The sequence below is a fragment of the Mesorhizobium sp. WSM4833 genome (genome assembly GCF_055811095.1).
Genome location: NZ_JBVVQG010000019.1, coordinates 53121 through 110008, shown reverse-complemented (window position 1 = coordinate 110008; position 56888 = coordinate 53121). Strand labels below are relative to the sequence as shown.

Annotated in this window: 52 protein-coding genes; 19 read left to right on the top strand and 33 right to left on the bottom strand. The window is 62.7% G+C overall.

Annotation, left to right across the window (positions count from 1 at the left end; all coding sequences use genetic code 11):
- The 5 genes from AC0L2D_RS28295 to AC0L2D_RS28275 all read right to left on the bottom strand — a co-directional run.
- Positions 1–815: biotin/lipoyl-containing protein (locus AC0L2D_RS28295; protein WP_473543460.1), on the bottom strand; the 815-nt coding region annotated here is incomplete at its 3' end.
- Between the two features lie 3 nt (positions 816–818).
- Positions 819–1817: an alpha-ketoacid dehydrogenase subunit beta gene (locus tag AC0L2D_RS28290; protein ID WP_027163140.1), complete on the bottom strand. Its 999-nt coding sequence runs from the start codon at positions 1815–1817 to the stop codon at positions 819–821.
- On the bottom strand, positions 1817–2845 hold the full coding sequence (locus tag AC0L2D_RS28285) for a thiamine pyrophosphate-dependent dehydrogenase E1 component subunit alpha (protein ID WP_063169131.1): 1029 nt from the start codon (positions 2843–2845) through the stop codon (positions 1817–1819). Before AC0L2D_RS28285 ends, AC0L2D_RS28290 begins: the two co-directional genes overlap by 1 nt.
- Before the next feature lie 2 nt (positions 2846–2847).
- A complete protein-coding gene (locus tag AC0L2D_RS28280) occupies positions 2848–4176 on the bottom strand; it encodes an NAD(P)H-dependent oxidoreductase (protein ID WP_473543458.1) in 1329 nt (442 codons plus the stop codon).
- A 460-nt stretch (positions 4177–4636) separates the two neighbouring features.
- Positions 4637–5425: a 3-hydroxybutyrate dehydrogenase gene (locus AC0L2D_RS28275; RefSeq protein ID WP_013529312.1), complete on the bottom strand. Its 789-nt coding sequence runs from the start codon at positions 5423–5425 to the stop codon at positions 4637–4639.
- Between the two features lie 223 nt (positions 5426–5648).
- Between AC0L2D_RS28275 and AC0L2D_RS28270 the strand changes: the two genes are divergently transcribed.
- Together AC0L2D_RS28270 and AC0L2D_RS28265 are read left to right on the top strand one after the other, a co-directional pair.
- Positions 5649–6395 (top strand): acetoacetate decarboxylase, encoded by a 747-nt coding sequence (locus AC0L2D_RS28270; protein WP_063169133.1) that lies wholly within the window; start codon positions 5649–5651, stop codon positions 6393–6395.
- 47 nt (positions 6396–6442) lie between these two features.
- A complete protein-coding gene (locus AC0L2D_RS28265) occupies positions 6443–7603 on the top strand; it encodes a patatin-like phospholipase family protein (RefSeq protein WP_024503027.1) in 1161 nt (386 codons plus the stop codon).
- Between the two features lie 429 nt (positions 7604–8032).
- Here AC0L2D_RS28265 and AC0L2D_RS28260 read toward each other — a convergent pair whose 3' ends face one another.
- Both AC0L2D_RS28260 and AC0L2D_RS28255 read right to left on the bottom strand, forming a co-directional pair.
- A complete protein-coding gene (locus AC0L2D_RS28260) occupies positions 8033–9634 on the bottom strand; it encodes an inorganic phosphate transporter (RefSeq protein ID WP_473543455.1) in 1602 nt (533 codons plus the stop codon).
- 124 nt (positions 9635–9758) lie between these two features.
- Positions 9759–10292 (bottom strand): TetR/AcrR family transcriptional regulator, encoded by a 534-nt coding sequence (locus AC0L2D_RS28255; protein ID WP_024503025.1) that lies wholly within the window; start codon positions 10290–10292, stop codon positions 9759–9761.
- A gap of 145 nt (positions 10293–10437) precedes the next feature.
- Between AC0L2D_RS28255 and AC0L2D_RS28250 the strand changes: the two genes are divergently transcribed.
- Both AC0L2D_RS28250 and AC0L2D_RS28245 read left to right on the top strand, forming a co-directional pair.
- Positions 10438–11769 carry an efflux RND transporter periplasmic adaptor subunit gene (locus AC0L2D_RS28250; protein ID WP_473543453.1) on the top strand — a complete coding sequence of 444 codons (1332 nt, stop codon included), beginning with the start codon at positions 10438–10440 and terminating at the stop codon, positions 11767–11769.
- A complete protein-coding gene (locus tag AC0L2D_RS28245; RefSeq protein ID WP_013529306.1) occupies positions 11766–14849 on the top strand; it encodes an efflux RND transporter permease subunit in 3084 nt (1027 codons plus the stop codon). Before AC0L2D_RS28250 ends, AC0L2D_RS28245 begins: the two co-directional genes overlap by 4 nt.
- 198 nt (positions 14850–15047) lie before the next feature.
- Here the strand turns inward: AC0L2D_RS28245 and AC0L2D_RS28240 are convergent, their stop codons facing one another.
- Positions 15048–15503, bottom strand: coding sequence for a L,D-transpeptidase (locus tag AC0L2D_RS28240; protein ID WP_473543451.1), 456 nt, complete (start codon positions 15501–15503; stop codon positions 15048–15050).
- A gap of 353 nt (positions 15504–15856) precedes the next feature.
- Here AC0L2D_RS28240 and AC0L2D_RS28235 point away from each other — a divergent pair, with 353 nt between their 5' ends.
- Complete coding sequence (locus AC0L2D_RS28235; RefSeq protein WP_024503024.1) at positions 15857–16189, top strand: hypothetical protein; 333 nt, start codon at positions 15857–15859, stop codon at positions 16187–16189.
- A 37-nt stretch (positions 16190–16226) separates the two neighbouring features.
- The gene (locus AC0L2D_RS28230; RefSeq protein ID WP_013529303.1) at positions 16227–16394 is read left to right on the top strand and encodes a hypothetical protein; all 168 of its coding nucleotides are present in this window, start codon (positions 16227–16229) and stop codon (positions 16392–16394) included.
- Between the two features lie 72 nt (positions 16395–16466).
- On the opposite strand, the gene AC0L2D_RS28225 is transcribed toward AC0L2D_RS28230, so the two are convergent.
- A complete protein-coding gene (locus AC0L2D_RS28225) occupies positions 16467–17168 on the bottom strand; it encodes a response regulator transcription factor (protein ID WP_013529302.1) in 702 nt (233 codons plus the stop codon).
- A gap of 46 nt (positions 17169–17214) precedes the next feature.
- On the opposite strand from AC0L2D_RS28225, the gene AC0L2D_RS28220 reads away from it, so the two are divergent.
- Positions 17215–17988, top strand: a complete 774-nt coding sequence (locus tag AC0L2D_RS28220) for a response regulator (RefSeq protein WP_174299078.1) — start codon at positions 17215–17217, stop codon at positions 17986–17988.
- A gap of 67 nt (positions 17989–18055) precedes the next feature.
- The gene (locus AC0L2D_RS28215) at positions 18056–20143 is read left to right on the top strand and encodes a sensor histidine kinase (RefSeq protein ID WP_063173187.1); all 2088 of its coding nucleotides are present in this window, start codon (positions 18056–18058) and stop codon (positions 20141–20143) included.
- 114 nt (positions 20144–20257) lie between these two features.
- On the opposite strand, the gene AC0L2D_RS28210 is transcribed toward AC0L2D_RS28215, so the two are convergent.
- From AC0L2D_RS28210 to AC0L2D_RS28185, 6 genes are all read right to left on the bottom strand, one after another.
- Positions 20258–20668: a hypothetical protein gene (locus AC0L2D_RS28210; RefSeq protein WP_063173188.1), complete on the bottom strand. Its 411-nt coding sequence runs from the start codon at positions 20666–20668 to the stop codon at positions 20258–20260.
- A 210-nt stretch (positions 20669–20878) separates the two neighbouring features.
- On the bottom strand, positions 20879–22189 hold the full coding sequence (locus tag AC0L2D_RS28205; RefSeq protein ID WP_473543448.1) for a flavin monoamine oxidase family protein: 1311 nt from the start codon (positions 22187–22189) through the stop codon (positions 20879–20881).
- 76 nt (positions 22190–22265) lie between these two features.
- Positions 22266–23324, bottom strand: a complete 1059-nt coding sequence (locus AC0L2D_RS28200; RefSeq protein WP_473543446.1) for a dipeptidase — start codon at positions 23322–23324, stop codon at positions 22266–22268.
- Between the two features lie 140 nt (positions 23325–23464).
- A complete protein-coding gene (locus AC0L2D_RS28195) occupies positions 23465–23764 on the bottom strand; it encodes a GNAT family N-acetyltransferase (protein ID WP_473543444.1) in 300 nt (99 codons plus the stop codon).
- Between the two features lie 2 nt (positions 23765–23766).
- Positions 23767–24387, bottom strand: a complete 621-nt coding sequence (locus AC0L2D_RS28190; protein WP_027163149.1) for an alpha/beta hydrolase — start codon at positions 24385–24387, stop codon at positions 23767–23769.
- Positions 24388–24391: 4 nt separating this feature from the next.
- The gene (locus AC0L2D_RS28185; RefSeq protein ID WP_063173190.1) at positions 24392–25324 is read right to left on the bottom strand and encodes a VOC family protein; all 933 of its coding nucleotides are present in this window, start codon (positions 25322–25324) and stop codon (positions 24392–24394) included.
- Positions 25325–25550: 226 nt separating this feature from the next.
- Between AC0L2D_RS28185 and AC0L2D_RS28180 the strand changes: the two genes are divergently transcribed.
- Positions 25551–27122 (top strand): alkaline phosphatase family protein, encoded by a 1572-nt coding sequence (locus AC0L2D_RS28180; protein ID WP_473543442.1) that lies wholly within the window; start codon positions 25551–25553, stop codon positions 27120–27122.
- Between the two features lie 51 nt (positions 27123–27173).
- Here the strand turns inward: AC0L2D_RS28180 and AC0L2D_RS28175 are convergent, their stop codons facing one another.
- On the bottom strand, positions 27174–28493 hold the full coding sequence (locus tag AC0L2D_RS28175; RefSeq protein ID WP_063169140.1) for a PRC-barrel domain-containing protein: 1320 nt from the start codon (positions 28491–28493) through the stop codon (positions 27174–27176).
- A gap of 251 nt (positions 28494–28744) precedes the next feature.
- Here AC0L2D_RS28175 and AC0L2D_RS28170 point away from each other — a divergent pair, with 251 nt between their 5' ends.
- On the top strand, positions 28745–29665 hold the full coding sequence (locus AC0L2D_RS28170) for a diacylglycerol/lipid kinase family protein (protein ID WP_013529291.1): 921 nt from the start codon (positions 28745–28747) through the stop codon (positions 29663–29665).
- A gap of 29 nt (positions 29666–29694) precedes the next feature.
- Here AC0L2D_RS28170 and AC0L2D_RS28165 read toward each other — a convergent pair whose 3' ends face one another.
- Positions 29695–29898 carry a hypothetical protein gene (locus AC0L2D_RS28165; RefSeq protein WP_013529290.1) on the bottom strand — a complete coding sequence of 68 codons (204 nt, stop codon included), beginning with the start codon at positions 29896–29898 and terminating at the stop codon, positions 29695–29697.
- 206 nt (positions 29899–30104) lie between these two features.
- On the opposite strand from AC0L2D_RS28165, the gene AC0L2D_RS28160 reads away from it, so the two are divergent.
- Positions 30105–31580: a sensor histidine kinase gene (locus AC0L2D_RS28160; protein WP_337123917.1), complete on the top strand. Its 1476-nt coding sequence runs from the start codon at positions 30105–30107 to the stop codon at positions 31578–31580.
- Positions 31581–31593: 13 nt separating this feature from the next.
- On the opposite strand, the gene AC0L2D_RS28155 is transcribed toward AC0L2D_RS28160, so the two are convergent.
- The 3 genes from AC0L2D_RS28155 to AC0L2D_RS28145 all read right to left on the bottom strand — a co-directional run bounded on the left by AC0L2D_RS28155 (position 31594) and on the right by AC0L2D_RS28145 (position 33268).
- Positions 31594–32040 carry a hypothetical protein gene (locus AC0L2D_RS28155; RefSeq protein ID WP_473543440.1) on the bottom strand — a complete coding sequence of 149 codons (447 nt, stop codon included), beginning with the start codon at positions 32038–32040 and terminating at the stop codon, positions 31594–31596.
- An 11-nt stretch (positions 32041–32051) separates the two neighbouring features.
- Entirely contained in the window at positions 32052–32378 is a 327-nt protein-coding gene (locus AC0L2D_RS28150) for an ElaB/YgaM/YqjD family protein (RefSeq protein ID WP_013529287.1), read from the bottom strand.
- A 128-nt stretch (positions 32379–32506) separates the two neighbouring features.
- The gene (locus AC0L2D_RS28145; RefSeq protein WP_337123519.1) at positions 32507–33268 is read right to left on the bottom strand and encodes a Crp/Fnr family transcriptional regulator; all 762 of its coding nucleotides are present in this window, start codon (positions 33266–33268) and stop codon (positions 32507–32509) included.
- Between the two features lie 228 nt (positions 33269–33496).
- Here AC0L2D_RS28145 and AC0L2D_RS28140 point away from each other — a divergent pair, with 228 nt between their 5' ends.
- Positions 33497–33808 (top strand): response regulator, encoded by a 312-nt coding sequence (locus AC0L2D_RS28140; protein ID WP_050580453.1) that lies wholly within the window; start codon positions 33497–33499, stop codon positions 33806–33808.
- Positions 33809–33821: 13 nt separating this feature from the next.
- On the opposite strand, the gene AC0L2D_RS28135 is transcribed toward AC0L2D_RS28140, so the two are convergent.
- On the bottom strand, positions 33822–34373 hold the full coding sequence (locus tag AC0L2D_RS28135) for an RNA polymerase sigma factor (protein WP_013529285.1): 552 nt from the start codon (positions 34371–34373) through the stop codon (positions 33822–33824).
- A gap of 3 nt (positions 34374–34376) precedes the next feature.
- Positions 34377–34580: a NepR family anti-sigma factor gene (locus tag AC0L2D_RS28130; protein ID WP_032809255.1), complete on the bottom strand. Its 204-nt coding sequence runs from the start codon at positions 34578–34580 to the stop codon at positions 34377–34379.
- A 213-nt stretch (positions 34581–34793) separates the two neighbouring features.
- Here AC0L2D_RS28130 and AC0L2D_RS28125 point away from each other — a divergent pair, with 213 nt between their 5' ends.
- From AC0L2D_RS28125 to AC0L2D_RS28100, 6 genes are all read left to right on the top strand, one after another.
- A complete protein-coding gene (locus AC0L2D_RS28125; protein ID WP_337123518.1) occupies positions 34794–35588 on the top strand; it encodes a response regulator in 795 nt (264 codons plus the stop codon).
- A gap of 226 nt (positions 35589–35814) precedes the next feature.
- Positions 35815–35982: a DUF1328 domain-containing protein gene (locus AC0L2D_RS28120; protein ID WP_013529282.1), complete on the top strand. Its 168-nt coding sequence runs from the start codon at positions 35815–35817 to the stop codon at positions 35980–35982.
- A gap of 178 nt (positions 35983–36160) precedes the next feature.
- On the top strand, positions 36161–37192 hold the full coding sequence (locus AC0L2D_RS28115; RefSeq protein ID WP_063169141.1) for a sensor histidine kinase: 1032 nt from the start codon (positions 36161–36163) through the stop codon (positions 37190–37192).
- 123 nt (positions 37193–37315) lie between these two features.
- The gene (locus AC0L2D_RS28110; protein WP_013529280.1) at positions 37316–37495 is read left to right on the top strand and encodes a hypothetical protein; all 180 of its coding nucleotides are present in this window, start codon (positions 37316–37318) and stop codon (positions 37493–37495) included.
- Positions 37496–37616: 121 nt separating this feature from the next.
- Positions 37617–37943 carry a hypothetical protein gene (locus AC0L2D_RS28105; RefSeq protein WP_013529279.1) on the top strand — a complete coding sequence of 109 codons (327 nt, stop codon included), beginning with the start codon at positions 37617–37619 and terminating at the stop codon, positions 37941–37943.
- An 83-nt stretch (positions 37944–38026) separates the two neighbouring features.
- Positions 38027–38272, top strand: coding sequence for a YMGG-like glycine zipper-containing protein (locus AC0L2D_RS28100; RefSeq protein ID WP_013529278.1), 246 nt, complete (start codon positions 38027–38029; stop codon positions 38270–38272).
- 95 nt (positions 38273–38367) lie between these two features.
- Here the strand turns inward: AC0L2D_RS28100 and AC0L2D_RS28095 are convergent, their stop codons facing one another.
- The 4 genes from AC0L2D_RS28095 to xylF form a co-directional block, all read right to left on the bottom strand.
- On the bottom strand, positions 38368–39996 hold the full coding sequence (locus tag AC0L2D_RS28095; protein WP_337123517.1) for a CHASE domain-containing protein: 1629 nt from the start codon (positions 39994–39996) through the stop codon (positions 38368–38370).
- Between the two features lie 127 nt (positions 39997–40123).
- Positions 40124–40924 carry an ATP-binding cassette domain-containing protein gene (locus tag AC0L2D_RS28090; protein ID WP_063169144.1) on the bottom strand — a complete coding sequence of 267 codons (801 nt, stop codon included), beginning with the start codon at positions 40922–40924 and terminating at the stop codon, positions 40124–40126.
- An 11-nt stretch (positions 40925–40935) separates the two neighbouring features.
- Positions 40936–42288 (bottom strand): sugar ABC transporter permease, encoded by a 1353-nt coding sequence (locus tag AC0L2D_RS28085; protein ID WP_013529275.1) that lies wholly within the window; start codon positions 42286–42288, stop codon positions 40936–40938.
- Between the two features lie 142 nt (positions 42289–42430).
- Positions 42431–43471 (bottom strand): D-xylose ABC transporter substrate-binding protein, encoded by a 1041-nt coding sequence (gene xylF, locus AC0L2D_RS28080; RefSeq protein ID WP_013529274.1) that lies wholly within the window; start codon positions 43469–43471, stop codon positions 42431–42433.
- A 269-nt stretch (positions 43472–43740) separates the two neighbouring features.
- On the opposite strand from xylF, the gene AC0L2D_RS28075 reads away from it, so the two are divergent.
- Positions 43741–44988 carry an ROK family protein gene (locus tag AC0L2D_RS28075; RefSeq protein ID WP_024503006.1) on the top strand — a complete coding sequence of 416 codons (1248 nt, stop codon included), beginning with the start codon at positions 43741–43743 and terminating at the stop codon, positions 44986–44988.
- Between the two features lie 16 nt (positions 44989–45004).
- Here AC0L2D_RS28075 and phoB read toward each other — a convergent pair whose 3' ends face one another.
- From phoB to AC0L2D_RS28040, 7 genes are all read right to left on the bottom strand, one after another.
- Positions 45005–45694, bottom strand: coding sequence for a phosphate regulon transcriptional regulator PhoB (gene phoB, locus AC0L2D_RS28070; RefSeq protein WP_010911896.1), 690 nt, complete (start codon positions 45692–45694; stop codon positions 45005–45007).
- Between the two features lie 16 nt (positions 45695–45710).
- The gene (gene phoU, locus AC0L2D_RS28065) at positions 45711–46418 is read right to left on the bottom strand and encodes a phosphate signaling complex protein PhoU (RefSeq protein WP_013529272.1); all 708 of its coding nucleotides are present in this window, start codon (positions 46416–46418) and stop codon (positions 45711–45713) included.
- Positions 46419–46444: 26 nt separating this feature from the next.
- Positions 46445–47263: a phosphate ABC transporter ATP-binding protein PstB gene (gene pstB / locus AC0L2D_RS28060; protein WP_013529271.1), complete on the bottom strand. Its 819-nt coding sequence runs from the start codon at positions 47261–47263 to the stop codon at positions 46445–46447.
- Positions 47264–47280: 17 nt separating this feature from the next.
- The gene (gene pstA / locus AC0L2D_RS28055; protein ID WP_013529270.1) at positions 47281–48597 is read right to left on the bottom strand and encodes a phosphate ABC transporter permease PstA; all 1317 of its coding nucleotides are present in this window, start codon (positions 48595–48597) and stop codon (positions 47281–47283) included.
- The gene (gene pstC, locus AC0L2D_RS28050) at positions 48594–50060 is read right to left on the bottom strand and encodes a phosphate ABC transporter permease subunit PstC (RefSeq protein ID WP_063169148.1); all 1467 of its coding nucleotides are present in this window, start codon (positions 50058–50060) and stop codon (positions 48594–48596) included. The genes pstA and pstC overlap by 4 nt, the downstream gene beginning before the upstream one ends.
- 96 nt (positions 50061–50156) lie before the next feature.
- Positions 50157–51185, bottom strand: a complete 1029-nt coding sequence (locus AC0L2D_RS28045) for a PstS family phosphate ABC transporter substrate-binding protein (RefSeq protein WP_027163159.1) — start codon at positions 51183–51185, stop codon at positions 50157–50159.
- A 512-nt stretch (positions 51186–51697) separates the two neighbouring features.
- A complete protein-coding gene (locus AC0L2D_RS28040; protein ID WP_473543433.1) occupies positions 51698–56263 on the bottom strand; it encodes a PAS domain-containing protein in 4566 nt (1521 codons plus the stop codon).
- Positions 56264–56888: the final 625 nt, after the last annotated feature.

Here is a 56888-nt window from a genome sequence, read left to right as displayed (position 1 = left end):
CGCAGCGCCAGCAGCGCATCGAGCTCGCAGTCGAGCGTCAGGTAGAAATGCGGAATGGTGGTCTTGGCCTCGACCAGGCGGCGCGCAATGGTCTTGCGCATGTTGTCATGCGGGACGAGGTCATAGGAGCCCTGTTCGAACAGTTTCAGCACCTGATCGTCCGACATCGCCTTCACCGCAGGGGCAGCGGCAGCCGGAGCCACTGGTGCGCCAGCGGGCGCTGCCCTGGAGGCAGGCTTTGCGCCGCCACCGGCAATGGCCGCGTCGACATCGGCCCTCACCACCCGGCCATACGGGCCGGTGCCAGATACGGTCGAGAGGTTCAGGCCGGCCTCACGGGCCAGGCGCCGGGCAAGCGGTGTTGCACGGCCGGCCGATGGCGATTGGCCGATCTCCGCCCTTGTGGGGGAGATGCCAAGTGGCGGCAAAGAGGGCAGGGCAGAGGGGTGCGTGACAGAATGAGACGTTGGCGCGACAGCGCCCCCCTCCGTCGACTTCGTCGACATCTCCCCCACGGGTGGGGAGATTGGCGCCTTGTCCTGCTTGGCCGCAGCAGCATCAGCCCCATAGGCCTCACCGTCGGCATAGATCCACGCCACGGCAGCGCCGACCGCAATATCGACACCCTCTTTGCCGGTGACATCGCGCAGGACGCCGCTGGCCGGCGCATCGATTTCCATCGCCGCCTTGTCGGTCTCGATCTCGAACAGCACATCGCCCTTCTTGACGTGCGCGCCCTCCTCGGCAAACCAGCGCGAGATCTGTCCGGTCGCCATGTCCATGTCGACCTTGGGAAGAATGACTTCGGTCGGCATGGGCTAGCGGACCCCTTTCACGAGGTCGCGCGCGGCGGTGATGATGTCCGGAATTTGCGGCACCGTCGCCTTCTCGAGTTCCGGATTGTAGGGGATCGGCGTTTCGGCGCCGCCCAGCCGCACGATCGGCGCGTCGAGATAGTCGAACGCTTCGCTCTCGGCGATCATGGCGCTGACCTCGGCGCCGATGCCCAGCGTCTTGACCGCTTCGTAGACGCATAGCAGCCGCGACGTCTTCTTGACGCTGTCGATGACGGTCTGCTTGTCCATCGGCCGGATGGTCCGGAGATCGACGACTTCGACGTCGATGCCTTCGCTCTCCAGCACGGCCGCCGCGTCGAGCGCCTTCTGCACCATGATCGAGGTGGCGACGATGGTGAGATCCCGGCCCTCGCGGCGGATATCGGCCTTGCCGATCGGCACGGTGTAATAGCCTTCGGGCACCGGGCCCTTCATCTTGTAGAGCAGCTTGTGCTCGAAGATCATGACCGGATCGGGATCGGCGACCGCCGCCAAAAGCATGCCCTTGGCATCATAGGGGGTCGCCGGCTGGATGACTTTCAGACCCGGCACATGGCCGAGCCAGGCTTCGAGGCTCTGGCTGTGCTGCGCCGCCGCACCGGTGCCGGAACCGGCGGGAAAGCGCATCACCACGGGAACCGAAACCTCGCCGCCCAGCATGAAGCGCATCTTGGCCGCCTGGTTGACGATCTGCTCCATGGCAAGCGTGGCGAAATCGGAAAACTGGAACTCGAAGATCGGCCGCATGCCGGTGAGGGCAGCGCCCACCGCGACGCCCGCGCCGCCCAGTTCCGAAATCGGCGTGTCGATGACGCGGTCAGCGCCGTAACGTTCGACCAGGTCGCCGGTGACCTGGAAGGCGCCGCCATAGACGCCGATATCCTCGCCCATCAGGAAAACGCGTTCGTCCATGTCCATGGCGATCGCCATGGCTTCCTGGATCGCCTGGGCGTAGCTCAGTTCACGCACCATCGCGTCCATCACGCCTGCTCCGTATACACGTAATTGCCGGTCTCGCTGATATCGGGCGATGGGCTCGCCTTGGCGAACTCGATGCCCTCGGCGATCTCTTGCGCCACGGCATCGCGAATGGCCTCGATGCCCTTGTCGTCGATGAAGCCGAATTCCCTGAGCTCGCTTTCGAACAGGGTGATCGGATCGCGGTTCGACATCCAGTCCTCGATCTCTTCCTTGGTGCGATAGCGGTTGCGGTCGCTCTTGGAATGGCCGCGATGGCGATAGGTCTTGGACTCGATCAGCGTCGGCCCCTCGCCGGCGCGGGCTCGGGCAACAGCCTGATGAGACGCCTCGGCGACCTCGGAGAAGATGTTGCCGTTGACGATGACGCCGGGCATCGAATAGGCGGCGGCGCGCTCGGCGATGTTCTTGACCGCGGTCGAGCGGGCTGTCGATGTCGACATGCCGTAGCCATTGTTCTCGCAGACGAAAATGACAGGCAGCTTCCAGACCGCCGCCATGTTGAGCGCCTCGTGGAAAGCGCCTTCATTGTTGGCGCCATCGCCGAAGAACGAGACCACGACCTTGCCGGTCTTCATCATCTTGGAGGACAATGCCGCCCCCACGGCGATCGGGATACCGCCACCGACGATGCCATTGGCGCCGAGATTGCCCTTGCCGACATCGGCGATGTGCATCGAGCCGCCACGGCCCTTGCAGTAGCCTGTGGTCTTGCCGAAGAACTCGGCGAACATGCGCTTGACCTCGGCGCCCTTGGCAATGCAGTGGCCGTGACCGCGATGCGTCGAGGTGATCTGGTCATCCTCGGCAAGCGGCATGCAGATGCCCATGGCGCTGGCTTCCTGGCCGATCGACAAATGCATGGTGCCATGGATGAGGCCGCGCGTGTAGCACTCCTCCGCGCCCTCTTCGAAGCGGCGGATCAGGTACATCTTGTGGAGCACCTGCTTGAGCTGCTCGGCGCTGTACTGGCGGTAGACGAAGGGCAGATTGGCGCGACTGTCAGTGACGGCTTTGCTGGCTGTGGCCATGATCACGCTCCCACGGTCCCATAGACGAGCTTGTCCTGGCGAGCGCGCAGTTCGGCGATCTTGGAGCCGGCCGCGGGCGCTGCATTCGCGTAGGTTATGAGTTCGCCCTTCTTGATCGGCGCGGTGACCGAGCCGCCCTGCAGCAGGCCGCAGGGAATGGCCTTGGCGGCGCGCGCCTCAGGCGTCGTCATGATCCAGGCGCGGTAGCAATATTCGCCGATCGCATCGAGCTTCTCGCCGGGCTTCATGTCCTTCTTGGCCACGGCGGCGACTTCGGCCACCGGCTTGGCCAGCGGCACCATGTCGGCCTTGCCGTAGAGCACGACGCGCGCGCAGGTCAGCGGCACTTCGAGCGAGGTCAGGTGATAGGGACGATGGAAGGTGAAATACGGGCCTTTGCCCATCTTCAAATCTTCCATGCGCTCGGAGATGCGCGGATGCGACATGTCGGCAACGACGAAGACGCCGGGCGCGACACCCTTGCCGATCGAATAGTCGACGACGCCGACCTTCGACAGAACGCCGCCATCCTTCTGCGGCACCAACACCTTGGACAGTTCGCCAAGCGTCGCCGCCGGGCCATGCATGCCGGCCTTGTCTGGAACCAGGCCCGTGGCATTGGCGATTGCCGCCATCTCGACCATGGTCTTGGAGCCGTCGACGAATTCGACCAGCATGCGCACATTCATGTACCGGCGCTTGGCTTCCTCCTCATAGTCCGGGGGAATAGCGTCGATGTTGAGCGGATTGTTCTTGCCCTTGCCGGCGGCAACGATCGGGTGACCCATGGCCGAGACGAACTCGATCAGCTCCATGCAGGAGGACGGCTCATCGCCGGCGCCCAGTGAATAGGTGACGCCGAGCCGGTCGGCCTCGCTTTTCAGATAGGCGCCGATGGTGACGTCGGCCTCGACATTCATCATCACCAGATGCTTGCCATGCTCCATGGCGCGCAGCCCGATCTCGGCGCCAACGGCGGGAACCCCGGTGGCATCGATGACGACGTCGATCAGATCATTGTTGATGACAAGGTCGGCGTCGTTGGTGACCGCGACCTTGCCGGCTTCCATCGCCGACGTCATAGCCGAAGCATTCGACACTTCGCGCGCATGCCCGGTTTCCTGGAAAGCGATATCGACGGCCTTGCTGGCAGCCGGCAGGTTCAGTTCGGAAATGGCGCCGATCTCGATGCCCGACATATGGGCGACACGAGTGACGATGTCGGTTCCCATCTCGCCCGAGCCGATCAGGCCGATGCGGATAGGCTTGCCCGACTTTGCGCGTTCCTCGAGATCGCGGGCAAGACCCGTCAACGAAACATTGGAAGCCATACCGCTCGTTCCTCCCATAATGCAGGCTTGTTCGATTGCTTGACGGGTATTGAACATCTGTATTTCTGTCAAGACTAATGTCCATATTCCCGTGCTTTTTGGACACTTTCACCGTAGTCCGGCGGGACGAGAAAGAAGCTGGGAAACCCGATGCCGCGCAGTCGCCGTCAGTGCGCGGATGGGCATCGGTTGGGATCGTTCAGCTCAGCCAACGGCGCAGCCTGTTGCGCTGCCGTGCAATAGGCCGGCACATGCGACTGGCGGCATCTTGGCCCTCGCGGGAAGTCCTGCTCAGTGTCCCGCGAAGCCTGCCGGAGGCGGGCAACCCGCCGCGTCGATCGCAAAATCATGGAAATGCACGACCACGCCATCCGCATCGATTAAGATCACGGCATAGCCGGGTGCTTTTCTGCCAGCGCCCAGCGGCACCAGCAGGCAAACGGAACGCTTGGATTACCCTCTACTGTGCCGTCCAGCCGCCATCCATCGGCAAGGTGGTGCCGGTGACCTGCCTGGCCGCGTCCGAACACAGGAACAGCGTCAGCGCGGCGAGCTCGTCGACGGTGACGAATTCCTTGGTCGGCTGGGCGGCGAGCAGCACATCGTGCTTGACCTGTTCCTCGGTCATGCCGCGCGCCTTCATCGTGTCGGGAATCTGCCTTTCGACCAGCGGCGTCCAGACATAGCCCGGCGCGATCGCATTGACGGTGACGCCGTCGAGCGCTGCTTCGAGCGCTACCGTCTTGGTGAGGCCCGCAATGCCGTGCTTGGCCGACACATAGGCCGACTTGAACGGCGAGGCGACCAGCGCATGCGCCGAGGCGGTGTTGATGATACGGCCCCATTTGCGCGTCTTCATGCCCGGCAGTGCCGCCTTGATGGCGTAGAACGCGGCGAGCAGATTGATGCGGATGATGGCTTCCCACTTGTCATCGGGAAACTCCTCGATCGGCGCGACATGCTGGATGCCGGCATTGTTGACCAGGATATCGAGACTGCCGAAGGCAGCCTCGGCCTCATGCACCATGGCGCTGACCGCCGCGCCATCCATCATGTTGGCACCGGAATAGCGGCACTTGACGCCGAAATCCCTCTCGATGCCGGTGCGCTCCTGCTCGATGGCAGCCGCATCGCCAAGGCCGTTGATGGTGACATTGGCGCCTTCGGCGGCAAAGGCGCGGGCGATGGCCAGGCCGATGCCGCTGGTCGAGCCGGTGACGAGGGCGTTCTTCGAAGACAGGAAACCCATGATGATCTCGCAAGAGGTGGGAGGGAACGAACGGGGCCGCCTTTGTGCGCCGCACCATGACAGTGCCATAGCCATATGTCGGTGCGATTACAGGGTTGAGGCGGCCGTCGACAGGCCTCTTGGGCGGCTGTCAGGCGGCTGACACGGCACTGTCATGGTGCCGTGCAACATAATCCGGAGCGCATTCGCGCAGTCATTCCTGAACCAAAATGGGGCTACAGCCTTGCAGATCGCCGATGTCGTGAAGCGCGCCTATGCGATGCCGCTGACCAACCCCTCCTTTCCGCCCGGGCCGTACCGTTTCTTCAACCGCGAATACGTCATCATCACCTACCGTACGACGCGCGAGGCGCTAGAGGCTGTCGTGCCGGAGCCGCTGGAGATCGACGAGCCGCTGGTCAAATACGAATTCATCCGCATGCCTGACTCGACCGGTTTCGGCGACTACACCGAGACCGGCCAGGTCATCCCGGTGCGCTACAAGGGCCAGCACGGCGCCTACGTCCATTCGATGTATCTCGACGACGACGCGCCGATCGCCGGCGGCCGCGAACTGTGGGGCTTTCCCAAGAAGCTTGCCAATCCCAAGATCGTGCATGAAGGCGAGGTCATCGTCGGCACGCTGCACTATGGCAGCGTTCTGTGCGCCACCGGCACGATGGGCTACAAGCACAAGAAAGCCGATCACGGCTCTGTCCTCGCTTCGCTGGCCGCGCCCAATTTCCTGATCAAGATCGTCCCGCATGTCGACGGCACGCCGCGCATCTGCGAACTGGTCCGCTACCACCTCACCGACATCACGCTGAAGGAAGCCTGGACAGCGCCCGCCGCACTCGATTTGCGGCCGCACGTCATGGCCGACGTGGCGCGGCTGCCGGTGCTCGACATCGTATCCGCCGTCCACTTCACCGCCGATCTGACGCTTGGGCTGGGCGAAGTGGTTCACGATTATCTCGCCGACCGCACCTGAGCTGCACAAGCCTTTCAGAGCCCAAACAGAAGTCGGAGACCAAAGCCGTGCTCGAACGCAATCGCAACAAGGAGGCCACCGCCACCATCGCGGAGATCTCGGCGCAGTATGACCGCGTCGCGCTGGTATTTCAGGGAGGCGGCGCGCTCGGCGCCTACCAGGCTGGGGTGTACCAGGCATTGGCAGAGGCCGGCTGCGAGCCGAGCTGGCTTTCCGGCGTATCGATCGGCGCCATCAATGCGGCGATCATCGCCGGCAATGAGTCGAGCCGCCGGCTGCAGCGCCTCGAGCAATTCTGGCAGACGATTTCGGGTCGCAAGATCTGGGCCTATACGCCGGAAGGCGACATCTACCGTGATATCCGCAATCGCACCAGTTCGTGGATGACCATGGTCATGGGGCAGCCGGGCTTCTTCAAGCCGCGCAATCCTAACCCCTGGATGGAGCAGCCCGGCGCCGAGGGCGCCACCAGCTTCTACGACACGGCCGAGCTGAAGGAGACGCTGCAAAGCCTGATCGACTTCGACATCCTCAACGACGGCAAGAAGCGGTTGAGCGTCGGCGCGGTCAACGTCCGGACCGGCAACTTCGTCTATTTCGACACCGACAAGGTCCGCATCGAACCGGAGCACATCATGGCCAGCGGCGCGCTGCCGCCGGCGTTCCCGTCGATCCGCATCGAAGGCGAATATTACTGGGACGGGGGCATCGTCTCCAACACGCCGCTGCAATATCTGCTCGACCAGGAAGAGGACCGTTCCTCGCTGGTTTTCCAGGTCGACCTGTTCAGCGCGCGAGGCGTCCTGCCGCGCAGCATGCCGGACGTGCTGTCGCGCCACAAGGACATCATGTATTCGAGCCGCACACGGCAAAACACTGACAATTTCAAACGCATCCACGGTCTCAAGATGCGCCTGCTCGATGCACTGAAACGGGTGCCGAAGGAGTTGCGGACGCCGGCCGAGGAAGCGCTGATCGAGGACTATTCGGACGCCGGCACCGTCAACATCGTGCACCTGATCTATCAGCACAAAGGCTATGAGGGTCACGCCAAGGACTATGAGTTCTCAGGCACCTCGATGCGCGAGCATTGGGAGACAGGGTTGGAGGACACGCAGCGCACCTTGCGCCATCGTGAGTGGCTGACGATGCCGACCAATGTCGACGGTGTCGCCATCCATGACCTGCATCGCGAAGACCCGACGTAGCCAGGCCGGGTATGCCCAACGGTTCAGCGTTGTTGGCCAGGATTCCTTTGAACGGCCATCGCCGACGCTCGAGATTGGCCGACGCCTCCAAACTTCGTCATCCCTGGGCGAAGCAGGAGCGAAGCTCCGTCGCGGAGACCCTGGGATCCATGCCGTGATCTTTGCCACGGAGTGCAGCGGAGCAGAATTCTGCACCGCGGCAACGCTCAGGAGTCGCGGCATGGATCCTATGGTCTGCGCCGCGTCGCTTCGCTCCTTGCTCCGCCACAGGATGACGAAGCGAAAGGCGTTTCGGCCAATTTCCTAGGCATGTTCCACGTCAACAGAAACGAATACGTCTTCGCCCCTTGAACGCAGTGCTCACTTAAAGAAAAAAGGCAGCGCCGGTCACCCGGCGCTGCCTTTTCTTTGGACGCTTATACGCTCGGCTCAGAACACCTGGCGGAAGATGATGAACAGCACGAAGGCCAGCGTGATCGAGCACGGCAGCGTCAGCACCCAGGCAAGCAGCAGATTGCGCACCGTCGCCCATTGCAGCCCCGAACCGTTCGCCGCCATCGTTCCGGCAACGCCCGACGACAGCACATGCGTCGTCGACACCGGCAATCCCAGCCGATCGGCCATGCCGATGGTCACCATCGCCACGAGTTCGGCCGCCGCACCCTGGCCGTAGGTCAGATGGCTCTTGCCGATCTTCTCGCCGACCGTGACGACGATGCGTTTCCAGCCGACCATGGTGCCGAGGCCGAGCGCCAGCGCGACGGCGACCTTCACCCAGATCGGGATGAACTTCGTCGCGTTGTCGACGGCCTTGTGATAGTCGGTGACCGCTTTCAGATCGGCCGCCTCCATCGGCAGCAGCTGCTTCTTGTCGATCAGCTTGAGCGCTTCGCCGATCAAATAGATGTCGTTGCGGGCGTTGCTGACCAGATCGGTCGGCACCGTCTCGACCGAGGCATAGGGCTGCAGGCCAGCCGTCGTGTTGTGGATGTAGGTCTGCAGCGCAACCGTCGTCTGGTCGCTCCATGTCCTGGTGCGCACGGCATCCTGGACGGCTGCCTTGGCATCGGTGACGGTGACGCCGGGCTTGGCATATTTGCCCAGTGCCGTTTCGACGCTGACCGAAGCGGACTTGTAGGCTTCGAGATAGTTGATGTCGGGGGTGCGGTTCAGCGCATAGGCCGTCGGCACGACGCCGATCAGGATCAGCATGATCAGGCCCATGCCCTTCTGTCCGTCATTGGAGCCATGCGCAAAGCTGACGCCGGTGCAGGTGAAGATGAGCAGGCCACGGATCCACCATGGCGGCGGCGTGTTGCCCTTCGGCGCCTCGTAGAGCGCCGGATTGCGCACCAGCAGCTTCATTACATAGAGCAGGATCGCCGCGGCGAAGAAGCCGATGATCGGCGACACCAGCAGGGTGACGCCGACATTGGTCGCCTGCGACCAGTCGACGCCGCTGGTGGCGCTGCCGGCGGGCGCCATGAACTGGTTGGCAAGGCCGACGCCGATGATCGAACCGACCATCGTGTGCGAGCTCGACGCCGGCAGTCCGAGGAACCAGGTGCCGAGATTCCACAGGATCGCCGTCACAAGCAGCGCGAACACCATGGCGAAGCCCGAGGACGAGCCGACCTGCAGGATCAGCTCGACCGGCAGCAGCGACAGGATGCCGAAAGCGACCGCGCCGCTGGAGGTGAGAACCCCGAGGAAATTGAAGGCGCCCGACCACATGACGGCGAATTCGGCCGGCATCGAGCGCGTGTAGATAACCGTCGCCACCGCATTGGCGGTGTCATGGAAGCCGTTGACGAACTCGAAGCCGAGCGCGATCAGCAAGGCGATGCCAAGCAGGATCCACGGCACGGTCTTGGCCACCGCAAGATCCTGGCTGAGCGCGTAGCCGACATAGGCGATGCCGACGAGCACCAGCACGCCGAAGGCCGGCAGGAACCATTTCGCGCTGCCCGATTGATCCAGCGGATGATCCGGTCTCGGAATGCCCGCCTCGCTAGAAACTATGTCCACCATGTCCCACTCCAGATGCATTGCAGCAAAGAACTGGGAAGACGCTATGTCCGCACGATGAACCCTGTGTGACGCCGGCGAACGCCGCGTTCACGAACAGGCCTGCCGAAAAGCGGGTGGGCGGCGCCTATTTGGCAATCTCGAGCAGCGACGATACCAACAACTGGCGCTCGTCTTTCGACAGGACATCCGAATCGAAGAGGTTCATGCTGCGCAATCCCTCGATGGCGAGATAGCAGATCAACAGCGATTTGAGATCCGGCGTCTCGCCCTTCAGCCGCTCGAAAAGCTGCCGCTTGAAGGTCTTTATCGGCATCATGAAATCGGGATCCTCGGCGATGGCCGAGAAGATCCAGGACGCCGACGGCTGCTTTTCCTCGCAATCATTGGCCGACAGCCTGATGTAGACGGCCAGGGGATTTTCGTCCTTGTCATTTGTGCTGGCGGCTTCCAGCGCATGCTCGAACTCGCGCAGATAGCCTTCGACCAAACCTTGCATCAATTTGGCCTTGGTCGGGAAATTGTAGAGGAGCCCTCCCTTCGACACGCCGGCACGGCTGGCGACGGCATCCAGCGACAGGCTGCCTGGTCCGGATTCCCGGGCAACATCAGCCGCCGCGGCGAGAATCTTCTCGCGCGAATTCGGTCTTTGGGCTCTCATGGTGCCTCCCATCGCAAGCTTAGGCCCAATTGACAAGACCGTCCAGACGGTACAGGAAGACCGCCATTATTTGAAATCGGGACCCGCAGTCGGTATGTGTCCCGATATCCGCGCTTCGCGCCGGATTTCGACTGAGGGGACTTCCTTGTTCAAGCGCATACTCCGTATCTTTATCATTGTTCTGGTTCTGGCCCTGCTCGTCGTCGTGGTCGGCGGCATCGTCGGCTTCAACTTCCTGCGCGACAACGGCATCAAGCAGTACTTCGCATCGATGAAGCCGCCGGCGGCAACCGTTTCGACGACCATCGCCAAGCCTTCGGCCTGGACGCCAGGCGTCGAGGCGATCGGCACGGTCAAGGCGGTGCGCGGTGTCGACCTGACGGTCGAGACTACCGGTATCGTCAAGGACATCCTTTTCCATGCCAACCAGAAGGTGGCGGACAATGCGGTTCTGCTGCAACTCGATGACGCCGTCGAGCGCGCCGACCTCGATGCACAGAAGGCGCAAGCCGCGCTAGACCAGACCTCACTTGCCCGCGCCATCGAACTGACCAGGCGTGGCGTTGGCTCCGACTCGACGCTGGACACGGCGCGTGCGGCGGCCTCGGCCTCGGCATCCCAAGTCACCAAGCTGCAGGCCGTGCTCGACCAGAAGCAGCTGACGGCGCCTTTCGGCGGCACGGTGGGTATCCCGAAGATCGATGTCGGCCAGTATCTGGCGCCCGGCACCGCCGTGGTGACATTGCAGGACCTCGACACGATGCGGGTCGATTTCACGGTTCCCGAACAGCAACTCGCCTTGCTCAAGATCGGCCAGACGATTCGATTGGGCTTTGGCGGCGAGGACAGGCCATTCGCAGGCGCCATTCGTGGCATAGACCCGAAGATCGACTCGTCCAGCCGGCTGGTGAACATCCGGGCGGAAGTCGCCAATCCCGATGGCAAGCTGACCCCCGGCCAGTTCGTGCAGGTGCGTGTCGAGCTGCCCGAAGAGCAGAACGTGCTGACCCTGCCGCAGACGGCGCTGACGACAAGTCTCTATGGCGACTACATCTTCGTGGTGCAGCCAGCCAAGCCCGCCGAGACAGCGCCAGCTGCCAAGCCGGAGGAAAAACCCGCTGCGCCGGCAGCCGACAAATCGGCTGACGCCAAGCCTGCGGACACCAAGCCGGCCGATGCCATGAAGCCGGCGGCTGATGCAGCCAAGCCTGCCCCCGATGCGGCAAAGCCAACTGACAAGGCTGCCGATGGGGCCAAGCCGGCGGCGGAAGGTGACAAGCCCGCGCTCGTGCTGTCGCAGGTGTTCGTCAAGCCCGGCCGCCGCAATCAAGGCATGGTCGAGATCGTCGAGGGGCTGAAGGCCGGCGACGAGGTCGTCACCGCCGGTCAGAACCGCCTCTTCAACGGCATGTCCGTCGTTGTGGACAACACCATCGACCCGACCAAATCGGCGAACAAGCAGGCCGACCAGCAATGAGCTTTTCAGATCTCTTCATTCGCCGGCCTGTTCTTTCGACGGTCCTTGCTTGCATGATCCTGCTCCTGGGTTTCCAGGGCATCTTCAATCTGTCGATCCGGCAGTATCCGAAGGTCGATGAAACGGCCATCACGATCACCACGGCCTATCCAGGCGCCAGCGCCGATCTGATCCAGGGCTTCATTTCCGCCCCGATCGCCCGCGCCGTCGCGTCGACCGAAAACATCGACTACGTCACCTCGTCCAGCCGCCCGTCCTCCAGCACCGTGACGGTGCAGATGAAGCTCGGCTCGAACCCCGACGTCGCGCTGACCGAAGTTCTGTCCAAGGTCCAGGGCGTGCGCGGCACTTTGCCGGACGCGTCGAAGGACCCTGTCATCGTCAAGGGCACCGGCCAGCAGTTCGCGATGATGTACATCTCGATGCAGAATCCGAACATGACGAAGGAGCAGCTGACGGAGTATATCGAGCGCGTCATCAGACCGCGCATGTCGACGGTCGAAGGCGTCGCCGACGTGCAGATCTTCGGCGCCCAGGAATACTCGATGCGCGTCTGGATCGATCCGGTCAAACTTGCGGCGCGCGGCGTGACCGCCTCCGAACTGCTGACGGCGATCAACAATTCCAACTTCCTGTCGGCGCCCGGCAACACCCAGAACGAGTATGTCGTCTCCTCGATCACGGTGCGCTCGACATTGCAGACGCCGGAGGCATTCGCCGAGCTGCCGCTGCGCTCGACCGACGGCAATGTGGTGCGGTTGCGCGACGTGGCTCGCGTCGAACTCGCCGCCGAGAACACCGACACCAGGGTCTCGTTCAACGGTAAGCCAGGCACCTTCCTCGCCATCTTCCCGACGCCGGCGGCCAATCCGCTGACCACGGCGGCTGCGCTCACCAAGCTGGTGCCGCAGATTCAGGAGACACTGCCGAAAGGCATGACGATCGAGGTCGTCTACGACGCGACCGGGCAGATCAGCGCCTCGATTGAAGAGGTGTTCAAGACCATCGGCGAGGCGGTTGCCATCGTCGTCGTCGTCATCCTTCTGTTCCTTGGCTCCTTCCGGTCGGTGATGATGCCGATCATCACCATCCCGTTGTCGCTGATCGGCGTCTGCTTCCTTTTGTTCGCGGTTGGCTACTCGATCAACCTTCTGTCGCTGCTGGCCATGGTGCTGGCGATCGGCCTGGTCGTCGACGACGCCATCGTGGTGGTGGAGAACATCCACCGTCACATGGAAGAAGATCACATGTCGCCGATGCAGGCTGCGTTCAGCGGTATGCGCGAAATCGCATCAGCCATCGTTGCCATGACCATGACGCTGGCCGCCGTGTTCGCACCGCTGGCATTTACCGGCGGCCTGACCGGCGCGCTGTTCCGTGAATTCGCGGTCACGCTCGCCGGCTCGGTGGTGCTGTCGGGTGTCATCGCCATCACCATCACCCCGATGATGTCGGCACGCCTCTTGAAGTCCGGCACGCCGGGCCGTTTCCAGCGCATTGTCGACGGCACCTTCGCGCGCGTCGAGCATGTCTATGAACGCGCCGTCACCGGATCGCTGAACTATCGCCCATTGACGCTGATCATCGTGCTTGCGCTTGTCGGCGTCACCGGCTTCATGTTCACCAAGACCTCGAGCGAACTTGCGCCGGAAGAGGACCAGGGCTTTCTGCTCTCGATTGTGACGGCGCCGCGTTATGCGACGTCCGATTACACCGAGACATACGTCAACCAGATCCTCGGCCTGGTGAAGGATATTCCCGAAACACGGGCGCAGTTCTCGGCCGTCGCCTTCGGCGGCACGACAAACAGCGCCTTCGTCGGCTATGCCTTCAAGGACTGGGCGGAACGCAAGCGCAATTCGAAGGAACTGCAGGCTGACATTACGGCCCGTATCGCCAAAGTGGCCGGTGTCGAGGCCTTCGTCTTCGCACCGCCGACGCTGCCGGGCTCCGGCGGCGGCCTGCCCATTTCCATGGTGGTGCGATCGACCGGCGCTTCCTCGGAAGTGTACGAGGTGGCCGAGCAGATCAAGAACAAGGCGCAGGCCTCCGGCCGCTTCATCGTCGTGCAGAATTCGATGGCTTATGACGCACCGGAGGTGACGGTGACCATCGACCGCGACCGCGCCGCCGCGCTGAACCTGCCGATCGCCGATATCGGCCGCACGCTGACCTTGCTGGTCGGCGGCGCCGAAGTGGCGCAGTTCGACCGCGATTCCAACAGCTACGACATCATCCCGCAGGTGCCGCAGGAGTTCCGCGACGACCCCGACAAGCTCGGCGAATACTTCGTGCGCAGCGTGACCGGCGAGATGGTGCCGCTATCGGCGGTGGTCAAGATTTCGACCAATGCGGCGCCGGCGGCAATCGAGCAGTTCAACCAGCTGAATTCGTCGACGATTTCGGCGCTTCCGCTGCCCGGCGTCACCACCGGCGACGGGCTGAAGGCGCTGGAGGACATCGCCAAGGAGAGCCTGCCCGACACGTTCTTCATCGATTATTCCGGTCAATCGCGACAGGAAAAGGAACAGGGCAACACCATCCTGATCGCTTTCGCGGCCGCAGTTGTCGTCATCTATCTGGTGCTGGCGGCGCAGTTTGAAAGTTTCCGTGACCCGCTGATCATCATGATGGCGGTGCCGTTGTCGATCTTCGGCGCGATCGTGCCGCTCAATCTGGGCCTCGGCACGCTCAACATCTACACGCAGGTCGGCCTGATCACACTGATCGGTCTGATAACCAAGCACGGCATCCTGCTGGTCGAGTTCGCCAACCAGCAGCGTGAAAAGCATGGCATGCGGCGGCGCGATGCCATCATCGCCTCGGCCAAGGTGCGCCTGCGGCCGATCCTGATGACGACGGCGGCGATGGCGCTCGGCGTTGTGCCGCTGATCACGTCCAGCGGCGCTGGTGCCGCGGCCCGCTATTCGATGGGCCTGGTCATCTTCACCGGCATCCTGGTCGGCACCATGTTCACGCTCTTCGTCGTGCCCATGTTCTACACCTTCATCGCCAGCAAGGACCTGCCTCATCTGGCGGAGAAGCCGGACCCCAAGCTGATGCCGGCACTGCCGAGCTAGGACGGTCGAGGGAGTCCCGCCCAGAAATGCGCGGGGCAGATCGATGGAAACAAAAGAAAAGAGGCCGGGAATTTCCCGGCCTCTTTTCTTTTTGGCTGGGCTCGATACCGCCGGTTTGAACTGTACGCAATACCGCAGCGTTTCCGGAGGGAGCTTTGAGGCGCGGCAGCATGCTGCCACGCCACCGTTTCCAGCCTGCTACTTGACGATGACGATGCTGGTGTTGGTCGCCCCGAAGGTTTCGACGAGCTGGTAGAAATCGGCGGCGTTGTCGGGGTGCAGCCGCACGCAGCCATGCGAAGCCGGCTGGCCGAGGCGCTTGATCGCATAAGTCGCGTGCACCGCATAGCCGCCGCTGAAGAAGACCGAGTGCGGCATCGGGGCGTTGTCGTATTTCTTCGAATACCACATTTCATGCATGCGGGTCGGCTTGAACGAGCCGGTCGGCGTCACATGGGCCCGGTCGCCGGTGGAGACTTTCCAGGCGAAGGTCGGCCGGCCGTCGACGGAGACTTCCATGATCTGCTGCGAAAGCGAAACGCGCGCCACGATCTTGTTGGCGGCATGCGCGGCGCCCGAGCCGAACAGCAGTGCGGCACCGGTCAGCGCGGCGGCGACGATGTTGATGAGCTTGGCGGAAATGGCGGTATGCATGAAGAAAATCCCCTCTCTCTGCCGGTCCAGCCGGCTCCAATTCGATGGCTGCTTATCCCAACGTCATGTTTCGGAGAGATTTCGCAAAATGCTCATTTTTGTTTCGAATCTGTTTCCACTGGTTAACAAACGGCAACCCCATTAGAGCCGTCGGTGGCCCGCCAGCGAGACCCTAGCAAGACCAAGGTCAGAAACATGGGTATCCGTCGCTAAACGAAAGTGCGAATTAGCAGTATTCGAAAGGACCGCCGTAGATCTCGAAACCGAACTGCAACAAAGCGAGGTTTCAAGCGGCATGATCCGGATACGGGCCGCAAGCAAAGTTGACGCAACGAAAACAGCCGGTAACGAACATGGGAACGAAATCGAACGCGCTGTCCTGGCTTTTCAGGATCAGCATCGCGGCAGCGGTCATCGGCGGCGTCGGCACGGTTGCCGGCACCCCGCTGACAAGCCTCGGCGCGATGACTTCAGGCGAGATTTCGACCCTGCACGCCGCACTGTTTTTCGCCACGGTCTGGATTGTTTCCAGCCTGCGCATCGCCCGGCTAAAGGCCCTCTGGCGGGTCGGCCTTAGGCTGACGGGTTTGCGCGGCGCCTCCGGCAACTTGCTGCCGAGAGGACCGAAGGCCCGCGCCGAGACGGGGGGTTCCGTGGGCGGCGCGGGCGCTTCGGGGGTATCCTGAAGCGACCCGCAACAAACCATTTTGGGGAATTGGTACGATGAAAACGAAATTTGCCGCTTCGGTGCTTTCCGCACTGCTTTACGCCCAGGGCCTGCTCGGCTTTGCCGGCCTTGCCACCGTGCTGCTCAGGGACCGCGCCCACGCTGGCGAGCTGACCATGGGCAGTGACATGCCGGTAGGTCCATCGCTTCTGCTGGTACGCTGAGCGCCAAGAGCGTCGGGGCCGGAGATGGAAAATCCGATGCCCGAAACCAGAGACTGCGTCAGTGCCCGGCAATCAGTCCGCGAATTGCCGCGGCGGATCGAACCGGTAGCCGGCGCCGCGTATGGTGGTGATGGTTTCGGTGTCGAGTTTGCGGCGCAGCCGCACGATGCGCGAATCGATCGAGCGATCGAAGGCATCGGCGTTTTCGGCCGGCGCCGCGGCGATGATGTCGTCGCGCGTCAAAACCTTGCGCGGACTGGCCAGGAACAGCCTGAGCAGCGCCACCTGACCGGGCGAAAGCTGTTCCTCCGTGCCGGAGCGATGCATGACCATCGCCGATCTCAGATCGACGGTCGCGTTCTCCAGCACGATCAGTTCCTGGGTGCCCCTGCCGCGGCGCGAAAGCAGGCCGCCGACACGGGCGGCCAGTTCACGGACATTGAGCGGGCTCTCGACGACGTCGGCCGCACCAAGCTCCAGCGCCAGCACCTTGTCGACAAGATCGGCCGGGCGGCAGATCAGAATGAAATCCGGTCCGCCCTCACCGCCTCCTCCTTGGCCGCCATAACGTCTGAGCAGGTCCCGCCCCTCCGCCTGGCTGAGGCTGTCGCCGACGACGACGACGTCGATGCCCTTTCCCGACAGCAGCGATTCGGCCTCCCAGGGCTGGCGTGCCTGATGCACGTCATGGCCGCGCCGTTCAAGATGGTCGGCGAGTTCGGTCGCGACCACTTCGGCTACCGAAACGAGCGCAATGACGGATCGTGCGGCCATGTTTTCCAACCGTTCCCTGGCAACCCCGATATGAGTGCTGGACATGATGTTTATACCCAATCTACTTTCCACTGAAAGTGGGAGCGAAAGCATCGTGCGGGCAAGAATTGTCATCGTCGAGGATGAGCCCGACCTGAGGGACGCTGTCGCCGAATACCTTGGCGCCGCCGGATATGACGTGGCCACCGCTGAAAGTGCGGCCGCCGCGCGCAGCCTCGTTGAAACGCAGTCGTTTCATCTTGCCATTCTCGACATCGCCATGCCCGGCGAGGACGGCCTCTCGCTTGGCCGCTGGCTGCGTTCGAAACTGCCGATCGGCATCATCTATGCGACCGCGGCCGGCACCGCGCTCGACCGCATCGTCGGGCTGGAACTCGGTGCCGACGACTACATCGTCAAGCCCTACGAATTGCGCGAGGTGCTGGCCAGGGTGCGCAGCGTGTTGCGCCGGGTTCCCCAGCCCAAAGAGCTGCAGGACAAGAGGGCCGGGGCGGATCGCCGTTCCGTTGCCTTCGGCCCCTTCCAGGCCGATCTCGACGGCAGGCTGGTCACCGGCGCCAATGGCGTGGTGATCGACATGGCCAAGAGCGAGTTCGACGTGCTGGAGATTTTCCTCACCCGCGCCAACCGGCTGCTGACCCGCGCCGCTATCTCCGAGGCGATCGGTTTCACCGAAGATCCGGAATCGTCACGCGCGGTCGACATTCGCATCATGCGGCTGCGCAAAAAGATCGAGGCCGATCCCGCCAATCCGAAATTCCTGCGCACGGTGCGCGGCGAGGGCTATATCTTCTCGCTGCCGGCCGGCGACGGCAACTGAGCACCGGGCCAGAAGGATGTGGTTGCTCGCCGGCCGAATTGGCGCGACTCCGGAATGACAGCACAAGATGATCGCTGAAGCAGCAAGCACCGATATGCAAGGGTTCCGGCAGGGCGCGGCGATGGCGGCCGTGCGCGTCGTTCGCCGGCTGCGCGAGGCCGGCGACTGGCAGCGCGAGATGGACGGCATACTGGAAACGCTCTGCCGGGCCATGGATTGCCAGCGCGGCATCCTGTTTCGCTTGCGCGAACTGCCCGGCCAGGGCTTCGCCCAATCCGTCGCCGCCTACTGGATCGACCCTCTTTTCGGCGGCGAACTGGCATCACCGACCGTCATCATGCAATCGATCGTCAATTCCGACCCGCTGCTGGAGCGGCTTGCCGAGGACGAGAGGCAAGGCAAGATCTTCGCCGGTCATACGCGCGACCTCGAAGGCTTCTTGAGGACCGATTTCGAGAAGCAGAACATCAAATCGTTCCTCTCGGTCTCGGTCTTCGCGCACGGCCATCTCTGGGGCACGCTGGCGGTCAATGACTGCATCAACGAGCGTGCATGGACCGACGAGGAAGAGGCGACGCTGCACATCATCGCGCTGGCCATCGGCGACGCCATAGAGCGCTCGCCCTCCGACGCCCACGCCAGCGAGGTCATTCGCCGCACCATGCTGCAGGCCTCGCTCGACGCCATTGTCGTCATCGACGAGACCGGCTCGATCATCGAATTCAATCCGGCCGCCGAGAAGATGTTCGGCTTCCAGCGCAGCGACATCCTCGGCAAGGACCTGCTCGATACGATCGTGCCGATCTACTACCGCAAGGGCTATGCCTCAGGAGCCGAATACATGTCCGGCCGCGGCGCGCCGATGGTCGGCCAGCGGCTCGAGACGGTGACCCAGAATGCCGCCGGCGAAGTGTTCCCGATCGAGCTGACGGCCACCGAGATGCGGGTTGCCGACCGCCGCCTGATCTTCGGCTCCATCCGCGACCTGCGCGACAAATTGCGCGCCGAGGAGGAAATCGGCCGGCAACGCGAGAAGCTGCACCAGAACGAGAAGATGGCGGCGATGGGTTCGTTGCTGGCCGGTGTGTCGCACGAGCTCAACAACCCGCTGGCCGTGGTTGTGGCGCAATCGACGCTGCTGCACGAATTCGCCTCCGATCCGCAAACCAAGGTGCGCGCCGAAAAGGTCCGCGCGGCCGCCGAGCGCTGCGGCCGCATCGTCAAGAGCTTCCTGTCGATGGTCCGCCTCCATCCCGCGGCACAAGCCGAGACCGACCTCAACCAGGTGATCCGGGCGGCACTTGAAGTGACCGCCTATGGCGCGCGCTCAAGCGGCATCATCATCGACACCGATTTCGCCGCAGGCCCGCTGCTGGCCATGGCCGACGCCGACCATGTGACGCAGGTGGCGGCCAATTTCCTCATCAACAGCCAGCACGCTTTGGCTGGCATTGCCGGCGACCGGCTGATCAAGGTGCGGACGTTCCGCAGCGACCGGGATCATCCCTGCTTCTCGGTCGAGGACAATGGGCCCGGCGTGCCGGAAGCGATCCGCGGCCGCATCTTCGAATCCTATTTCACCACCAAGCCGGTCGGCGTCGGCACCGGCATCGGCCTGTCGATCTCGAAATCGATCATCGAGCGGCACAATGGCAATGTCTGGTTCGAGGAAGTGCTCCCGAGAGGCGCGCGTTTCGTCGTCCAGCTGCCGGCCATCGTGGCCGGCCTCGCCACCGCCGGCGACAACCAGCCGCGATCGAGCGGCCTGCGCCATGCCTTGATCATCGACGACGAGCCGGATGTCGCCGGCTCGCTCTCGGACATCCTCGAACTGATGGGCATCAAGTCGCGGATCGTGCCGGTCTGGGAATCGGGCGCCGCCACCTTGAGCGGCCACATGCCGCCGGACATCGTTTTTTCGGACCTGCGCATGCCCGGCGTCAGCGGCATATCGATCTATCGTGAGCTGCTCGCCGAAAAGCCCGATTTGGCGCGGCGTTTCGTGCTGGTCACCGGAGACCTGATCGGTGCCAAAGCCGAAATCGAAGCCTTGCCGGCGCACCAGCGACCGCAGATTCTGGAAAAGCCGTTCAGCACGCTGGATGTGCGCAGCGTGCTCTCCGCCATCGCCGAACAGGCGGCCTTGAAAGGATAAAAAAAGAGGCTCCCGGGGGCGGGAGCCAAAAGGAGCGCACTGGAGGGCGCTCGGGGAGGTCAGAGCATGGTCCACAAAACGGGAACGGTTTTCGGGACCATGCTTCGACGGAAATCAGAAAATATTCGGCGTGCCGGTCAACGGCGCGGCATTGGCGATCATGCGGATCGCCCGGCTTTTGTGTGTTCCGGACTGTTCGGCGATGGCGCGCAGGCAATCCATGCTCTCGGCACCCCAGGCCTGGCCCTTGCAGGCGAAGTCGGTCACCGGCACCGGCAGACGCGCGGTCCTGGTCGTCGTCTGCGCGCCGTCGATGAGATTGGCCGGCGGATTCAACGAAGCGAAGGCCGGCCCGATTGTCGGCGTGAACGCCATGCCGACGAAGGCGCAAGCAGCCAGCACCATGAACATCGCCATGGGGTGGTCGCTGGCCCGCTGGCGCAGCGCCAGTTTCGGACGGCGGTCATTGCGCTCTGGAGCCTGAAGGCGCCCCTCGCCGCGGATCGTCTGGATTTTCGCATGCATTACCTTCCCCTTCGCTGAGTTTCTTTTGGCGGTGAAATGAACTTATCCGCGCTTTGTAACGGTGGTGGGGTGGCGAAGGATTGGCACTGTAACGAATTCGAAACAGCATTTCGGGCGAAGCCGGGCAAAATCGGGCATGGCTTCGACGGCGCCAGGGCTCGAGGCGCAACTTGACCGATCTTGCCAAACAGTCTTTCGAAAAGATCAGGCTCAGCCCGGAGCTTGAAGCTCGGCAATGATCTTGTGCGCGGCGATGCGCCCGGCAATGATGGCGCCCTCGACATACCCCGGAAACGATGGCGAGAGTTCTGAAGAGGCGAGATACACCGGCGGTGCGCCGGCAAGGATCGTTCGCTCGGCGTCTGTCGCTGTAACATCGACAATAAGATCGCTGTACGCGCCGCCGCTCCAGCGATCTCCTATCCAGTCACGCAAACTGAAATCGATGACGTCACCGGCGTCCGGACCAAGGGCTGCCTCCAGCCGGCCGGTCACCTCCGCACGCAGTTCCGCCTCGCCGAGGTCGCGCCAACGCAGCGCGAGCGAGCCGCCGGCGAACACGACGAGCGCCGCATGCTCCGCATCCTTGCCGGCGTCGCAGGCAAACAGCCCCGGCGGCTCGAGCCACATCACCATGCCGCTCAAATCCCGCGCCCGCCAAAACGGTTTGGCATAGCGCACCAGGATCTTGATAGCCGCGCCGCTTTCCCAGGCGCCGAGTGCCCGCCCCAGTCCGGCCGGCAAAGCGGGGGCAAAGGCGAGCTCCGTCACCGTCGCCGGCGGGACGGCCACCAGAACCGTGCGCGCCTCGACGGCACCCCCGGCCGAAACGACAAGAACACCTTGCGAACTGTGCTCGATGCGCGTGACCGGCTCGCTTAGCCGCAACCGATCGCCAAGGTCGCGGGCCAGATCGTGGGCCAGCGAATGCATGGTTTCGCGCACAGAATATTGCAGTTCCGTCACCTCGTTGGTGACCCGCCGGTCATTGTCGATCAAATACCAGAGAGGAATCTGGTCCAGCGCCATGCACCAGAGACCTTCGATCATCGAACGGAAAGCCACCCTTGCATCGGCCGAATCGTGCTGGCAGGCAAGCCAGTCGGCGACGGTCAGTCCGGCAATCGAGGCATCGTCCGGATCGATCCCGTTCATGCGCTCGCGGATCGCCATCGCGGCATGATAGGTCCGCTCTGCTCGTTGTGCGGACATCGTCGGCTGGGTGATGAAGTCGCCATCGACATAGGTTTCAACCAGCGTCTTGCCGCGCGCCTCGACCATGGCCATCAATTCCGGCATGTCCTCGCACAGGAACTGGCCGCCACTATCGATGCGTTCGCCAAGTCCGTTCAGTCGGGACTCGACGCGTCCGCCGACGCGGTCGCGTGCTTCGAGCAGGATGAAATCAATGCCGGCCTTCTTCATCTCAAGCGCCGCCGACAGGCCGGTGAAACCCGCACCGACGATGACGACATCGGTTCGCTCGAATTCGCCGCCCTCATCCGTGAAGGTTTTCAGCATTGCCGGCTATCCACCCAATCGCATCCGGCTTCCACCGACGAACTATGTCCTTATCGACATATGCCGCAGGCTGTCTCTAACCTATCGTTTTCTCGAGCATATTGAGCCAGTTGCGATAGGCGATTTTTTCGATCAGCGCGCGGCCGAAACCGCGTGCCGCCAATGCATCGATCAGCTTCGGCAGGCCGGCGACATCGCTGATGACGGCCGGGATCATGGCGCCGTCGAAATCGGAGCCAAGACCAACGCCGTCCTCACCCAGCGCCTGCAGCAGCGAATCGATATGGCGCACCATGATATCGAGGCTGGTGTCGGCATTCATGCGACCGTCCTCGCGCAGGAAGCCGGTTGCGAAGTTCAGCCCGACCATGCCGCCGGTTTCGCGGATCGCGCCGAGCTGCCAGTCGGTCAAGTTACGTGAATGGCCGCAGATCGCGTGCACGTTGGAATGGGTCGCCACCAGCGGCGCATCGCTGAGTGCGGCGACATCGCGAAAGCCCTTCTCGTTGAGATGCGACAGGTCGATCATGATCTTCAACTGGTTGCAGGCCTTGACCAGCGCCTTGCCGGCATCGGTCAGGCCAGGGCCGGTGTCGGGCGAAGACGGGAAGCGGAACGGCACGCCGTGGCCAAAGGCGTTCGGACGGCTCCAGACGATGCCGAGCGAGCGCAGGCCGGCTTCATGCAGCACGTCGAGCATGGTGAGCTCGGGATCGATCGCCTCGACCCCTTCGATGTGGAACACCGCGGCGATCGACCCTTGCGCCATGGCATTGCGCACATCGCCGGCGCTGCGGCAGACGGTGAGCGCTCCGGCCCGTTCCAGCCTGAACAGGATCGAGGCCATCGCGATGGTCGAGGTCAGCGCCTCATTGCGCGGAACCTCGGGCGGCAGCGGTTCGGCGGCACCCGGCGCCAGGGGCACGGCGCCGCGCCTGGATTTCTCGACAGGCGGCGGAAAGATGGCGAACATGCCCCCGGCGAAGCCGCCGGCTTTCGCGCGTGGCAGGTCGATATGGCCGCCCGATTTCCCCTCGATGAACAGTTTTTCGACGTCCGTGTCTTTCGACTGATGGAGTCTGAGCAACGTATCGTTGTGGCCGTCGAAGACGGGAACGAGATCGGTTTCGGTCATTGGGGGATCATTCGGTTCGTTTGTCGGCGCGGCTAAGATATATCCTATCTACTTAGGCAGGATGCGCCACCCGCGCAAATGCCAAAGCCGCCCCGGTGGGATGGCAGCCGCTTGCCGCGCCGTTTCCAAGCAAAGAATCCCTACCGCTTCAGCACGTCGGCCCATTCCTGATGGCGGCGGAACTGGGCGTTGGCGAACGGGCAGAGCGGGATGATCTTCTTGCCCGCCGCACGCGCATCCTCGACGGCGCGGGTGACGAGCCGAAGCCCGGCACCCTGGCCGCGAAAGACGTCCGGCACTTCGGTGTGGTCGATGATGATCTGGTGCTCACCGATCTTGGTGAAAGTCATCTCGGCCTCGGCGCCATCGGGTCCAAGCAGGACGTAGCGGCCCTTGGAACCGCGATCCTCAAGTTCGATCTCAGGCAGTTGGTCAGGCATTGCTATGCTCCTTGGGCAGTATCGGCAAAGAACCGCCGTGCCGCCTCGATCTCGTTTGGCCGCACCTCGTGCCCGCCATCGTGCCATTCCACAGTGACATCGGCGCCGTCGGCACGCAAATAGGCCTCGAGCCGCGTGGTCAGGTTCGGCGGGCAGATCGGATCGCGCTTGCCGGCGGTCACCAGGATATGGCGGCCGGCGAGGCTGCCCTTGACCTCAGGTTCGAACGGGATCAGCGGATGCATCAGCACCGACGCGTCGAACAGCGCTGGAACCGCGAACACCACCGAGGCCAGGACATTGGCGCCGTTGGAATAGCCGAGACCCAGCACGGCCGATGGCTTCGCTGCTTCAACATGGGCCTTAACGAAGCCCGCCATCTTGGTCGTCGCCCGCGCCAGGTCGTCCATATCGTAGATGCCCTCGGCGGCGCGGCGAAAGAAGCGCGCGGCACCTTGTTCCGACACATCACCGCGCGGCGAGACGATGGTTGCCTGGGGCGCGAGATCGCGCCCCAGCGACAAAAGCTGATTCTCATCGCCTCCCGTGCCATGGAAGACGAACAGCAATGGACCGCCCGGCGAACCGGGCAGCACCTTGTGGATGTAAGCGTCCTTGCTCATGGTCTCAGCCTTCCAACTTCTGCAGATGCTGTTCGAGATAGGGCCGCAGGTGCTGGTGCTGCGTCGGCAGCTTCAGCGCCTCGCCCAGATGAGCGGTGTCCTCGTCGCGATCGAAGCCCGGCTCGTTGGTGGCGACTTCGAACAGCACGCCACCCGGTGTGCGGAAATAGATCGCCCAGAAGTAGTCGCGGTCGATCACCGGCGTCACTCCATAGCCGGTATCCATCAACGCCTTGCGCACTTCGAGCTGCCTGGCGCGGTTCTCGACCGCGAAGGCGACGTGATGGACGGAGCCGGCACCGAGATCGGCGAAGGCCGTGCTCGGCAGCGATTCGATGTCGATGACATCGGCGCCATTGCCGTTCTTCACCGCCAGCCGCCTGAGATTGCCGGACTTGTCGACTTCCTCATAGCCCATGAACTTCAGCAGCTCTTCCGTGGCACCGCCATCCTTCAGCCTGAGCGACACGGAATGAAAGCCTCGGATCGCCTCATCCGTGGGAACGCCGCCTTTCGACCAGGGTGCTCTGCTGTCGCTCTTGCACTCGACCAGCGCGAAGCCGTCACCATCCGGTCCGGCAAAAGCCAGGCGCTTCTCACCGAAGGTTTCTTCGCGCGAGAGGCCGGTGACGCCCTCATCGGCAAAGCGTTTTTCCCAATAGCCAAGCGTGCCTTCCGGCACCGAGTAGACGGTGGTTCCGACTTCCCCGACCCCATGCCGGCCCTTGCCGATGTCGGGGAAGGGGAAATAGGTCATCACCGAACCCGGCGTACCGGCCTCGTCACCGTAATAAAGGTGATAAACATCGGGCGCGTCGAAATTGACGGTCTTCTTGACCCGGCGCTGACCGAGTTTCCTAGTGAAGAAATCGTTGTTCTGGCGGGCATCCCTGGCCATCGACGTGACGTGATGCAGGCCCTTGATCTGGTCGAGCATTGTCTTGCTCCTTCCCTTGGTACATGTGCGGCCCTCGCCGCTGTCCACCCCAATATGAGGACCAGGGCAGTTTCCGCAAAGGCGGCAAACACAGAATGGACTGTGTCATAAAAGTGAACGATGGAACAAGGTTCGTTCACCAATTGGCTCGCAGGTCAGACTTGCGCCATGGCCAGAATTCGGTTCCATAAACGGCGTTCGACATCCCGGGACAAAGGTATCGTGAGTGACTGGAAAAGCCAGGCGGCCTAACATTCTCCTGATCACATGCGACCAGTGGCGCGGCGATTGTCTGTCCGCCGCCGGTCATCCGGTCGTGCGAACGCCGAATGCCGACGCTTTGGCCGCGGAGGGCGTGCTGTTCAAGCGGCATTATGGCGGCGCGGCGCCCTGCTCGCCCGCCCGCGCCTGCCTCTACACCGGCCTCTACCAGATGAACAACCGCGTCTGCCGCAATGGCACGCCGCTCGACGCTCGCCACGGCAACATTGCGCTTTCGGCTCGCGCCCTGGGCTATGATCCGACGCTGTTCGGCTACACCGATGTGTCGCTCGATCCGCGCCTGCTGGCGCCGGGCGATCCGCGGCTGCAAAGCTATGAAGGCGTGCTGCCGGGCTTTACGGTGCGCCAGTTGCTGCCCGAGCATCAGAAGCAATGGCTATCCTGGCTGGAACTACAAGGTGTCGACGCCAGCGCCGGATCTCCCGACATCCATCGCCCCGTGGCCGACGGCGCGGTCGGAACCACCGTCGACAACGCGCCACCCGTCTACTCCGGGCAGCAAACCCCGGCGGCCTTCCTGACCGGCGAATTCGCGCGTTGGCTTGGCGAACAGGAGCACGCCGCGCCGTGGTTCGCGCATCTTTCCTTCATCAGCCCGCACCCGCCCTTCATAGTGCCGGAGCCCTACAACACAATGTATGATCCGGCTGACGGCCCGGCCTTTCGGCGCGCGGCAAGTTGGCAGGAGGAGGCGGAAAACCATCCCTATCTAGCCTATGATCTCGGCCGGCAGAAACAGATGAAATTCCGCCCCGACGCCAGCGGCAAGGTGCGCGACTGGAGCGAAGACGATTTTCGCGTCCTCCGCGCGATCTATTACGGCATGATTTCCGAGGTCGACGCCCAGCTCGGCCGCATCTGGCAAGCGGTCAAGGCGGCCGGCGCGTGGGACGACACCATCATCGTGCTGACCTCGGACCATGCCGAGATGATGGGCGACCATTTCATGCTGGGCAAGGGCGGCTATTTCGACGGCAGCTACCACATTCCGCTAATCATCCGCGATCCGCGCCACGGCAAGGCGGCCGGCGGCAAGGTAGACAGCTTCACGGAAGCGGTCGACATTTTGCCGACGTTTCTCGACCTGCTCGGCGAAGAGCCCGCGCCGCATCTCGACGGCAGGTCGCTGAAGCCGTTCCTGAGCGGGGAAACTCCTGCGGCGTGGCGCGATGCCGCGCATTGGGAGTTCGATTTCCGCTCGGTTGCCGCGGGCGAGGCCGAACGCCATTTCGGCATCGCCTCACGCCAATGTAATCTCGCCGTTATCCGCACGGAGCGTTTCAAATATGTGCATTTCGGCGGCAACCTGCCGCCGCTGCTGTTCGATCTGGAAAACGATCCGGATGAATTGGACAACCTCGCGCCCGACCCCAGCCATCTCGCCGCGCGGCTGGAATTCGCCGAACGGCTGCTCGCCTGGCGAGCCGAACATCTCGACCAATCGCTGGCACTGGCCGAATTGACCGAGAACGGCCTCGTCGGCCATGCCGCTGGCCTGCCTCCATGCCACACATGAACACAGGCCCGCATCGTTGCCGGCGCGGGCCTGTATCCGACTGGGTGGAAACTACCTGACGATCATGCGCTGCTGATCGCGCTTCTCGGCATAGCTGCCCTTGTCATAGGCGGTTTGTGCCTCGAGCTGTTCCTTGGTGAAGGTCGTGTACAGGTATTTGTTGCCCGCCTTGTCGGTCATGAATTTGAGATTATCCATGCCGACCGCGACTTCCTTCTCGCCAATGCCGAGGAAGCCACCGACATCGACGATCACCGCATCGGCCTTCTTGTCGGGCGCAAGCACGACATCGCCGATCTCGCCGACCTTGGCGTCGTTGGCGCCATAGACAGTCGTGCCCTTGAGGTCATCGGCGCGAATCTCGCCAACCGGCATCTCGGTCAGCGTCGACTTGTCGATGGCTGCGGTCTTTGTCTGGTCCGGAGCCGAGGCATCGGGGGTCGTGGGCGCCGGAGCCTGTGCCGTCTTGTCGGACGGAGCGACGGCAGGGGCTGCGGCGGGCGCGACTGCTGCCGGCGCATTCGAAGCCGTCGTTGCCGGCGCCGGGTCATAGGCCTTGCGGTTGAAATCCGGCTGCGCCTGCAATTCTTCCTTGGTGGTCTGGGCGACCAGCCAGCGGTCGCCATTCTTCTCGGCCCACTGCGCCTTCGAGAAGTCATAGGTGACGTTCTTGGCGCCAAGGCCTAGGAAACCGCCGACGCCGATGACCAAGTACTGCGCCTTGCCATCCTTGGTCAGCACAATGTCGTTGACGTCGCCGATGTTCTGGGCGTCATCGCCGGTGCCGTTGTAGACGTTTTCCCCGATGATGTTGGTGGCGAGATTGCCATCGGCGCGCTTGACTGGTTCTGCCGAAGCGGCGTTCATGTCGACAGGCTTTTGCGCTGTGTCCGTCGTCGCGGGTGCTGCCGGCGCTGTTGCGTCGGTCGATGCCGCAGGTGCTGGGGTCGGGCTGTAAGGCTTTTTATCGAATTCTGCCTGCGCCGTCAGTTCGTCCTTGGTCGTCTGGGCCACCAACCAGCGGTCGCCATTCTTTTCGGCCCACTGCAGCTTGCCGTAATCGAAAGCAACGCTTTTGGCGCCGACACCCAGAAAACCGCCGACGTCGATGACAACGGATTTCGCCTGCCCATCCTTGTCGAACACGACGTCGCTGACCTTGCCGATGTTTTCGGCATCGTCGCCGGTGCCGTTGTAGACGGACTCACCGATGATGTTGGTGACGATGCTGCCCTCTGCGCGTGCCACAGGAGCGGCGGCGGGCTCCTGGACGGCGGGCGTGGCAGGCGCCGTATTTGTTGCGTTCTGCGCATAGGCGCCGGTCGCGACAAAGGTTGCGAGCGCCGTCGTGGCTAAAAGATTGCGGATCATGGTAGTCTCTCCTCGTGCCTGATCTCATGCGCCGCGTCTTCCTTGGGGAACGCGGCATCTACAGGTTCACAACGTCGTGACCGGGTCAGTTGTTCCGACAAAGCGCTGCGGTCCGGGAACGAAACCACGGAAATTATTGAGCCGCTGGGGTAGTCACCCCGTGGCAAGAGGAACCTTTCTGTCGACGCCGCGTTTCAGCCGTTGGCTGGGTATATCCCGGCCGCCTTTTGGCTGACCTGGTGGAGCGGGGCATGAGATTTGCAGCGGTGCTGAACCGGGACGGCGGCACTTTGCGCACCACCGACCTCGCCGCTTTCTCCGACAGGATGCATCAGACGTTGGAAACGGCAGGCCACTCGCTCAGCATCGAAATTGTCGCCGGCAAGGATGTGGTGGAGACGCTGGACAACGCAGCTTCGCGTCGCTCGGTCGACATCGTGCTGGCGGGTGGCGGCGACGGGACCATTTCCGCCGCGGCCGCCCGACTGATGGGCACGAAGAAGGCGCTTGCCATATTGCCAGCCGGCACCATGAACCTGTTCGCACGCGGATTGGGCATTCCGCAGTCGCTCGACGGGGCGCTGAAATCCTTCGCCGACGGCGAAATCATTGCTGTCGATGTGGCGACGGCCAATGGCCAACCTTTCGTGCACCAGTTCTCGATCGGCATGCACGCGAAGATGGTGCAACTGCGCCAGAAGATGGAGTTCGGTTCGCGGTTGGGAAAGATCCGCGCCTCGGCCAAGGCGGCTTGGGCAACGATCAACAATCCACCTGCGATGAATGTGACGCTCAGCATCGGCGACGCCGAAATGGCGGCACGCATCACCGGCATCGGCATCACCAACAACTTATTCGGCGAAGGCCATCTGCCTTATGCCGACAATCCTGCGGGCGGCGTGCTCGGTGTCTATGTCACGGTGGCGAAGCAGCGCGCCGAACTGGTCAAGTTCTTCTTCAACATGGCGCGCGGCAAATGGCGCGACAACGAACATGTCGAAATCCACCAGACAAACAGAACGGTGCTGAAAATCCATTCGGGCAGCCGCAAATTTCGCGCCGTCATGGACGGCGAACTGGTCAGGCTTGACCGTGAAACGGTAATCGAGATTCAGCCTGGCGCACTGAATGTATTGGTTCCGGCGAGCGCGGCCCAGTCGAGAGCCGCCTGATGAGGTGCGGCGCAACGGACAGGCCCGCTTTACCCGGCAGGAGCCTGCTCGGTGGTGTTGGGCGGTGTGGGGACATGCTGTTCATCGCTGTTAGGCGCCTTGATCAACACACCATAGATCTCGGCAATGCCCCATGCAGCAAACACCAGAAGCAGTGCGGCGATCAGGATCCGAAATCCATGCCAGCCCCATCGCCCCTGCCGCGCCTTGTTTTCTGGAATGATCTTGGCCATGCTCGATCCCTGTCTCATTCTGCACCAACTGGCGCGCCCGGCAAATCATGGTCGGGTAACGGTTCCTCGCTAGGATGGTTCCGGAAAAGCGTGCTGGCCTTGCACCAGCGCAAGCATGCGGCGACGAAGACCGGGACGAGGCAATTGGGGTGATTGGCAAGACGCAAACAGCACCCGATCTGCCGGCCGAAGTTGCGCTAGCAGTCATGGATATCGACCGGCTGGCCGTGCTGCACGGATTGGAGATGCTGGATACGGCGGCCGACCCCGATTTCGACCGCGTCAGCAGCCTTGCCGCAGCGGTGATGCAGGTGCCGATGGCCCTGGTCACACTCGTCGACCTTGAACGGCATTGGTTCAAATCCTGCTTCGGCCTGGACGAGACCGAAACCGCGACCAACGTCTCCTTCTGCGCCCATGCGATTGCCGCCGGCGACGAGCCGATGGTGGTCGTGGATGCAACGGCGGACCCCCGTTTCAAGACCAACCCGCTGGTCACCGGAAAGCACCATGTCCGCTTCTATGCCGGCGCGCCGATGATCGTGGCAGGTGCCCGCATCGGCACGCTGTGCGTGCTCGACCGCGAGCCGCATGGTTTTCCATCCCGAGCCGAGCTCGACCAGTTGAAGGCGCTCGCCGGCCTCGCCGCCAGCCTGTTCACCCTAAAGGACGCAACCCGCAGCGGCGCGATCGCCGAGGCCGCACTTGCGCGCGAGGAAAAACGACGCGCCATCGCACTCGATGCGGCCTCGCTCGCCAGCTGGGCATGGGATATCCGCACCGATGTCATCGAATGCGACACATTGATGTCGGAGCTGTTCAACCTGCCGCGCTCCAACCGGCTGCGCGCACGCGACATCCTCACCGCCATCGATCCGCGCGACGTCTACCAGACCGAAACCCGCTTTCGCGACGCCTTGACCGGCAGCGACGACTATTTCGGCGAATACCGGGTGAAGGGCTTTCACCCGCCGCGCTGGCTCGCCACGCGCGGCCGTGTCATCGAGCGTGACGGCGACGGCAAGCCGACATTGATCTTCGGCGTCAATTACGACATCTCCGAGCGCAAGCTCGGCGACGAACGGCAACGGCTGCTGCTGCGTGAACTCAACCATCGCGTCAAGAACACTTTGGCGACCGTCCAGGCGCTGGCAACCCAGACCGTGCGCCATGCCCGCCAGCCAAGCCAGTTCCTCGAGGCCTTCGGCGCCAGGCTTCAGGCCTTGGGCATCGCCCACAATCTGTTGTCGGACCGCGAGTGGCGTGGCATCGGCATCAGTGAACTCGTCCAGATCGAGGTCAAACCTTTCGAAACGGCCGAGCAGCCGCGCATGACGATCTCCGGCGACGACCTGCTGCTGTCGCCCGACCAGGCCGTCGGGCTTGGCCTGATCCTCCATGAACTCGCCAGCAACGCGCTGAAATATGGCTCGCTGTCGGTGCCGTCAGGCAGGGTCGACCTCGGCTGGAGGACGCAAGGCAGGAAGGATGCCCGGCGTCTTGTGCTGACCTGGCGCGAAAGCGGCGGGCCTCAAGTCGCTCCGCCCGATCGGCAAGGCTTCGGCTCTATCCTCATTCGCCGCAGCCTGGCCAAGGTCATTTCCAGCGAAGTGACCCATGAATTCCGGCCGGAAGGCGTGTTTGCCGAAATATCGATGCCCCTGGAAGAGCTGTCGAAGTGATCTCCCAACAGCTCTATGTCCGCCCGCTCTCATCCGGATCGTCGGATTTCACATTCTCGCGGTAGATGGCGTAGGCCGCGAGCGCCACGGCCGGCCCCAGAATGGCGCCGAGACCGCCTTTTCCCTTGAGCAGGCTCGGCAGCACGGCGAGTGCGGCGGTGACGCCGATCGCCTTCATGTCGGCATTGCGGCGCCGGGCGCGCGAACCTGCGGATATCCGGTAGATCAGCAGGATAAGTCCGGCGAGCACCAGGAAACCGGCGCCAAACCCGAGCGCGGCGGCAAGCGAGCCGTAGCGCATCGCCGTCCAGATATAGGCGGCCCCGACCAGAAAGCCGAGACCGCAAAGCGCAGCGGCAATGGCGATCACATAGACGATTGCCGCCGTGCGCGCCCGGTGAACGGCGGCCACGGTTTCCCCCGAGGCGAGGCCCGAGATCAGGGTTGCCAGCATTCCCATCTGTAGCGCGACTAGCGACGCGCGATGAGCGCGAAAAGGAAGCCGACGCCGGCGGCGATTGCCAGTGACGTCACCGGCTTTTCACGCACGCTTGCCATCATCTGCGCTTCGATGTCCTTGGCATTGCTGCGCAAGCTGTCAAAGGCGGCTTCGCCCTGCGCGCGCAACTGCTCGACCCCTTCTGTCGCTGCACGGCGCGCGGTGCCATAGCCATGCTCGCCGGTCTTGGCCAGTTGTTTGGTGAGCTTGTCGATGTCGGCCTTCAACTGCCTGATGTCGGCTTCCAGGTCCGCATTTGCACGGGCGTCGGTTGCGGTCTTTCCTGCGGCAGTGGCCATGGCTTAACTCCTTGTGATTGCTCGGTTTCAAACGCGCTGCGCGCCTCATGGTTCCGGCACTGCGGACAAAGTAGCCGAAAACGCATCAGCGCGCACCCGATCCGCCGGCTTCGCAAAAAGACGCTTCCTCAGATTAGTGGCCGGCGCGCCTCGCCCAGCCCTTCCCAGCCGGCGAGCCGCTTGAGCCCTTCATTGTCGGAGACCGCGCAGCCGCCGTCGCGCCAGACGATCAGCTTGCGATCCATCAGCTTGCGGATCGTCTTGTTGGTGTGAACCAGCGACAGGCCGAGCGTATCGGCAATGTGCTGCTGCGTGATCGGTATCTGGACGGATTGGCTGCCATTCAGTCCGACGACCTTGGCCCGGCTACCGATGAAGGCGATGAGATAGGCGGCGCGCTCGATCGCACTGCGGCGCCCGAGGCTGAGCAGATTCTCGTCCAGCATCCGCTCCTCGCGCGATGCGATCCAGGTGATGTCGTAGGCCAGCCCGGGATGATTGCGGTACAGCTCGTGCAGATATTCGCGTTCGAAAACACACAGCAGCATCGGTGAGAGTGCCTCGACGGAATGCTGCATCTCGCCCATCACACTGCCTTGCAGGCCGATCAGATCCCCGGGCATGAGATAATTGAGGATCTGGCGACGGCCGTCCCGCAGCAGCTTGTAGCGAAACGCCCAGCCGGAGAGCACGGTGTAGAGATGGGCGCTATGGCTTCCCTCCACCAGCACCGGGTCGCCCTTGTCGACCGCGAGTTCGCCCTTCTTGAATTTGCTGATGAAGGCCAGCTCCTGTTTTTCGAAGTCGCGGAAAACCGGCAACGGCCGCAATGGGCAGTTCTCGCAAGGATATTGGCGGCTGGAGAAAGCGTTATTGTTCTGGACTGACATTTCGCCCCCTTCGAAAGCCCGTTCGACCCCCTTCGAAAGCCGCTCTTGGAGAGCCGCGTTTCAACGCGTTGCAAGGATTGAGGTTCCGCCCGCTGGCCACATGTCTTTTTTAAATGACAGCAAGCCAATTAGCGATCATGACTCCGGCGTTTCAAGGAGTCTTTGCCTGTGCCCACATTGCTTGACGGATTGCGGATTCTCGTTTTGGAGGACGAATTTCTCATCGCCATGGATGTCGAGCAACTTTGCCGCGATCATGGCGCCGATGAGGTGGTGATCGCCCGTGACCTGACCGAGGTCGATGGCCGGGAAGTCGCCACGCGATTCGATGCAGCCATTGTCGACTTGATGCTGGGCGGCGCCTCGACGATCGATTTCGCTTCCGGGCTGCGCGCGGCAGGCATACCTTTCGTGTTTGCGTCCGGCTATTCGGATGCCGATGAAATCAAGGCATCGTTTCCGGGCGTCAGGCTGGTTGGCAAACCCTATTCAGGCGAAGACCTGGTGCAAGCGGTCGCGGCGGCCTGCGGACGCGCTTGAGACGCGATCGCGGTCAGCTCGCCGGCGAACTCGTTACCTGAGCCGAAATCGCGTCCGGACCATACTCGTCCTCACCTGATATTTTCAGGATCTCCTGCAAGCGGGTACGGGCTCGGCTGACGCGGCTCTTGATCGTCCCCACCGCGCAGCCGCAGATCTCCGCGGCCTCCTCGTAGGAGAAACCAGATGCGCCGATGAGGATGATGGCTTCGCGTTGGTCCTCCGGCAACTGCTCCAGCGCCCCGCGAAAGTCCTTCAGGTCGAGTTGACCGTGCTGGGCCGGATGAACGGCAAGCCTGGCCGTCATGATACCGTCGCTGTCCTGCACTTCGCGCCCGCGCTTGCGCATTTGCGAATAGAACTCGTTGCGCAGGATGGTGAAAAGCCAGGCTTTGAGATTGGTGCCGGGCTGGAAGCTCTCATGCTTGTCCCAAGCCTTGACGAGTGTTTCCTGGACGAGGTCGTCGGCTTTATCGGCATTTTGCGTCAGCGACACGGCAAACGCGCGCAGACTTGGGATTGCCCCAAGCAGATCAGTCTTGAAGCCTTGTGAGACCGCGGCCATGCCTCAGTCCTTCTTCTGTGCGGGTTCAGCCTGTTCCAGTTGGCTAAGCAACTGCGAAAAGCGATCCGGCACATCGTCGGAGACCAGCGCGTCGTAATATTGTTTGAGTTTGCGTCCGATTTCGGAGTTCGGCCCAAGAGCGTCACCAGAACCGTTCCGGCGCCTGCTCTCGGCGCCAGTCAGAATATCTTTCGTCATATCCTTCATTTTGCCCTTGTATTCCCAGCGCTCAAGCCGCTCTTACCGTACTCAACACAACGCAAGCGGCGCCCTCGTCTGGTTGCCCATCCCCACCACAAACGCCACTCCCCGGCTTTTGTTCCGTCGAGGTGGAACTTTTTCAAAAAATCCGCGTTATCAGGGCTTGCAGTCAGCTTGACCTGCTACGCAATCGCGTCATTCTGAGGGAGACGTCTTACCATGAGCTTATCCGCCACCATCGCACCACATCTGCCCTTCCTGCGCCGCTTCTCGCGGGCTGTTTCCGGGTCGCAAGAGAGTGGTGACGCGCTGGTCGCTGCGATGCTTGAAGCCATCATCGCCGATATCGAGATATTTCCCGAAGCATCGAACGACCGCATCGCGTTGTACAAGGTTTTCGCCAAGCTTTTCACATCGGTCGCCATCCGCGTTCCACAGGAACAGGCGCAATCGGCGTGGGAACAGCGCACCGCCGCCAATCTGAATGCGATTGCACCACGGCCCCGTCAGGCCTTCCTGCTCGTGGCGGTCGAAGGCTTCAGCGAGGAGGAAGCGGCTGAGATCCTTGACGTCGGTGACCAGGAGTTTTCAGAGTTGCTTGCCCAGGCGAGCAACGAGATATCCCGTCAGGTGGCAACCGACGTTCTGATCATCGAGGATGAACCGCTGATCGCCATGGATATCGAAGAAATGGTGGAGAGCCTCGGGCACCGCGTCGTTGGAACGGCGCGCACCCATGCCGAGGCAGTGATGATGTTCGGCAAGACGCGGCCGAAGATGGTGCTGGCCGACATCCAGCTTGCCGACGGCAGTTCCGGCATCGAGGCCGTGAACGAAATCCTGTCATCGACGTCGGTGCCGGTCATCTTCATCACCGCCTTCCCCGAGCGCCTGTTGACTGGTGAACGACCGGAACCGGCCTTCCTGGTCACCAAGCCGTTCAATCCCGACATGGTCAAGGCGCTGATCAGCCAGGCACTGTTCTTTGACCGGCAGGCGAAAGCCGCCGCATAGTCGGGAATTGGGAGTGGAGGAATTGACGAACCCAAGGCGATAGCCTCGCTCCCGAATCTCTCCAGATGATCAATTCGTCACTTCGTGCCGCCTGATGCACCCGGGCGGCGAGGTGAATTCCTGCGGTTCCGCTCGAACGATTTGCAAGCACGGTCTTTTTCGGCAAAGGGTGGGAACAAACCGCAACCACCCACGTTTTCATCGCACCATTCGAAGGAGATGGATCATGCTTTACTGGGCGCTCGTATTTCTCGTCGTTGCCATCATCGCCGGCGCGCTTGGTTTCGGCGGCATCGCCGGTACCTCCGCCGGCATAGCGCAGATATTGTTTTTCATCTTCCTCGCCTTCCTGGTCATTTCGCTTCTTGCGGGCCTGTTCAAACGGGCTTCGTGAGGACGGACAGCCGAACACTGGAAGCCGCACCCCTCAAACGGTTTCCAGCCACCGCCGGGCGGTGTCCCTCAAAGGACGCCGTCCGGCGGACCGTTTTTGGCGGCGGGTTTTCCGGAACCTGTTTGGAACCCATTCAACGATGAGCCGTTCAGCCTGAATTGGGTGGACAGATTGGCCGATGGGTTCCAGGACCGGAAACAGGAAAGACGCCGTGCAAAGCGATGAAGTCATCGCCCTCCATCCCGCCGACAGCGGCATGCAGCTCGGTCGTGCTCTTCTTCACGCGTTGCACAATGCCGGCATTTCCGTTCTCTACCAGGATCGCGAGATGAAAACCGTATGGGCGCGCAACATGCGTGCGCCCTGGGTTTCGGACACCGCCGACAGCATCGGCATCCTGCCGGAGGCGCAGGCCGACCGCATCGGCGCGGCCAAGCGCGACGTCATTGCATCCGGCAACCCCCAACGTCTCGAGATCAGCGTTCCCGTCGAGGATGGCAGCCGCTGGTTCGAGGTGTGGATCGATGCCGATCACGGCGATGGTGGCACCGTGCAGGGCGTCGTCACCACGATGGTCGAGACGACGGAGCAGAAGCGCCGCGAGCAGACCCTGACGACGCTGTTGCGAGAGGTGAGCCATCGCTCGAAAAACCTGCTGGCGATCATCCAGAGCATAGCCACCCAGACCGGCCGCTACTCCGACAGCATCGGCGATTTCCTGACACGCTTTCGCGGCCGGCTGCAATCGCTGGCCTCGTCCCAGGATCTCGTGACCTCTTCCAACTGGCGGGGTGCAGCACTTCGCGAACTCGTGTCGGGCCAGGTTGGCCGCTATGGCGGCGATCCGGTTCGCAGCCTGAGGTTTCAGGGGGCAAACCCCTATCTCAATCCCAACGCTGCCTTGCATATCGGCCTTGCGATGCATGAACTCGCCGTCAATTCGGTGAGCTACGGCGCCCTGTCGCGGCCCGGCGGGTACGTCAATGTTACAGCCAACCTGACCGCCGACGACACGGGAACCTCCCTGTCCCTAACATGGGCGGAGGCAATCGGCGCCAGTGATGTCAGGCGTAGCGAGAAGCGCTTCGGCAGCGTCGCACTCGAACGGGTCGTGCCGGCGTCACTGAACGGAACGGCGACGCTCGAAATCGCGGCTGGCCGCCTTGAATACCGCCTTGTCGTTCCGCACGGCAATTTCGAGACGGATTGAGCGACCTTCCTTAACCCGCCGTTCACCATAAAAGCAGATGCTGTTTTTCCCAGATACCGCTGGAACTTGTTGCATCACCGAACATTTCCGCAGCAGGATTTGCAGCGTGGTGGGAGGAATGCCTTGACGGTTGCCGACATGAACAGACTGGAGCAGGCCGCCCGGATTTCCATGGGCGAGTTTGAGGACTCCGAGGCTTCCGCGCCACCGCTGGCTCCTGTTCCCAACGGAGCTTTGCGCCTTGTTGCGCTGGCCTTGGTGGCGGTGATCATGGCGGTCGCCCTGCACCAACTGGTCTACTAGGCCACGTCGTTTCGGCCGGTGGCCGAATCGGCTGTAGCGCCATCTTATTTCCCCGGCCGATCAAGCCAGCCAGGAACTTTGGCGAATGTAGACCGTTACTATGGCGAGAGGACTTCTCGCCATGGAACATATCGCTGCATTGTTGCTGGTCATCGGTTGCTCGAACACGATGGCCGACTGCCGTGAACTCCAGGTGCCCGTAAGCGTTTTCGCAACGGCCGAGCAATGCGTGGCCGAACGCCCATTCGTCTTGGGCGACGTGCAAGGGCAGGCTGACCACATCGTCGCCAAATGCCTTGCGGTCGATCCGGCGCTTGAGGACGACTATGATCAGATCGTCTGGAATGTGCGCGCCGATGGTACGCTTGACGCGTCTTTGGCAATTTCCAGCCTGGTAATGGCATCGAACACGATACGCCCAGAAAAAGACTATCTTCACCAACAATAGATTGCAGCAGCAAAGGCCGTCATTTCATGCTAAATGGCGGCTGGAGCTTACTAAAGTGAGGACACAAAGTGAGGAGTGACTCTATGCGGAAGATGATTATTGCCCTGGTTGCGGTGGTCGCGGTCAGCGGCTGCACCTCGACTGAGAAGGACGTGGTTGGCGGCGGCTTGATCGGCGCCGGTGTCGGCGGCTTGGTCGGCGGCGGTAAGGGCGCGCTGATCGGCGCGGCCGTGGGTGCCGGTTCCGGCCTGCTGGTGCGCAACCTGCGCAACGGCTATTGCCAATATCGCGATCATCGCGGCCGGATCTACACGGCTCGCTGCAACTAATTCGGCGATAATCGAAACGTCGATCCGGAGGCCGGTCCGCCGGCTTCCGGGTTTTTGATGTCTGGATGCTTCCCCCTTGTCGGCAAGGGTCGCGCTCAATTGGCGAGTGGAATTTTGATTTCCACGTTCAGCCCATTGGCTTGGTAATCCCGTTTGATCGTACCGCGCAATTCGCGCGTCACGTTGAGGTCGATCAGCTTGGTGCCGAATCCGGTCTCGGCGGGCGCTTCAAGTTTCTTCTGCCCGTTTTCGCGCCAGTTGAGAGCCAGCACCCTGTCGCGCCCTCGGCCTTCGAGCGACCAGTCCACCTTCAGCGCCCCAACGGAATTGCCGGCCTCGCCGTATTTCAGCGCATTCGTCGCCAGTTCGTGGAAGGTCAGGCCGAGCGCTTGCGTCGTGGTTTCGTCGAGCAGCACCTGTGGTCCCGACAACAGCTCATCGGGCAGCTCCTTGCCGAACACCTGACCCAGCTCGATGCGCAGGAGATCGCCAAGATCGGCCTTCTGCCAGCGTGAGCGCGTCAGCATGTCCTGGGAGGCCGCCATCGCCTGCAGCCTAGCCGAGAAGGACGCTGAAAACTCGTTGACGTCGGTCGCCCGCGATGCCGTCTGACGCGCGATCGCCAGCACCCTGGTGATCGAATTCTTGATGCGATGCTTCATCTCCTGCAGCATCAGGTCTTTTTCGATCAGGCTCTTTTCCGTCGTTTCGTGCAATCGCGACGCTGCCTCATAGGCCCGCTCCTGATAGCGCGCCACAAGCGCGATTGCGCCCGCCAACAGCAGGCCGAACAGCCCCAGCATCACCGGAATGGCGCGCGACGACGGCTGCAAGAAGGCGCTTGTCGGCCGGAACAGGACAGTCCATGGCTGTCCGGCGACGATGATCTTTCGCGTGACCAGCAACCTGTTCCCGAAAGTGGAAGCCGGCGGCGTCTCCGACCGGAACAACAGATTGTCGCCGTTCACGGCACCATCGCCATCATAGATTTCGGTGTTGACCGGCAAAAGCGGCGACCGGCTGAGCGCGGTCTGGAACAGATCGCGAGCCCGAAAGGCCGCATAGAGAAAACCTGATGTCGAGGATCTCGAAGCATTGATGACGTCGGGAGCGGTTTCGACATTGAGCCGCACGAAAACGAAGAAGCCGGTGAACGTCTGCGCGGCGCCCGTGTCCTGGCCCAGCTGCACCAGCCCGCTGGCATGCTGCTGGTCGTCGGACATCGCCTTTTCGATCGCCGCACGCCGCACCGGTTCGCTGAACATGTCGTAGCCGATGCCGGCTTGATTGGATGGATCCAGCGGTTCGAACAGCACGATAGGGGTGCGCCAGGGTTGCGTGGTGTCCGGGTAGATTGGATGACTGACGCCATAATCGTGCAGCATGTCGCGTTCGACCGTCGCCTCGTCGCCCGTCTTTGCCAGCCTGAGGAAGCCGATACCGCGCAAGCCGGCGAAATTCTTGTCGACATCGAGCGCGGTGAAGAAGGCCTTGAACTCATTGCGAGAAATATCGCCATTGCGGGCGTCGAACAGGGCCTGCGTCGAGCGCAGCAGCGACAGATGCAGGTCGATGCGGCTCTCGATCCGGTTGAGCGCATCGTCGGCAGTCGCCTCGAACTTGATGCGCGCGGCTTCCTGCGTGGCGAAGTAGGCAAAACCTGCCATCACCATGCTGATCAGCGCGACGGCGATAAAGGCGATGATCGGGAAAAGCTTCTTCAACGGATCGTGCGGTCCCTGAGCAATGTCGGACCTTTATGCGCAAGTCGCCCTGCCAACACAATGCCAAGGCCAAGCCATCCCTACGGCTGGCATATCACGTGTCCGGCAACCGCGATCTGGCTTGATCTCAGGCCGCGATCTTCAGCGCGCCCGGTCCGGGAATGGCGCCTGGCGGGCATTTGCCCAGAATGATCATGCCCAGCACCTCGTCCTGGGTGACATCAGTGGTGCGGGCGGTGCCGACCACCTGGCCGTTCTTCATGACGCAGACCCGGTCGGCAAGCTCGAACACATCGTGGATGTCGTGGCTGATCAGGAAGATGCCGATGCCGTCGGACTTCAGCTGCTTGACCAGTTCGCCGACCTGCGTCGTTTCCTGCGGACCAAGTGCGGCCGTCGGCTCGTCCATGATCAGGATGCGGGCGTTGAACAGGATCGCACGCGCGATCGCCACCGATTGCCGCTGGCCGCCCGACAGCTTGATCACCGGCTCCTTGAAACGCTGGAACCGGGGATTGAGCCGACCCATCACCTTGCGCGCCTCGGCCTCCATGGCAACGTCGTCGAGCGTGCCCCAGGCGGTCATCAACTCGCGGCCGAGGAACAGATTGGCGGCGGCGTCGACATTGTCGGCCAACGCCAGCGTCTGGTAGATCGTCTCGATGCCGTATTTCTTGGCGTCGCGCGGGTTGGAGATCGATGCCTCCTCGCCGTTGACGAAGATCTGGCCCGAATCGCGCTTGTAGGCGCCGGACAGGATCTTGATCAATGTCGACTTGCCGGCGCCATTATGGCCGAGCAGCGCCACGACCTCGCCGGGGAAAAGATCGATCGAGGCGTCGTCGACGGCGCGGATGCCGCCAAACGCGATCGAGATGTTCCTCATGTCGATCAGCGCGGTGGCTGCAGGAGCAGTCTTGTCAGTCATGGCATGCCCTCCTAGACGCGCTTGCGATAGACGGTGTCGAGCCACACGGCGATCACCAGTACGGCGCCGACGACGATGCTCTGCAGCGGCGAGTCGACACCAAGCAGCACCATGCCGGACTGCAGCGATTGCATCAGCAGGGCGCCGAGCATGGCGCCGATGATCGTTCCCGACCCGCCGGCTAGCGACGTGCCACCGATCACGGCGGCTGCAATGACGAGCAGCTCGTCGAGCGTTCCAAGCACGTTGGTGGCCGAATTCTGCCGGGCCGAGGAGATCGCCGCGGCAATCGTGGCCAGCACGCCCATGATCATGAACACCTTCATGGTGATCCAGCGCGTGTTGATGCCGGCGAGATTGGCCGCCTCGGGATTGCCGCCGATGGCGAAGACATAGCGGCCGAAACGGGTGCGGTTGGTGATGAAGGTCATGACCAGCCCGACGGCGACCGCCATCAGCACCGGTATGGCGATACCGTGGGCGATGAACAGGCCGCCTTCGGGAACGGTGATGTTGTTGGCGGCCGCATATCTGTTCACGATGCCGATCGGCCAGGGGTAGGAGTTGGCGAGCCAGACCGCACCCATGATGGCGCCGCAGGTGACGACACCGAGCAGCGCCTCGGCCCAGATCGGACGTAGCGGAAAACGGAAACGCTTGCGCTGCACCCGCCCGTTGAAGAGCCCAAACACCACGGCGAGGCAGGCGACGATCCCGACAACCCAGCTCCAGGTTGCGCCGATCGATCCCGCCGGCCCGCCGCCCATCAGCTGAAAGGTGGCGTTAAGCGGCGCCACGGTCTGGCCTGATGTGACCCACCAGGCAGCACCGCGCCAGACCAGCAGGCCGCCCAGCGTCACGATAAAGGCGGGCACTTCGAGATAGGCGATGACGAAGCCTTGAAAGGCGCCGATCAACAGGCCGAGCGCCAGGCCGATGACCAGCGCCAGGACCCAGATCCACGGATTGCCGAGTTCGAGCCCGACAAAACGCACCAGGAAATGCACCTGGGCAAATCCCATCACCATGCCGATCAGGCCCTCGGCGGAACCGACCGACAGGTCGATGTTGCGCATGACGATGACCAGCACCATGCCGCAGGCCATGATGGCGACCGCGGATGTCTGCACCGACAGGTTCCACAGATTGCGCGGCGTGAGAAAGGTGCGGCTGTCGAAATCGAGCGGGTTGACGCCGAGGCGCAGGCTGGAAATGACATGCAGCCCAATCCAGATGACCAGCAGCGCGCCGATCATGCCGAGCATCCGGGTGTCGATCTCGGTCGCCTTCAGGAACCGGGCGACGGCGCCGAGTTCCGACGCGCGCGCCGTATCGGCCTGCGGGTTGGACGTCGTGTCGGTCATGATTTCCTCCCACCGGCTGACCGTCTGACGCGCATGCCGGAGCCCAGCCTAGAAGCTATCCGCATGATGCGGAAACACAATTCTTTGAGAAAACGCCGCGGCTTTTGGGCCGCGGCGTTCAGATATTTCGAAGTGGTCCGGATCAGTTACAGGCCGCGACGGTGCCGGCAGCGACACCCGCGCAGACTTCGTCCTTCTTGATCCAGCCAGCGTCGATGACGACGTTGAGATTGTCCTTGGTGATGGCAACCGGGGTCAGGAACAGCGACTTGACGGTGTTGCCGCCCGGCGTCGTGAAGTCCTTGGCGCCGGCGATGTCGCTCGTCTTCTTGCCGTCGGCCAGTTGCGAGGCGATCTCGGCGGCATTCTTGCCGAGCTCGCGCGCGTCCTTCCACACCGACACGGTTTGCGTGCCGAGGGCGATGCGGTTCAGCGCGGCGTGGTCGCCGTCCTGCCCCGAGACCGGCACGGTGCCGGCCAAGCCTTGAGCCGTCAGCGCCGCGACGACGCCACCGGCAGTGCCGTCATTGGCCGCGACCACCGCGTCGACCTTGTTGTCGTTGGCGGTCAGGAACTGTTCCATGTTCTTCTGGGCATTGGCGGGCAGCCAGCCATCCGTGTAGGCTTCGCCGACATTCTTGATCTTGCCGCTGTCGATGGCTTCCTTGAGCACTTCCATCGAGCCCGAGAACAGGAAGTCGGCATTGGGATCGGCACCGGAGCCCTTGATGAAGACGTAGTTGCCTTCCGGCTTGACCTTGAACACTTCGCGGGCCTGCATACGGCCGACTTCCTTGTTGTCGAAGGTGAGGTAGAAAACGTCCTTGTTCTCGATCAACCGGTCATAGCCGACGACCGGAATGCCTTCGTCCAGCGCCTTCTGCACGGCCGGGCCGATGGCCGAAGCATCCTGCGCCAGGATGATCAGGGAATTGGCGCCCTGCGAGATCAGGCTTTCGACGTCGGTAAGCTGCTTGCCGGGATTGGACTGCGCATCGGCGGAGATGTACTTGTCGCCGGCGGCCTCGATCGCCGTCTTCATGGCGGCCTCGTCGGTCTTCCAGCGTTCCTCCTGGAAGTTGGACCACGAAACGCCGACGACCTTGTCCTTCGCCTGCGCGACAGACGCGAGCGTCAGCGACATGGCGGCACCCGCCAGGATGGCGGCTGTGAATCTTTTCATATTATCCTCCCTGCGCCGCGTATGGCGCGACCAAACTGGCCCGAGGGCCGGCACAGAGGCCCTATTTTTTCGAGCCTCGAAAAAATACTGGGCCAACGCCCGAACGCTGTCAACATCGATTCTGATGGATTTTGATGTCGTCTCGAATTTTTTTCGGGCCTCGGAATAAATAAATGACACGGCGCGCGGCTTCTGCCAGTATTTGACCGCGTCACCGACAGCGTTCCAGGGCAGGAAGAACCGCGGCGACCGGGAGGATATGAAAGAGCATGTCGGTCGGAATCCGCCACGACGATTTGCGCCGCCGCAACCGCGCGATGGTGATCGCCGCGGTGCGCCGCGCCGGACAGCCGTCGCGCACCGAGATCGCCGCAACCACAAGCCTCAGCCATTCGACGATCTCGGCGATCTCATCCGACCTGATCGTCGAAGGCATCCTGACCGAAAGCAAGCCGAGCGAGGCCGGCTCGCTCAAACGCGGCCGTCCGCAGGTCGGCCTCAGCCTCAATCCGGAAGCGGCCGCGGTAATGACCGTGGTGCTGTCGCTGAACTTCCTCTCGGTCGCCGTCATCGACTATGCCGGCCAGGTAATATCCGAGGAACAGCGTCGGCTCGACACGCTGACGATGTCGCGCGACTCGCTGATCGGTGAGTGCACGGCAATCGTGCGGCGCCGCCTGGAAGATCCCGACCTGGACGTGCGCAGCATCGCTCGTATCGCGCTGGCCGTCCAGGGCATCACCGACACCCGTGCCCGCGCCATGCTGTGGTCGCCGATCACGCCGCACACCGACATCGCCTTCGCCGACATATTCGAAGAGGAGTTCGGCATCCCCGCCATTATGGAGAACGACTGCAACATGATGGCGGTGGCGCTGCGCTGGCGCGACCCCGATCGTTACCGCGACGATTTCATCGCCATCCTCCTGTCGCACGGCATCGGCATGGGGCTGGTGCTGAAGGGCGAATTGTTCACCGGCACCCATTCCTCGGGCGGCGAATTCGGCCACATGATCCATCGGCCGAACGGCGCGCTGTGTCGCTGCGGACGGCGCGGCTGCGTCGAAGCCTATGCCGGCAATTATGCCATCTGGCGCAACGCGCGGCAGATGGGCGAGGATGCAGAGCCCGTCGCCGATGTCAGCGACGCCGACATGCGCGCCCTGGCTGCCGCCGCCCGCGAAAGGGACGGGCCCGAACGGGAAGCCTATCGCAAGGCCGGCGAAGCGCTCGGCTACGGCCTCGGCAGCCTGTTTGCGCTGATCGATCCGGCGCCGGTCGCCATGGTCGGCGTCAGCGCCGCCGCCTTCGACCTGATCGAGCCGGCATTGCGGCAAGCGATTGCCCAGACCGCCGGCGGTCAGCATTCCAAGTCGATTTCCTTCGACACCGAGCCGAACGAACTGCCGCTGATCCGCGAAGGCTGCGCCATGCGGGCGCTGATCTTCGTCGATCAGGAGATTTTTGCGCCGGGCGTGCAGGCGAGATCCGGTCTCGGCGGCAAGAACGTGGCGTGAGTTCAAACGAGGGAGTTCAGTCCTCGCGAATGGCGTAACCCGCCCCACGGATGGTGCGAATGACATCGGGCATGCGGCCGTTGTTGACCGCCTTGCGCAGCCGGCCGACATGCACATCGACCGTGCGTTCGTCGATGTAGATCGTCTCGCCCCAGACATTGTCGAGCAGTTGGCTGCGCGAGAACACGCGGCCTGGATGGCGCATCATGAATTCAAGCAGGCGGAATTCCGTCGGCCCGAGCCGGATTTCGCTCTTCTTGCGATAGACGCGGTGCGACTCGCGATCGAGCACGATATCGCCGACCTTGAGCACGCTGGACAGCACTTCCGGCTTGGCCCGGCGCAGCAGCGCCTTGACCCTGGCCATGAACTCCGGCGTCGAGAAAGGCTTGACCAGATAGTCGTCGGCACCGGTCGAGAGGCCGCGCACGCGGTCGCTTTCCTCGCCTCGCGCGGTCAGCATGATGATCGGCAGCCGCTCGGTCTCGGGACGCATCCTTAGCCGGCGGCAGAGTTCGATACCGGAAACCGCAGGCACCATCCAGTCGAGCACCAGAAGGTCTGGAACGTTCTCCTGCAGCCGGATTTCGGCCTCGTCGCCGCGCGTCACCACCTCGACCTGGTAACCTTCGGATTCGAGATTGTAGCGGAGCAGCACGCCTAGCGGCTCCTCATCCTCCACCACCATGATGCGTGGCGCGATCATCGGCTGGTCACCCCTGTCATGCCGCTGGCGCGGACATTGCCGTCTCGTCCTGCTTCGGACGGTTGGCTGGCAACTGCGTGCCGGTCAAAACATAATAGGCATTTTCGGCGATGTTGGTCACGTGGTCGCCGATCCGCTCGAGGTTCTTGGCGCAAAACAACAGGTGCGTGCACGCCGTGATGTTGCGCGGATCTTCCATCATGTAGGTCAGAAGTTCGCGGAACACCGATGTGTATTTGACGTCGATGCGTTCATCATTGTTTCTGAGCGTGGCAAGCGCTGCCGCGTCAGCGGCGGCATACTCGTCGACGACCCCCTGCACCTGGATCAGCACCAGCTGCGCCATTGCGTCGATCGAATGCGAAAGGTCGTGCGGCGTGACGCTCAGCCCGACAGTGCCGACGCGCTTGGCGATGTTCTTGGCAAGGTCACCGATGCGCTCGAGGTCGCCGGCCATGCGGATCGAACCGACCACCGCACGCAGATCGTTGGCCATCGGCTGGCGCTTGGCGATCAGCGTGATGGCACGATCGTCCAGCTCGCGCTGGCGTGCATCCATGATGGCGTCGTCGGAAACCACCCGCTGCGCCAGCGCATTGTCCGAATTGAGCAAAGCCCTGGTCGAGCCACCGACCATCGAGCGGGCGAGATCGCCCATGTCGCGGATCAGCTGGCTGATCTGCTCCAGATCCTCATCGAAAGATGCGACGGTATGTTCACCCATGATCTTCGTCCCTCATATGCCAGAGATCAGCCGAACCGGCCGGTGATGTAGTCCTGGGTGCGTTTGTCGTCGGGGGTGGTGAACATCTTGTCGGTGGCGCCCTCCTCGACCAGATAGCCAAGATGGAACATCGCGGTGCGCTGCGACACGCGCGCTGCCTGCTGCATCGAATGGGTGACGATGACGATCGTATAGTTCTGACGCAGTTCGTCGATCAGTTCCTCGACGCGAGCGGTGGCGATCGGGTCGAGCGCCGAACACGGTTCGTCCATCAGGATCACCTCGGGCGACACGGCGATGGCGCGTGCAATGCACAGGCGCTGCTGCTGGCCACCGGAAAGACCCGTGCCAGGTTCCTGCAAACGGTCCTTGACCTCGTTCCAGATCGCCGCCTTCTTCAGGCTGGACTCGACGATCTGATCCATGTCGGCCTTGCGCTTGGCCAATCCGTGGATGCGCGGCCCATAGGCGACGTTCTCGTAGATCGACTTTGGGAACGGATTGGGTTTCTGGAACACCATGCCGACGCGCGCCCTGAGTTCGACGACATCGATGTTCTTGTCGTAGATGTCCTCTTCGTCGAGCGTGATCTTGCCGGTTACCCGTGCTGAATCGATGGTGTCGTTCATGCGATTGAGGCAGCGCAGGAAGGTGGACTTGCCGCAGCCGGAGGGGCCGATCAGCGCCGTCACCTGGTTCAGGCGGACGTCGAGATCGACGTCGAACAGCGCCTGCTTCTCGCCGTAGAACACGCCGACCTTGTCGCCGCGCATTTTGATCACTTCGTTCGACTTCATCTTGTCGCCCACTGCGTTTTCAAGGGACTGTTCGGTCATGATGTTCATACCAAAATGCCTTTTTTCTACCAGCGCCGCTCGAACCGACGCCGAAGCACGATCGCGGTGATGTTCATGGCCATGAGGAAGACGAGCAGGATGATGATGGCGCCGGACATGCGCTCGACGAAGGCGCGTTCGGCCTCGTTCGCCCACATATAGATCTGCACCGGCAGCGCGGTAGCCGGATCGAAAGGCGTCGTCGGTGGATCGGCGACGAAGGCGACCATGCCGATCAACAGCAGCGGCGCGGTTTCGCCGAGCGCGCGCGCAAGACCGATGATGGTGCCGGTGAGGATGCCGGGCGCGGCAAGCGGCAGGATGTGCTGGAACACCATCTGCATCTTGGAGGCGCCAAGACCGAGAGCTGCCGAGCGGATCGACGGCGGCACCGCGGCAAGCGCGGCGCGCGTCGCGATGATGATCGTCGGCAGCGTCATCAGCGTCAGCACCAGGCCACCGACGAAAGCGGCGGAGCGCGGCATGCCCAGGAAATTGATAAACACCGCGAGGCCGAGCAAGCCGAAGACGATTGACGGCACTGCGGCCAGATTGTTGATGTTGACCTCGATAAGGTCGGTGAAACGGTTCTTCTTGGCGAATTCCTCCAGATAGATGGAGGCGGCGACGCCGATCGGCAGCGCGAGCAGCAGCACGATCACCATCATATAAAACGAGCCGATGATCGCCACGCCCATGCCCGAGGTTTCCGGGCGGCTGGAGGCGCCGTAGGTGAACAGGCCGCTGTTGAAGTGCTCGGCCATCGCGCCCTCGGCCTTGAGCTTGTTCATCCAGGTGATCTGCTGGTCCGAGACCTTGCGTCGCGCTTCCTCGACACTGAGGTCGATCTGGCCCTTGAAAGCCGAGTCGAGATTGGCGGCGGCGAGGATGTTGACGTCGCGTGTCGTGCCGATCACCGAGGGATCGGCGGCAACGATGTCGCGCAACTGGACGCGGGCGCCTTCCGAAAGGAAGCCCTTGAGCTTCTGGATCATCGGCTTGTCATCAGGAGAAATGCCGAGCTTGGCCACCAGCGCGTTTTCTGCGAGCTTGGGATAATTCGCCTTGATCAGAACGCTCGGATCGGTTGCGCGCTTGCCGGAAGGATCGATCACCTTCTCGTCGAACGTGATCGGCAGCGATACCGTCGTCTGCCAGAAGGCGGTGTAGCCTTTCGAGACGATGGTGATCAGCATGATTGCCAGGAACGCCAGGCCTACGGAAATCGCCACGACGCCATAGATGCGGAAACGGCGTTCGGCGGCGTAACGGGCCTTCAGGCCGATGTCGCGGCGCGGATGGGCCGCCGGCCTGACCATCGTATCCATGGGAATGTCGGTCATTCGTACTGCTCCCGATATTTGCGCACGATGTAGAGCGCGACGATGTTCATCACCAGCGTCAGCGTGAACAGCGTCAGCCCGAGCGCGAAGGCGACCAGCGTCTGCGGCGAATTGAACTCGAGGTCGCCGGTGAGCTGGTTGACGATCTTGACGGTGATGGTCGTCATCGCCTCGAACGGGTTGATGGTGAGGTTGGCGGCGACGCCCGCCGCCAGCACGACAATCATCGTTTCGCCGATGGCGCGCGAGGCAGTCAGCAGGATGGCGCCGACGATGCCGGGCAGTGCAGCCGGCAGGATCACCCGCTTGATCGTCTCGGAGCGGGTCGCGCCGAGGCCGAGCGACCCGTCGCGCATGGCGCGCGGTACCGCGGTTATGATGTCGTCTGAGAGAGAGGAGACGACCGGGATCAGCATGACGCCCATGACCAGGCCAGCGGTGAAGATGCTCTGGCCCTGGATGAACGGCGAGCCGCCGGTCAGCGCCGCGGACAGGTCGCGCAGGAACGGCCCAAGCGTGACGACGGCGAAGATGCCGTAGACGATGGTCGGTATGCCGGCCAGCAGTTCAAGCGCCGGCTTGACCACCGAGCGCACCCTGGGCGTTGCGTATTCGGCCATGTAGACAGCCGACATCAGCCCGACCGGCACCGCAACCAGCAGCGCGACGGCGGCGATATAGAGCGTGCCGGCAAGAAGCGGGATCAGGCCGAACTGGCCCTGGCTGCCGCCCGAACCGGCAGCGGCAAAACGCGGATCCCAGACCGTGCCGAAGAAGAAACTCATCGGCGAGACGCTCTCGAAGAAGGTGATCGTCTGGAACAGCATCGAAAGCACGATGCCGACGGTGGTCAGGATGGCGATGGTGGAGGCGGCAAGCAGCCCCCACAGCATCAGCCGCTCGACATTGTTGCGCGCCCTGGCGCGCGGCTCGATCTGCCTGAGCGCATAGAAGGCGCCGGCGATCGAGGAAGCGAGAATGACAATGGCACCGAACAGGCCGAGCCGGTCCTGGACCTTGTTCGCCTCGACAGCGATCGGGATCATGTAATCCTGTGTGTCGCTCGCCAGTGCCACGCCCTTGGCGGCGAGCAGCGGCTGCAACTCGGCAAAGCTGGCAGGCATTGCGGCCAGTGTGCCAGCATCGAGTTTGCGCAGGCCCCTGGCGAGGCTCTTTACCAGGCTGACATCCAGTGCCTCGCTGGCAACCTTGCTGTCGACGGTACGCTCGGGCAAGGCAGCGTGGATGTGCCGGTCAAGATAGACCGAAGAACCGACGGCCCAGACGGCAAGCAGCAAAAGAGCAGGCAGGACGGCGAGCAGGAAGGCCCACCAGCCGTGATAGTGGGCACGCGAATGCGGCTTGACCTTGCCATTGTCCTGGGCCGCGGCACGCTGCCGGCCGATGAAAAAGGCAACCAGGCCGACGGCAACGACGATGGCCAGTACGAGCAAGGACGACATGGACCCACCCCAAGGGAAATTCTAACGCAGCCGCCATTGCGGCCTGCGGTGAAACCGGGGCGCGGATTTGACCCGCACCCCGGTTCGGCAGCTTGATTACATCGACTTTCCGGCGGCGAAAGCGTCACGCTGGGCCTGACGCTCGGCATCCGGAGCAGCAACGAGGCCGTATTCGGCGAGCGGGCTTTCCGGGCCAACCATCTGGTCGTCGAGGAAGAACTCGACATATTCCTTGAGGCCGGGAACGACGCCCAGATGCGCCTTCTTGACGTAGAAGAACAGCGGGCGCGAGACGGGATACTTGCCGCTGGCAATCGTCTCGGTCGAAGGCACGATACCTTCCACGGTGGCGACCTTCAGCTTGTCGGCATTGTTCTCATAGAAGGCGAGGCCGAACACGCCGACGCCGGTCTTGTTGGAGTCGATGCGGGCGAGCGTCTCGGTATAGTCGCCATCGATGTCGACGGCCTTGCCGTCCTTGCGGATGGCAATGCAGGTTTTGCCGATTTCCTTGTCGTCGGCAATGCCGGCGGCCTTGAGAGCAGCCTTGTCACAGCCGGCATCGAGAAGCTTGGTCTCGAACACTTCGCGCGTGCCGTGCTTTTCGCCCGGAATGTAGGCGGCGATGTCCCAGTCGGGCAGCTTCGGATTGACCTGGCTCCACTTGGTGTTCGGATTGTCGACGAGCTTGCCGTCGACGACCAGCTTGGCCGCGAGCGCCTTGTAGATGTCGGCGGGAACCAGCGCCCAGTCCGGGCCCTTGATGTCGGTGGCGAAGACGATGCCGTCATAGCCGATCCGGACTTCCTGGACTTCCTTCACGCCGGCGGCGGCGCAGGACTTGAGTTCGTCCGCCTTGATCGGACGCGACGAGTTGGCGATGTCGATCGTGTCTTCGCCGACGCCCTTGCAGAATTCCTTGATGCCGGCGCCGCTGCCGCCGGATTCGACGACCGGGGTCTTGAAGTTGGTGAACGTTTCGCCGAACTGCTCGGCAACGATCTTGGCATAAGGTAACACGGTCGATGATCCGGCGACCTGGATCTGGTCGCGCGCGGCGGCGAAGCCGGACGACGCGGCGAGCGCAAGCGCAGCGGCCGACGCCGTATAGAGGAATTTCTTCATGTGGCCTGCTCCTGTTCGGAAGATGGTCTCTCGGCGCTCGTCAGTCGGCGCCCGCTGAGGCCAATAGCCTTCGATTATAACAGTCGCATGACAGTTTGATGTCACCCCGGTAACGCGTCATCGCGATGAGCAAAACGCCGCCTGGCCGGCACTGACCACGCAGCCCGGCTTTGTCCCCGGAATCAGAGACTTGCTCCGCTTGGGGCCGAGATTGGCCGGCGATTTGGGGTTAGCCGGCCTTTACGAAAAAAAGCCGGACGGGAGCGCGTTGCTCTCAGCCAGACGGTGTCATGGCCGGGCCATCGCCGAAAACAGGTCCGTTGGGGTAGGTTGACGCTGTCTCATGCCGGCGGTCGCTGCTCCCGCCCGTAACTGGAAAGGGAGGAATCGAACGCCGCCATTGTCTCGACTGGATACAACCTTTGATATGGTGCGATCGCACCATAGTCTTGGCCGCTGGCAGGGCGCGAATCTTCGCCGTATTTCCGGCACTCGGACAGGCAGGACCGGCCCTACCCGGCGTTGCGCTGAGCCTGCCGGCTGGCGCCGACCCAGCGCTCGACCTTCTCGAGCAGCGCCCGGGGACTGATCGGCTTGGGCAGATAGTCGTCCATGCCTGCCTCCAGGCAGCGCTCGCGGTCGCCCTTCAGCGCATGCGCGGTGACGCCGACGATCGGCACATGCGTGCCGGTTTCTTCCTCCAGCCGGCGAATGGCGGCGGTCGCTTCGAGACCGTTCATCTCCGGCATGGAGACATCCATCAGGATCATGCACGGGTTGAGCCGCCCGAAGGCGTCGAGCGCCTTGCGGCCATTGCCGACGATCTCGAAACCATAACCGGTCTCGCCGAGGATCTGGGTGAACACCATCTGGTTCACCTCATTGTCCTCGGCCACCAGTATGTCCAGCCTGTCGCCACCAGCCGCCACCGGTGGCCGGGGGCGAATCGAAGGCGGCTGCAGCAGCGCCCGCTGTTCGGACGGTGCCGAGGGCTGCGGCCGCGTCACATTGCTCGCAGCGACGTCGGCCGCGAGCGGCTGCGGGTCGCTGCCGCCAGTGTTGTGGCGATGCCGCTGGATGGTGGCGACCAGCGTTTCCAGCAGCACCGAAGAGCGCGCCGGCTTGATCAGCTGGGCATCGATGCCGAGATCGCGATAGCTGGTGTTGGCGAGCGACTGGTCGACCGAGGTCAGCATGATGATCGGCGTTCCGGCAAGGCCAGCGGTGTTGCGCACGATCCGCGCCATTTCGGCGCCGCTCATTTCAGGCATCTGGTAGTCGAGCACGACGCAATCGACCGGCACGCCATAGGCGGCAGCGGCGATCAGCACCTTGAGGCCTTCGGCGCCGCTTTCGGCCGCGCAGGAATCGAACGTCCATGATGTCATCTGCTCGGTCAGGATCGCCCTGTTGACGGCATTGTCGTCGACGATCAGCACGCGCGCGCCGGTCACGTCGATCGGCATGATGCGTTGTCCGTTCTGCTGTCCGGCCCTCGGCAGCGTCACCGAAAACCAGAACGTCGAACCCTTGCCTTCGGCGCTTTCGACCCCGATGTCGCCGCCCATCAGCTCGACGAGCCGCGAGGTGATGGCGAGGCCGAGGCCGGTCCCCTCGTGCCGCCGCGTCGATGAAGTGTCGACCTGGCTGAATTTCTCGAACACCAGTTTCAGTTTTTCCTCGGGGATACCGATGCCCGTATCGGTGACCGAAATGGTGAGCTTCGTTCCGGTTGGAACCCTCTCGCCGGTGACGTCGACCAGCACATGGCCCTCATCGGTGAATTTCACCGCATTGCCGAGCAGGTTGGTGACGATCTGCCTGATGCGGCCGACATCGCCGATGAACAGGCTCTCGAGCCGAGGCTCGACACGTACGATCAGCTCGAGGTCCTTCTCCTTGGCGCGCGTCGACACCAGCGTCGCCACGTCCTCGATCGCTTCGGCAAGATTGAACGGCGCCGGATCGAGCACCAGCTGACCGGCATCGATCTTGGAGAAGTCCAGTATGTCGTTGATGATGGTGAGCAGCGCATTGCCCGACTTCACGATGATGTCGGTAAACGTCTTCTGCTTCGGGTCGAGGTCCGATTTGGCCAGCAGTTCGGCCATGCCGAGCACGCCGTTCATCGGCGTACGTATCTCATGGCTCATATTGGCGAGGAATTCCGACTTGGCGCGGTCGGCGAGCACGGCGCGCTGACGCGCCTCGCGCAGTTCGGCCTCCCGCATCTTCAGCTCGGTGATGTCGGTGGTCGAGCCGATCAGGTAGAGCGAACCGTCGGAGGCGATCATCGCGCCCTTGCGGGCGAATTGATGCCTGACGCTGCCGTCGGCCAGCGTCACCGTCTCTTCGACCTCCTGAGTTTCGCCGGTGCGCAGCACGGCGAGGTCGCCATTGACAAAGGCCTCGCCATCCGGCCCGAAAATCTCGATGTCGGTCTTGCCGATGGCCTCTTCCTTGCTGAAGCCCGTCAGATCGCACCAACCCTTGTTGACATAGAACTGCCGGAGATCGGAGCGCTTGGCGTAGATCGATACCGGTACATTGTCGATCAGGCTGCGGAACACCTCGTTCTCGCGCATGCTTTCTTCCAGCGCACGCTCGCGTGCCTTGACGTCGGTGATGTCGGTGCTCGAGCCGACCAGATGCACCGACCCGTCCAGCGCCACCAGGCGGCTCTTGCGGGTCATCAACTGCCGAACCGTGCCGTCGCGATGGGTGACGGGTTCCTCGACCTCCTTGACGACGCCCGTCACGGCGACTTGCGTGTCGTCATGGCTGTAGCCATCCGCGTCCTGCGCGCCGAACAACTGCCGGTCGGTGCGGCCGATGACATCCTCCTTGGCCAAGCCGGTGATCGCGCACCAGGCCTTGTTGACGAATTCGATGCTCAGGTCCTGCGCCTTGATGAAGGCGGCCACCGGCAACTCGTCCATCACATGCCGGAACAGGTCGATCTGGCGCATGGAATCGCGCAATGCCGCCTCGCGACTCTTGATCTCGGAGATGTCGACGCGAACGCCGATGAAGGTGCCGTCGTCGGTCCGCATGTCGTAGACCTGATACCAGCGGCCATCGGGATTGTGACGCTCGTAGGAGGAACTGGGCAAGCGGTAGCGGGCGAGGATCGCGTCCAGCCAGCGGTCATGATCGCTGTCGTAGAGCTGGTCGATTTGCGGATCGCCGCTGCTGCGGAAATAGCCGTTCGCATGACCCAGCACGAGTGCTTCGCGGAATGTACAGCCGGGCTGCCACGCCGGCTTCAAGGCCGGCAGCGTATCCTGGATCTTGCGGTTGGCGAAAACGAACCTGTCGTCGCGATCGTAGATGATCACGGCGGCCGGCAAGGATTCCAGCACGCTGGCGAGATGCTTGCGTGCGTCCTGCGCCTCCGTCTCGCGGCGCTTCATGTCGGAAATGTCGAACAGGAAGCCGGCAACGTAGTTGCGGCCGCTGGCCATGCCGACGCGGCTCTTCCGGACGATGCGCGAGCGGCTGGCGCCGTCGACCTCGAAATTCTCTTCCACTTCGTACGGCCGCCCGGTGGCAAGGACGTCACGTTCGCTCTGCTCGAAAAGCGCGACAGCGTTCGTTGGGAGGAAATCGCCGCCGGGCTTGCCGAGCATGGCTTGCGGCGTCTGGCCAAACAGAGCGGCGAACGCCTCGTTGACGAAGACGAAACGCAGATGGTCGTCCTTGACGAAGATCGGATCCTTGACGGCGTTGATCACCGCTTCCGCCAGCCGCGCTTTCTCCAGCGCGTCGGCAAGTTCGGCCTCCCGGTCCTTCATGTCGGTGACGTCGACATAGGAGATCAGCCGCTTCCCGCCGGCCAGCGGCGCCATCGACGATATCAGCGTGCGGCCGTCATTGCGTGGGAACTGCCGCGATCCGGCGGTACCGGCCCTGATTTCCGCCTCGCGCTCAGCGATATGCCGCTGCCATGACGCGTCGTCGGAGCCAAACGGATCGATGTCGCGGCTGGCGTCCATCAGATCGCGGAAGCTGCAGCCGATCTCGGCGCGCCGCGCGTCGATCTGCCAGAAATCATAGAAAGCACGGTTGATGATCTCGGCGCGCATATCGGCGTCGAGCACGAGGACACCGATCGGCATCTGGTCGACCATTGTGCGGAGACTGGCGAAGGTCTCGGCATTCCTGGCATTGGCGTTTTTGATCTCCGCATCGCGCTGCTTGATCTCGGTGACCTCATAGTAGGTCAGCAGCCGCTTGCCCCCGGACAACGCCGTCACCGAAAACATCATCGTCCTGCCGTTGGCATGGACAAATTCGCGAGGCGCGACGGATCCGGCGCGAATCTCGTCGAGGCGAGTAGCGAGGTAGCGCTGCCATTGCTGTTCGTCGATGTCGCCATAGATGCCGCTGCTGCGGTTGAGCTCCATCAACAGGCTGAACGGAGCGCCGACGGCAACAGCACCGTCCGGAATCCTCGAGAGGTCGCGATAGGCCTTGTTGACGATCAGCGTGTCGAGCCTGGCATCGAGAAGCACGACGCCCATATGCATGGCGTCCATCGTCCGCTCGAGGTCGGCCAGATGCTGGTCGGGCTCGCCATCACCCGATGATTCCTGCCCCAGATTTTTGAAGGCGCCGGCCAGAGCCGTGACGTTGCGGCCGATGCCGCGATAGCCGGCAAATCTTCCTTCGTCGTCGAACTTTGGAAAGCCTGACGTCAAAACCCAGCGACAGTCGGCGCTGCCAGCCTTGAGCTCATAGACGAAGTCGCGAAAAGGCCGGTGCGCCTGCAGATCCTCCAGATGCGCCGCGCCACTGCGATCGCCGTTCAGGACCTGGTTGAGGAAGTCGAAGCGGAACCGGCCAAGCACGTTTGCCGGATCGATGCCGGTGGCGGCCTGGTAATTTTGCGAAAGCCAGGAGAAGCGCAGTTCGGCGTCCGTTTCCCAGACCCAGTCCGAACCGGCTTCAACGAGTTGGCGAAGCGCATCGTTCGAATCCATGCAAGAGGCGGACGATGAGGCATCGTCGCCATGCACTGTGGATCTGCGAGGCCCGCGCTTGCCGCGCGCGCCGATTGTTTCGTCCGCTTCCGCCATGCCGTCCCCACCCCGAAAACCAAGGCCGAACCCTCCTCCGCGGTTCGTCGGCGGAATCTGCCCGAGAAGCATTAAGGATCCGCTAACCTTAACGGTCGGTTGGACAGGATTGCGCGGCGCGGTCTGCTTCATTCCGCCCGGTTGTCGGCGGGGTCGAACCCGCTATATAAGCAACGGCAGGGGTATTGCTGATGCTTGGACGGATTGTGCCTTTTTTCATGGGGCTGGCGCTGCTTTTCGGCGGCGGTTGCTCGCGCAGTTATGACGGCACGGTCGTCATCCCGAGACCGCTTGATGTCCGGCGATTCTGGGATCGGCCGCCACCGAATGTCGACTATGGGCAATCCGAGGTCGAGAACGGCGCTTTTCCTGTGGCGCCGCAGCCGGACCGGCGTTTTTCCGAGCGCAAGGTCAGCCATACCGCACCGAGACGGCACCAGACGAGGTTGCCTGCGTCCGCTTCCCTATCGGCGCCAGCGAAACCGCTGACCTGCAGGAACGTCAGCGAGCCTGGCAAGAGAGCTCGCATGGTCTGCGATTAGACCGGAGCGGGTCCCTAAAAGCGGGACCCGGTTTTCGGATGCGATGCGATCAAGACGCGATCCGCGGATAGCTTCGGTGACCC

Excerpts from the sequence above, each read along its gene's own strand:
- AC0L2D_RS28290 (WP_027163140.1), bottom strand. The coding sequence starts at position 1,817 with ATGGACGCGATGGTGCGTGAACTGAGCTACGCCCAGGCGATCCAGGAA.
- AC0L2D_RS28285 (WP_063169131.1), bottom strand. The coding sequence starts at position 2,845 with ATGGCCACAGCCAGCAAAGCCGTCACTGACAGTCGCGCCAATCTGCCC.
- AC0L2D_RS28280 (WP_473543458.1), bottom strand. The coding sequence starts at position 4,176 with ATGGCTTCCAATGTTTCGTTGACGGGTCTTGCCCGCGATCTCGAGGAA.
- AC0L2D_RS28275 (WP_013529312.1), bottom strand. The coding sequence starts at position 5,425 with ATGGGTTTCCTGTCTTCGAAGAACGCCCTCGTCACCGGCTCGACCAGC.
- AC0L2D_RS28260 (WP_473543455.1), bottom strand. The coding sequence starts at position 9,634 with ATGGTGGACATAGTTTCTAGCGAGGCGGGCATTCCGAGACCGGATCAT.
- AC0L2D_RS28255 (WP_024503025.1), bottom strand. The coding sequence starts at position 10,292 with ATGAGAGCCCAAAGACCGAATTCGCGCGAGAAGATTCTCGCCGCGGCG.
- AC0L2D_RS28245 (WP_013529306.1), top strand. The coding sequence starts at position 11,766 with ATGAGCTTTTCAGATCTCTTCATTCGCCGGCCTGTTCTTTCGACGGTC.
- AC0L2D_RS28240 (WP_473543451.1), bottom strand. The coding sequence starts at position 15,503 with ATGCATACCGCCATTTCCGCCAAGCTCATCAACATCGTCGCCGCCGCG.
- AC0L2D_RS28235 (WP_024503024.1), top strand. The coding sequence starts at position 15,857 with ATGGGAACGAAATCGAACGCGCTGTCCTGGCTTTTCAGGATCAGCATC.
- AC0L2D_RS28230 (WP_013529303.1), top strand. The coding sequence starts at position 16,227 with ATGAAAACGAAATTTGCCGCTTCGGTGCTTTCCGCACTGCTTTACGCC.
- AC0L2D_RS28225 (WP_013529302.1), bottom strand. The coding sequence starts at position 17,168 with ATGGCCGCACGATCCGTCATTGCGCTCGTTTCGGTAGCCGAAGTGGTC.
- AC0L2D_RS28220 (WP_174299078.1), top strand. The coding sequence starts at position 17,215 with ATGTTTATACCCAATCTACTTTCCACTGAAAGTGGGAGCGAAAGCATC.
- AC0L2D_RS28215 (WP_063173187.1), top strand. The coding sequence starts at position 18,056 with ATGATCGCTGAAGCAGCAAGCACCGATATGCAAGGGTTCCGGCAGGGC.
- AC0L2D_RS28210 (WP_063173188.1), bottom strand. The coding sequence starts at position 20,668 with ATGCATGCGAAAATCCAGACGATCCGCGGCGAGGGGCGCCTTCAGGCT.
- AC0L2D_RS28205 (WP_473543448.1), bottom strand. The coding sequence starts at position 22,189 with ATGCTGAAAACCTTCACGGATGAGGGCGGCGAATTCGAGCGAACCGAT.
- AC0L2D_RS28200 (WP_473543446.1), bottom strand. The coding sequence starts at position 23,324 with ATGACCGAAACCGATCTCGTTCCCGTCTTCGACGGCCACAACGATACG.
- AC0L2D_RS28195 (WP_473543444.1), bottom strand. The coding sequence starts at position 23,764 with ATGCCTGACCAACTGCCTGAGATCGAACTTGAGGATCGCGGTTCCAAG.
- AC0L2D_RS28190 (WP_027163149.1), bottom strand. The coding sequence starts at position 24,387 with ATGAGCAAGGACGCTTACATCCACAAGGTGCTGCCCGGTTCGCCGGGC.
- AC0L2D_RS28185 (WP_063173190.1), bottom strand. The coding sequence starts at position 25,324 with ATGCTCGACCAGATCAAGGGCCTGCATCACGTCACGTCGATGGCCAGG.
- AC0L2D_RS28175 (WP_063169140.1), bottom strand. The coding sequence starts at position 28,493 with ATGATCCGCAATCTTTTAGCCACGACGGCGCTCGCAACCTTTGTCGCG.
- AC0L2D_RS28170 (WP_013529291.1), top strand. The coding sequence starts at position 28,745 with ATGAGATTTGCAGCGGTGCTGAACCGGGACGGCGGCACTTTGCGCACC.
- AC0L2D_RS28165 (WP_013529290.1), bottom strand. The coding sequence starts at position 29,898 with ATGGCCAAGATCATTCCAGAAAACAAGGCGCGGCAGGGGCGATGGGGC.
- AC0L2D_RS28160 (WP_337123917.1), top strand. The coding sequence starts at position 30,105 with ATGGATATCGACCGGCTGGCCGTGCTGCACGGATTGGAGATGCTGGAT.
- AC0L2D_RS28155 (WP_473543440.1), bottom strand. The coding sequence starts at position 32,040 with ATGGGAATGCTGGCAACCCTGATCTCGGGCCTCGCCTCGGGGGAAACC.
- AC0L2D_RS28150 (WP_013529287.1), bottom strand. The coding sequence starts at position 32,378 with ATGGCCACTGCCGCAGGAAAGACCGCAACCGACGCCCGTGCAAATGCG.
- AC0L2D_RS28145 (WP_337123519.1), bottom strand. The coding sequence starts at position 33,268 with ATGTCAGTCCAGAACAATAACGCTTTCTCCAGCCGCCAATATCCTTGC.
- AC0L2D_RS28140 (WP_050580453.1), top strand. The coding sequence starts at position 33,497 with ATGGATGTCGAGCAACTTTGCCGCGATCATGGCGCCGATGAGGTGGTG.
- AC0L2D_RS28135 (WP_013529285.1), bottom strand. The coding sequence starts at position 34,373 with ATGGCCGCGGTCTCACAAGGCTTCAAGACTGATCTGCTTGGGGCAATC.
- AC0L2D_RS28130 (WP_032809255.1), bottom strand. The coding sequence starts at position 34,580 with ATGAAGGATATGACGAAAGATATTCTGACTGGCGCCGAGAGCAGGCGC.
- AC0L2D_RS28125 (WP_337123518.1), top strand. The coding sequence starts at position 34,794 with ATGAGCTTATCCGCCACCATCGCACCACATCTGCCCTTCCTGCGCCGC.
- AC0L2D_RS28120 (WP_013529282.1), top strand. The coding sequence starts at position 35,815 with ATGCTTTACTGGGCGCTCGTATTTCTCGTCGTTGCCATCATCGCCGGC.
- AC0L2D_RS28115 (WP_063169141.1), top strand. The coding sequence starts at position 36,161 with ATGGGTTCCAGGACCGGAAACAGGAAAGACGCCGTGCAAAGCGATGAA.
- AC0L2D_RS28105 (WP_013529279.1), top strand. The coding sequence starts at position 37,617 with ATGGAACATATCGCTGCATTGTTGCTGGTCATCGGTTGCTCGAACACG.
- AC0L2D_RS28100 (WP_013529278.1), top strand. The coding sequence starts at position 38,027 with ATGCGGAAGATGATTATTGCCCTGGTTGCGGTGGTCGCGGTCAGCGGC.
- AC0L2D_RS28090 (WP_063169144.1), bottom strand. The coding sequence starts at position 40,924 with ATGACTGACAAGACTGCTCCTGCAGCCACCGCGCTGATCGACATGAGG.
- AC0L2D_RS28085 (WP_013529275.1), bottom strand. The coding sequence starts at position 42,288 with ATGACCGACACGACGTCCAACCCGCAGGCCGATACGGCGCGCGCGTCG.
- xylF (WP_013529274.1), bottom strand. The coding sequence starts at position 43,471 with ATGAAAAGATTCACAGCCGCCATCCTGGCGGGTGCCGCCATGTCGCTG.
- AC0L2D_RS28075 (WP_024503006.1), top strand. The coding sequence starts at position 43,741 with ATGTCGGTCGGAATCCGCCACGACGATTTGCGCCGCCGCAACCGCGCG.
- phoB (WP_010911896.1), bottom strand. The coding sequence starts at position 45,694 with ATGATCGCGCCACGCATCATGGTGGTGGAGGATGAGGAGCCGCTAGGC.
- phoU (WP_013529272.1), bottom strand. The coding sequence starts at position 46,418 with ATGGGTGAACATACCGTCGCATCTTTCGATGAGGATCTGGAGCAGATC.
- pstB (WP_013529271.1), bottom strand. The coding sequence starts at position 47,263 with ATGAACATCATGACCGAACAGTCCCTTGAAAACGCAGTGGGCGACAAG.
- pstA (WP_013529270.1), bottom strand. The coding sequence starts at position 48,597 with ATGACCGACATTCCCATGGATACGATGGTCAGGCCGGCGGCCCATCCG.
- pstC (WP_063169148.1), bottom strand. The coding sequence starts at position 50,060 with ATGTCGTCCTTGCTCGTACTGGCCATCGTCGTTGCCGTCGGCCTGGTT.
- AC0L2D_RS28045 (WP_027163159.1), bottom strand. The coding sequence starts at position 51,185 with ATGAAGAAATTCCTCTATACGGCGTCGGCCGCTGCGCTTGCGCTCGCC.
- AC0L2D_RS28040 (WP_473543433.1), bottom strand. The coding sequence starts at position 56,263 with ATGGCGGAAGCGGACGAAACAATCGGCGCGCGCGGCAAGCGCGGGCCT.